Source organism: Halodesulfurarchaeum sp., assembly GCF_036626455.1.
Taxonomy (GTDB): domain Archaea; phylum Halobacteriota; class Halobacteria; order Halobacteriales; family Halobacteriaceae; genus Halodesulfurarchaeum.
Window position 1 is genome coordinate 1 of sequence record NZ_JAZKRK010000007.1, and the last position, 55376, is coordinate 55376.

General features: G+C 56.4%; 61 protein-coding genes, 1 tRNA gene and 1 other RNA gene (1 of these 63 running past the window's edge). 36 read left to right on the plus strand and 27 right to left on the minus strand.

The window, feature by feature from the left end; all coding sequences use genetic code 11:
- Positions 1–153 precede the first annotated feature (153 nt).
- Positions 154–228: transfer RNA gene (locus tag V5A26_RS03640), tRNA-Arg, on the minus strand.
- A 142-nt stretch (positions 229–370) separates the two neighbouring features.
- Between V5A26_RS03640 and V5A26_RS03645 the strand changes: the two genes are divergently transcribed.
- The gene (locus V5A26_RS03645) at positions 371–1210 is read left to right on the plus strand and encodes a geranylgeranylglycerol-phosphate geranylgeranyltransferase (RefSeq protein WP_332322009.1); all 840 of its coding nucleotides are present in this window, start codon (positions 371–373) and stop codon (positions 1208–1210) included.
- A 3-nt stretch (positions 1211–1213) separates the two neighbouring features.
- Here V5A26_RS03645 and V5A26_RS03650 read toward each other — a convergent pair whose 3' ends face one another.
- A complete protein-coding gene (locus tag V5A26_RS03650) occupies positions 1214–1492 on the minus strand; it encodes a DUF5798 family protein (RefSeq protein WP_332322008.1) in 279 nt (92 codons plus the stop codon).
- 91 nt (positions 1493–1583) lie between these two features.
- On the opposite strand from V5A26_RS03650, the gene ffs reads away from it, so the two are divergent.
- An RNA gene (ffs, locus tag V5A26_RS03655) (signal recognition particle sRNA) lies at positions 1584–1897 on the plus strand.
- A gap of 35 nt (positions 1898–1932) precedes the next feature.
- On the opposite strand, the gene V5A26_RS03660 is transcribed toward ffs, so the two are convergent.
- The 3 genes from V5A26_RS03660 to V5A26_RS03670 are packed head-to-tail and all read right to left on the minus strand — an operon-like array spanning position 1933 to position 3383.
- Positions 1933–2814, minus strand: coding sequence for a mechanosensitive ion channel family protein (locus V5A26_RS03660; RefSeq protein WP_332322007.1), 882 nt, complete (start codon positions 2812–2814; stop codon positions 1933–1935).
- Positions 2811–3056 carry a YhbY family RNA-binding protein gene (locus V5A26_RS03665; RefSeq protein WP_332322006.1) on the minus strand — a complete coding sequence of 82 codons (246 nt, stop codon included), beginning with the start codon at positions 3054–3056 and terminating at the stop codon, positions 2811–2813. Before V5A26_RS03665 ends, V5A26_RS03660 begins: the two co-directional genes overlap by 4 nt.
- Positions 3057–3083: 27 nt before the next feature.
- Complete coding sequence (locus V5A26_RS03670; protein WP_332322224.1) at positions 3084–3383, minus strand: ribonuclease P protein component 4; 300 nt, start codon at positions 3381–3383, stop codon at positions 3084–3086.
- Positions 3384–3506: 123 nt separating this feature from the next.
- Here V5A26_RS03670 and V5A26_RS03675 point away from each other — a divergent pair, with 123 nt between their 5' ends.
- The 3 genes from V5A26_RS03675 to V5A26_RS03685 all read left to right on the plus strand — a co-directional run bounded on the left by V5A26_RS03675 (position 3507) and on the right by V5A26_RS03685 (position 6281).
- A complete protein-coding gene (locus V5A26_RS03675) occupies positions 3507–4505 on the plus strand; it encodes a glycosyltransferase family 4 protein (protein WP_332320911.1) in 999 nt (332 codons plus the stop codon).
- A 36-nt stretch (positions 4506–4541) separates the two neighbouring features.
- Positions 4542–5648: a glycosyltransferase gene (locus V5A26_RS03680; protein ID WP_332320910.1), complete on the plus strand. Its 1107-nt coding sequence runs from the start codon at positions 4542–4544 to the stop codon at positions 5646–5648.
- Positions 5649–5714: 66 nt separating this feature from the next.
- Positions 5715–6281: a hypothetical protein gene (locus V5A26_RS03685; protein ID WP_332322225.1), complete on the plus strand. Its 567-nt coding sequence runs from the start codon at positions 5715–5717 to the stop codon at positions 6279–6281.
- Positions 6282–6289: 8 nt separating this feature from the next.
- Here the strand turns inward: V5A26_RS03685 and V5A26_RS03690 are convergent, their stop codons facing one another.
- The 5 genes from V5A26_RS03690 to V5A26_RS03710 all read right to left on the minus strand — a co-directional run bounded on the left by V5A26_RS03690 (position 6290) and on the right by V5A26_RS03710 (position 9346).
- Complete coding sequence (locus tag V5A26_RS03690) at positions 6290–6634, minus strand: hypothetical protein (RefSeq protein WP_332320908.1); 345 nt, start codon at positions 6632–6634, stop codon at positions 6290–6292.
- A 49-nt stretch (positions 6635–6683) separates the two neighbouring features.
- Positions 6684–7439: a DUF2797 domain-containing protein gene (locus V5A26_RS03695; protein WP_332320907.1), complete on the minus strand. Its 756-nt coding sequence runs from the start codon at positions 7437–7439 to the stop codon at positions 6684–6686.
- Between the two features lie 146 nt (positions 7440–7585).
- Entirely contained in the window at positions 7586–8731 is a 1146-nt protein-coding gene (locus V5A26_RS03700) for a pyridoxal phosphate-dependent aminotransferase (RefSeq protein WP_332320906.1), read from the minus strand.
- Complete coding sequence (ribH, locus tag V5A26_RS03705) at positions 8728–9129, minus strand: 6,7-dimethyl-8-ribityllumazine synthase (RefSeq protein ID WP_332320904.1); 402 nt, start codon at positions 9127–9129, stop codon at positions 8728–8730. The genes V5A26_RS03700 and ribH overlap by 4 nt, the downstream gene beginning before the upstream one ends.
- Before the next feature lie 64 nt (positions 9130–9193).
- Complete coding sequence (locus V5A26_RS03710) at positions 9194–9346, minus strand: DUF7557 family protein (RefSeq protein WP_332320903.1); 153 nt, start codon at positions 9344–9346, stop codon at positions 9194–9196.
- Between the two features lie 87 nt (positions 9347–9433).
- On the opposite strand from V5A26_RS03710, the gene V5A26_RS03715 reads away from it, so the two are divergent.
- The 3 genes from V5A26_RS03715 to purE are packed head-to-tail and all read left to right on the plus strand — an operon-like array spanning position 9434 to position 12916.
- Positions 9434–11089 carry a flippase activity-associated protein Agl23 gene (locus V5A26_RS03715; protein ID WP_332320902.1) on the plus strand — a complete coding sequence of 552 codons (1656 nt, stop codon included), beginning with the start codon at positions 9434–9436 and terminating at the stop codon, positions 11087–11089.
- Positions 11090–11146: 57 nt separating this feature from the next.
- Positions 11147–12301: a 5-(carboxyamino)imidazole ribonucleotide synthase gene (locus V5A26_RS03720; RefSeq protein WP_332320901.1), complete on the plus strand. Its 1155-nt coding sequence runs from the start codon at positions 11147–11149 to the stop codon at positions 12299–12301.
- Positions 12302–12304: 3 nt separating this feature from the next.
- Complete coding sequence (gene purE, locus V5A26_RS03725) at positions 12305–12916, plus strand: 5-(carboxyamino)imidazole ribonucleotide mutase (RefSeq protein WP_332320900.1); 612 nt, start codon at positions 12305–12307, stop codon at positions 12914–12916.
- A gap of 15 nt (positions 12917–12931) precedes the next feature.
- Here the strand turns inward: purE and V5A26_RS03730 are convergent, their stop codons facing one another.
- Positions 12932–14737, minus strand: coding sequence for a TIGR04190 family B12-binding domain/radical SAM domain protein (locus V5A26_RS03730; protein WP_332320899.1), 1806 nt, complete (start codon positions 14735–14737; stop codon positions 12932–12934).
- Between the two features lie 422 nt (positions 14738–15159).
- Between V5A26_RS03730 and V5A26_RS03735 the strand changes: the two genes are divergently transcribed.
- The 15 genes from V5A26_RS03735 to V5A26_RS03805 all read left to right on the plus strand — a co-directional run bounded on the left by V5A26_RS03735 (position 15160) and on the right by V5A26_RS03805 (position 30173).
- The gene (locus V5A26_RS03735; protein ID WP_332320898.1) at positions 15160–15567 is read left to right on the plus strand and encodes an NADH-quinone oxidoreductase subunit A; all 408 of its coding nucleotides are present in this window, start codon (positions 15160–15162) and stop codon (positions 15565–15567) included.
- On the plus strand, positions 15560–16267 hold the full coding sequence (locus tag V5A26_RS03740; protein WP_332320897.1) for an NADH-quinone oxidoreductase subunit B: 708 nt from the start codon (positions 15560–15562) through the stop codon (positions 16265–16267). The genes V5A26_RS03735 and V5A26_RS03740 overlap by 8 nt, the downstream gene beginning before the upstream one ends.
- Positions 16264–17940: an NADH-quinone oxidoreductase subunit D gene (locus V5A26_RS03745; protein ID WP_332320896.1), complete on the plus strand. Its 1677-nt coding sequence runs from the start codon at positions 16264–16266 to the stop codon at positions 17938–17940. Before V5A26_RS03740 ends, V5A26_RS03745 begins: the two co-directional genes overlap by 4 nt.
- Positions 17940–19004, plus strand: a complete 1065-nt coding sequence (locus V5A26_RS03750) for a complex I subunit 1/NuoH family protein (RefSeq protein ID WP_332320895.1) — start codon at positions 17940–17942, stop codon at positions 19002–19004. The genes V5A26_RS03745 and V5A26_RS03750 overlap by 1 nt, the downstream gene beginning before the upstream one ends.
- Positions 19001–19462 (plus strand): NuoI/complex I 23 kDa subunit family protein, encoded by a 462-nt coding sequence (locus V5A26_RS03755; protein ID WP_332320894.1) that lies wholly within the window; start codon positions 19001–19003, stop codon positions 19460–19462. Before V5A26_RS03750 ends, V5A26_RS03755 begins: the two co-directional genes overlap by 4 nt.
- Positions 19459–19713: an NADH-quinone oxidoreductase subunit J gene (locus V5A26_RS03760; RefSeq protein WP_332320893.1), complete on the plus strand. Its 255-nt coding sequence runs from the start codon at positions 19459–19461 to the stop codon at positions 19711–19713. The genes V5A26_RS03755 and V5A26_RS03760 overlap by 4 nt, the downstream gene beginning before the upstream one ends.
- A complete protein-coding gene (locus V5A26_RS03765) occupies positions 19710–20009 on the plus strand; it encodes a hypothetical protein (RefSeq protein WP_332320892.1) in 300 nt (99 codons plus the stop codon). Before V5A26_RS03760 ends, V5A26_RS03765 begins: the two co-directional genes overlap by 4 nt.
- Entirely contained in the window at positions 20009–20314 is a 306-nt protein-coding gene (gene nuoK, locus V5A26_RS03770; RefSeq protein ID WP_332320891.1) for an NADH-quinone oxidoreductase subunit NuoK, read from the plus strand. Before V5A26_RS03765 ends, nuoK begins: the two co-directional genes overlap by 1 nt.
- Position 20315: 1 nt before the next feature.
- The gene (nuoL, locus tag V5A26_RS03775) at positions 20316–22370 is read left to right on the plus strand and encodes an NADH-quinone oxidoreductase subunit L (protein ID WP_332320890.1); all 2055 of its coding nucleotides are present in this window, start codon (positions 20316–20318) and stop codon (positions 22368–22370) included.
- Complete coding sequence (locus V5A26_RS03780; RefSeq protein ID WP_332320888.1) at positions 22371–23894, plus strand: complex I subunit 4 family protein; 1524 nt, start codon at positions 22371–22373, stop codon at positions 23892–23894.
- Positions 23895–25397, plus strand: a complete 1503-nt coding sequence (locus V5A26_RS03785; RefSeq protein WP_332320887.1) for an NADH-quinone oxidoreductase subunit N — start codon at positions 23895–23897, stop codon at positions 25395–25397. It abuts the gene before it with no gap.
- A 44-nt stretch (positions 25398–25441) separates the two neighbouring features.
- Positions 25442–26857 (plus strand): DHH family phosphoesterase, encoded by a 1416-nt coding sequence (locus tag V5A26_RS03790; RefSeq protein WP_332320886.1) that lies wholly within the window; start codon positions 25442–25444, stop codon positions 26855–26857.
- Positions 26858–27035: 178 nt separating this feature from the next.
- On the plus strand, positions 27036–28193 hold the full coding sequence (locus V5A26_RS03795; RefSeq protein ID WP_332320885.1) for a pyridoxal phosphate-dependent aminotransferase: 1158 nt from the start codon (positions 27036–27038) through the stop codon (positions 28191–28193).
- A gap of 78 nt (positions 28194–28271) precedes the next feature.
- Entirely contained in the window at positions 28272–29270 is a 999-nt protein-coding gene (locus tag V5A26_RS03800; protein WP_332320884.1) for a 2-hydroxyacid dehydrogenase, read from the plus strand.
- A gap of 75 nt (positions 29271–29345) precedes the next feature.
- The gene (locus V5A26_RS03805) at positions 29346–30173 is read left to right on the plus strand and encodes a CBS pair associated ParBc domain-containing protein (protein ID WP_332320883.1); all 828 of its coding nucleotides are present in this window, start codon (positions 29346–29348) and stop codon (positions 30171–30173) included.
- Positions 30174–30191: 18 nt separating this feature from the next.
- Here V5A26_RS03805 and V5A26_RS03810 read toward each other — a convergent pair whose 3' ends face one another.
- Both V5A26_RS03810 and V5A26_RS03815 read right to left on the minus strand, forming a co-directional pair.
- Positions 30192–30581, minus strand: a complete 390-nt coding sequence (locus V5A26_RS03810) for a Zn-ribbon domain-containing OB-fold protein (protein WP_332320882.1) — start codon at positions 30579–30581, stop codon at positions 30192–30194.
- Complete coding sequence (locus V5A26_RS03815; protein WP_332320881.1) at positions 30578–31744, minus strand: thiolase domain-containing protein; 1167 nt, start codon at positions 31742–31744, stop codon at positions 30578–30580. The genes V5A26_RS03810 and V5A26_RS03815 overlap by 4 nt, the downstream gene beginning before the upstream one ends.
- A gap of 32 nt (positions 31745–31776) precedes the next feature.
- Here V5A26_RS03815 and V5A26_RS03820 point away from each other — a divergent pair, with 32 nt between their 5' ends.
- The 4 genes from V5A26_RS03820 to rbcL all read left to right on the plus strand — a co-directional run bounded on the left by V5A26_RS03820 (position 31777) and on the right by rbcL (position 35459).
- Complete coding sequence (locus V5A26_RS03820) at positions 31777–32445, plus strand: DUF7409 domain-containing protein (protein WP_332320880.1); 669 nt, start codon at positions 31777–31779, stop codon at positions 32443–32445.
- Positions 32446–32512: 67 nt separating this feature from the next.
- Positions 32513–33304 carry a class I fructose-bisphosphate aldolase gene (locus tag V5A26_RS03825; RefSeq protein WP_332320879.1) on the plus strand — a complete coding sequence of 264 codons (792 nt, stop codon included), beginning with the start codon at positions 32513–32515 and terminating at the stop codon, positions 33302–33304.
- A complete protein-coding gene (locus V5A26_RS03830; protein WP_332320878.1) occupies positions 33305–34153 on the plus strand; it encodes a class 1 fructose-bisphosphatase in 849 nt (282 codons plus the stop codon). It abuts the gene before it with no gap.
- Positions 34154–34211: 58 nt separating this feature from the next.
- The gene (gene rbcL / locus V5A26_RS03835) at positions 34212–35459 is read left to right on the plus strand and encodes a type III ribulose-bisphosphate carboxylase (protein ID WP_332320877.1); all 1248 of its coding nucleotides are present in this window, start codon (positions 34212–34214) and stop codon (positions 35457–35459) included.
- A 192-nt stretch (positions 35460–35651) separates the two neighbouring features.
- On the opposite strand, the gene V5A26_RS03840 is transcribed toward rbcL, so the two are convergent.
- The 3 genes from V5A26_RS03840 to V5A26_RS03850 form a co-directional block, all read right to left on the minus strand.
- Entirely contained in the window at positions 35652–35912 is a 261-nt protein-coding gene (locus V5A26_RS03840) for a helix-turn-helix transcriptional regulator (RefSeq protein ID WP_332320876.1), read from the minus strand.
- Positions 35913–36006: 94 nt separating this feature from the next.
- On the minus strand, positions 36007–36282 hold the full coding sequence (locus V5A26_RS03845) for a heavy-metal-associated domain-containing protein (RefSeq protein WP_332320875.1): 276 nt from the start codon (positions 36280–36282) through the stop codon (positions 36007–36009).
- Positions 36283–36335: 53 nt separating this feature from the next.
- Positions 36336–36926 (minus strand): winged helix-turn-helix transcriptional regulator, encoded by a 591-nt coding sequence (locus V5A26_RS03850; protein WP_332320874.1) that lies wholly within the window; start codon positions 36924–36926, stop codon positions 36336–36338.
- A gap of 90 nt (positions 36927–37016) precedes the next feature.
- On the opposite strand from V5A26_RS03850, the gene V5A26_RS03855 reads away from it, so the two are divergent.
- A complete protein-coding gene (locus V5A26_RS03855; RefSeq protein ID WP_332320873.1) occupies positions 37017–38654 on the plus strand; it encodes a potassium channel family protein in 1638 nt (545 codons plus the stop codon).
- 99 nt (positions 38655–38753) lie between these two features.
- A complete protein-coding gene (locus tag V5A26_RS03860; RefSeq protein WP_332320872.1) occupies positions 38754–39407 on the plus strand; it encodes an RAD55 family ATPase in 654 nt (217 codons plus the stop codon).
- On the opposite strand, the gene V5A26_RS03865 is transcribed toward V5A26_RS03860, so the two are convergent.
- The 5 genes from V5A26_RS03865 to V5A26_RS03885 are packed head-to-tail and all read right to left on the minus strand — an operon-like array spanning position 39394 to position 45112.
- On the minus strand, positions 39394–39807 hold the full coding sequence (locus V5A26_RS03865) for a GIY-YIG nuclease family protein (protein WP_332320871.1): 414 nt from the start codon (positions 39805–39807) through the stop codon (positions 39394–39396). The genes V5A26_RS03860 and V5A26_RS03865 overlap by 14 nt on opposite strands.
- A 45-nt stretch (positions 39808–39852) precedes the next feature.
- Positions 39853–40860, minus strand: coding sequence for an ABC transporter permease (locus V5A26_RS03870; protein WP_332320870.1), 1008 nt, complete (start codon positions 40858–40860; stop codon positions 39853–39855).
- 34 nt (positions 40861–40894) lie between these two features.
- Entirely contained in the window at positions 40895–42811 is a 1917-nt protein-coding gene (locus tag V5A26_RS03875) for a PrsW family intramembrane metalloprotease (protein ID WP_332320869.1), read from the minus strand.
- Positions 42808–43683, minus strand: a complete 876-nt coding sequence (locus V5A26_RS03880) for an ABC transporter ATP-binding protein (RefSeq protein WP_332320868.1) — start codon at positions 43681–43683, stop codon at positions 42808–42810. Before V5A26_RS03880 ends, V5A26_RS03875 begins: the two co-directional genes overlap by 4 nt.
- A 46-nt stretch (positions 43684–43729) precedes the next feature.
- On the minus strand, positions 43730–45112 hold the full coding sequence (locus V5A26_RS03885) for an NAD(P)/FAD-dependent oxidoreductase (protein ID WP_332320867.1): 1383 nt from the start codon (positions 45110–45112) through the stop codon (positions 43730–43732).
- Positions 45113–45200: 88 nt separating this feature from the next.
- On the opposite strand from V5A26_RS03885, the gene V5A26_RS03890 reads away from it, so the two are divergent.
- Together V5A26_RS03890 and V5A26_RS03895 are read left to right on the plus strand one after the other, a co-directional pair.
- Complete coding sequence (locus V5A26_RS03890; RefSeq protein ID WP_332320866.1) at positions 45201–46376, plus strand: mechanosensitive ion channel family protein; 1176 nt, start codon at positions 45201–45203, stop codon at positions 46374–46376.
- A gap of 154 nt (positions 46377–46530) precedes the next feature.
- Positions 46531–46728, plus strand: coding sequence for a hypothetical protein (locus V5A26_RS03895; protein ID WP_332320865.1), 198 nt, complete (start codon positions 46531–46533; stop codon positions 46726–46728).
- Between the two features lie 152 nt (positions 46729–46880).
- Here the strand turns inward: V5A26_RS03895 and V5A26_RS03900 are convergent, their stop codons facing one another.
- Together V5A26_RS03900 and V5A26_RS03905 are read right to left on the minus strand one after the other, a co-directional pair.
- Positions 46881–47681 carry a hypothetical protein gene (locus V5A26_RS03900; RefSeq protein WP_332322226.1) on the minus strand — a complete coding sequence of 267 codons (801 nt, stop codon included), beginning with the start codon at positions 47679–47681 and terminating at the stop codon, positions 46881–46883.
- 143 nt (positions 47682–47824) lie between these two features.
- On the minus strand, positions 47825–48907 hold the full coding sequence (locus V5A26_RS03905; RefSeq protein WP_332320863.1) for a DUF7343 domain-containing protein: 1083 nt from the start codon (positions 48905–48907) through the stop codon (positions 47825–47827).
- A 127-nt stretch (positions 48908–49034) separates the two neighbouring features.
- Here V5A26_RS03905 and mobB point away from each other — a divergent pair, with 127 nt between their 5' ends.
- The 3 genes from mobB to V5A26_RS03920 all read left to right on the plus strand — a co-directional run bounded on the left by mobB (position 49035) and on the right by V5A26_RS03920 (position 50429).
- Positions 49035–49505 carry a molybdopterin-guanine dinucleotide biosynthesis protein B gene (gene mobB, locus V5A26_RS03910; RefSeq protein WP_332320862.1) on the plus strand — a complete coding sequence of 157 codons (471 nt, stop codon included), beginning with the start codon at positions 49035–49037 and terminating at the stop codon, positions 49503–49505.
- Positions 49506–49677: 172 nt separating this feature from the next.
- Positions 49678–50070 carry a helix-turn-helix domain-containing protein gene (locus tag V5A26_RS03915; RefSeq protein WP_332320861.1) on the plus strand — a complete coding sequence of 131 codons (393 nt, stop codon included), beginning with the start codon at positions 49678–49680 and terminating at the stop codon, positions 50068–50070.
- 41 nt (positions 50071–50111) lie between these two features.
- A complete protein-coding gene (locus V5A26_RS03920) occupies positions 50112–50429 on the plus strand; it encodes a hypothetical protein (protein ID WP_332320860.1) in 318 nt (105 codons plus the stop codon).
- A gap of 8 nt (positions 50430–50437) precedes the next feature.
- Here the strand turns inward: V5A26_RS03920 and V5A26_RS03925 are convergent, their stop codons facing one another.
- Positions 50438–51103: a phosphoglycolate phosphatase gene (locus tag V5A26_RS03925; RefSeq protein WP_332320859.1), complete on the minus strand. Its 666-nt coding sequence runs from the start codon at positions 51101–51103 to the stop codon at positions 50438–50440.
- A 43-nt stretch (positions 51104–51146) separates the two neighbouring features.
- Positions 51147–52055 (minus strand): ketopantoate reductase family protein, encoded by a 909-nt coding sequence (locus V5A26_RS03930; protein WP_332320858.1) that lies wholly within the window; start codon positions 52053–52055, stop codon positions 51147–51149.
- A gap of 77 nt (positions 52056–52132) precedes the next feature.
- Here V5A26_RS03930 and V5A26_RS03935 point away from each other — a divergent pair, with 77 nt between their 5' ends.
- Positions 52133–53032, plus strand: a complete 900-nt coding sequence (locus tag V5A26_RS03935; RefSeq protein ID WP_332320857.1) for a DUF7261 family protein — start codon at positions 52133–52135, stop codon at positions 53030–53032.
- Positions 53033–53063: 31 nt separating this feature from the next.
- Here V5A26_RS03935 and rtcA read toward each other — a convergent pair whose 3' ends face one another.
- Positions 53064–54083, minus strand: a complete 1020-nt coding sequence (rtcA, locus tag V5A26_RS03940) for an RNA 3'-terminal phosphate cyclase (protein WP_332320856.1) — start codon at positions 54081–54083, stop codon at positions 53064–53066.
- Between the two features lie 103 nt (positions 54084–54186).
- Between rtcA and V5A26_RS03945 the strand changes: the two genes are divergently transcribed.
- Positions 54187–54741 (plus strand): DUF1684 domain-containing protein, encoded by a 555-nt coding sequence (locus V5A26_RS03945; RefSeq protein ID WP_332320855.1) that lies wholly within the window; start codon positions 54187–54189, stop codon positions 54739–54741.
- Between the two features lie 58 nt (positions 54742–54799).
- Here the strand turns inward: V5A26_RS03945 and V5A26_RS03950 are convergent, their stop codons facing one another.
- On the minus strand, positions 54800–55376 hold the 3' portion of the coding sequence (locus V5A26_RS03950; protein ID WP_332320854.1) for a transcription initiation factor IIB. 419 nt of this gene lie beyond the right edge of the window; only the last 577 of its 996 coding nucleotides appear in the window; the start codon falls outside the window, past its right edge — the gene reads right to left on this strand; it ends in the stop codon at positions 54800–54802.

Genomic DNA, 55376 nt, shown 5'->3' on the forward strand with positions numbered 1-55376 from the left:
TTATTATGCTCCCGCTGTCGTTCAAATGCAAGCGAATCGCATCATAACGGCGACCCACGTTCCGCAGCGTAATCAAATCAACATGGTCGAAGAGGGGTTCTTTTATAAGCGCCATACCGCTGTCTGCCAAATGTTGCCCATCACGCCGAAAAATGGGCGCTGCAGGATTTGAACCCGCGGCCCCTTGGTCCGAAGCCAAGTGCTCTGTCCAAGCTGAGCTAAGCGCCCGCATCGCAAGATATGCTCAGGGGCCTGTTAAACCTCCCGATGCATAGGAACCGAGTCGAACCGGCTCTCGAAATTGACCCCGATCACCTAATTCAACTATCGAGTCGTCCCACTTATACCGGCGGCGACGGTCTCCGCATCTATGGGTGGCGCTGTCCGTGGCTATCTCGAACTCCTTCGACCAGTAAATAGCGTCGCGGCGGCCCTTCTCACGCTTATCGGTGGGTTTATCGCAGCTGGGGTCACCGCAAATCAATGGCATCTCGGAGCGGCGGTCCTTTCAACGGTGTTCGCAACGGGGGCGGGGAATACGATCAATGACTACTTCGACCGGGATATCGACCGAATCAACGATCCCGAACGCCCGATTCCTCGGGGTGATGTCCATCCGAAAGGGGCACTCATCTGGAGTGCTGGATTATTCGCCGGCGCCATCGTGTTGGCAATCACGCTCCCACCGGTTGCAATACTCATTGCCATTCTCAATTTCATGGGGCTTGTCTCGTACACGATCCTATTTAAGGGACATCCAGGGGCTGGAAATGCATTAGTAGCCTATTTAGGAGGGAGCACGTTTCTCTTCGGCGCAGCTGCAGTCGGAGCGGTGTGGGACGGGGCTGTTCTCTTCGCGCTGGCAGCGCTTTCGACCTTTGCCCGAGAGGTGATCAAAGATATCGAAGACATCGCTGGTGACCGGTCTGAGGGGCTGACAACACTACCCATCGCATTTGGGTCTGGCCCCGCATTTGGAGTTGCGTCGGTCGCCCTCATTGGGGCCGTGGTGGCGAGCCCGATTCCCTACCTCACCGAATTGTTCGGTCTTCCATATCTCGCTGTGGTGGGTCCTGCCGATTTCCTCATGCTGGTGGCCCTTTTCAAAAGCCGCTCAGACCCAGGCACAGGTCACAAATGGCTCAAATACGGCATGTTTCTTGCAGCCGTCGCGTTCATCGTCGGACGACTCAGCATCGTTCTCACCTAACGGCTACTCTGGGTGGGTCAGGTCGTCTTTTCCGGATGTACCGTCTGTCTCATCGTCGGTTCCGAGTTCCTCAATATCGATGTCTTCAGCCACAGCAATTGCCTTAAGAAGTTCTTGCTGTGATTCCATTTCTGACTCGAGTTCCCCGACCCGTGAATTTGTTTCGTCAATCGTGTCCCGAATCTCGGTCAGATCAGATTTGAGATCGTTGATTTTGGCGTAAAGTTCGTCGGCGACGTCGACCACCTGCTGGAGTTTCTTTGCGGTGCTTCCGAATCCCATACCTGCATATGGGTAAGTGTCCTTTTGGCCGTTTCGGCATGCCCTGCTGGGAGTGACCCGAAAGGCCCTTAACGGCATATGGTGAATGAAAAACTGGACTAGGCCGGGCGGTTTGGCCCCGCCCTTCGCCCGCACCATGGTCATTAGTGGGGGCCGAACGCCGAGGGCGTCCGGACAGACCGGTTCGGACCCTGGAAGCCGACTGCGAAGCCTCGTCCTTCGGGGACACCGGTTCGTGGGCCACCCCTGCAGGGGGGTTGGTTCCACGATTCGTCGGCGGCACTCCGTCAGGCACGGAAGTGAGCATCGGACCGCCGAACGGGCGTCGCTCGAAGGGTCACGGGGTGGAGGAGGTAACCGGGACTATTCGGATCGGAACGCCGGGCCACCTGGGCCCGTCCACCATTCATTCCGATATTTCAAACCGGGAGCGGCAGTGCTCAGTTCTCGAGTGCTGGCTCGCCGACAGAAAGATCCCCATGAAGCATTCGCTGGGGGTACGGGATGTCGATACCGGCCGCTTCCAACGCTTCTTTGGTTTCCTGGACGAAATCGGATTTGATCCGGACGAAGTCCGCACGCGACGGGTTTTCAATCCAGATTCGGGCCTGTAAGCCCACGGATGAATCGTCCAAGCTCGTGACCCGCACAGAGGGGCCCGGTTCGTCCATGACCCCATCATGGGCCGTGGCTTTGTCAATGATAATGTCGGTAGCCTCTTCGATGTCGTCGTCGTATCCGATTCCGAAGACGAAGGTCCGGCGGAGCATGTCACCCTCGACTGGATTCTTGATGACACCATCCGTCAGGTTCGAATTCGGGACGGTCAACAATTCGTTGTCGAACGTTCGGACCCGGGTCACCCGGAGCGAGATGTCTTCGACGACACCTGATTGATCGTCCCATTCGATCCAGTCGCCAATGCGGAATGGTCCATCCGTGTAGATGAAGATTCCCGCGACGAAATTTTTGATGACGTCCTGGAGCGCAAATCCGATAGCCAGGGTTCCGGCGGCGGCAATCGTCGCCAAAGACTGGAGAAAGCTGGTAAACCCGGCCGCCCCGAATGCAGCGGCTATTGCGACGAACAGGATCACAGCAGCGGTCAGTTTCCGGATTGGTTGTTTTGCATGTTTGTCGAGTCCCCGCCGGCCCATCTCTCGGGTAAGTATCGGATTCAGGACCGCCTTGCCGCCATAATAAACGATCACGAAAACGACGAGGAAGGCAATCACCGAACCGAGAAATGCTGCAAATGGGATGCCAACGCTAGCCAACAAATCCCCAATCGGTCCGCCGGAGAGTTGTGCTGGCCCTATCATCGATAGTAGACCCCTGTATTACCACGGGTTTCGACAAGTTCCGCATCGACCATGTCTGCGAGGTCGGCTGCGAGTTCGGCCGTGTCGGTCCCGCCACGAGCCGACCGGAGGAATTTCACTTTGACCAATTCTCTGTTAGCTAATTGGTCGTCAAGTTCGTCACGAACCGATTCGATTCCGGCCTTGCCAACCCAGACGGTCACGTCGATCTTTTGGGCTTGGGCCCGGAGTTCATCGTTCATAGGAAGGTATAACAGGAGGTAGCCACGTCAAACTTTGCTCTCGGGCCGTTCAGGTTGATACGGGTATCGTGCATGGGCTCCACATGCACAGGTGACCACGACATGACCGGATTGGGTTCGTACCTGTGCGTTTCGGCCGGGAATGAGATAGCTGTCACACGACCCACAAGTGAAACGGTCAAAATGTGTGGGAATTTCGAGACGATTCCGTTCCGCGATTCGGTGGGCTAATCGCACGTAGCGTCGCGCTCGCTCCATTTGCCCGGCTTTGGCGGCCGCACGGGCCAAACCCGCCAGCCGTTCGATACGCTCTGCCGGGATGGTCATATACGGAACTTCGTCGGGTTCCTCAATAACGTGTCGGCTATGAGGTTGGCAGCGGCCGATGTGTGGTAGATATTTAATGGGGCCTCGCCTGGACAGGAGTATGCAGGGTCTCGATTAGGAGCGATGTATGTAAGCCATTACTTCGAATGGGAGTCCTATATTACGGGCGGCCACAAGCAATCGGTTTTGAACCAGCGGAAAATGCTCCAGCGGGCCGGTATCGAGTACACGACCGACCCCGACCTGGACGCCGATTTGCTCCATCTCAATAATATGGCCCCCCGATCGGTTTTCGCAGCCAAGCGAGCGCGCTCCGCTGGAACCCCAGTGGTCATCCATACCCACCAGACTGCCGAAGACTTCAAAGGAAGCTTTGCGTTCTCGGATCAGCTTGCCAAACCGCTCCGTCCCTATCTCGAATATGCGTACAAACTTGGTGATCACCTTATCTGCCCTTCGGAGTATAACGAACGGACAATAGCGGAGTATACGAAGACACCGACGACGGTGATCTCAAACGGCTACGATCCCGAGAAAATCGAGGGATACGAGACACTTCGAGATACCTACCTCGACCGATACGATCTCTCGCCTCCGGTCGTGTTCAACGTTGGGCACGTCATTCCGCGAAAGGGTCTGGAAACGTTCATCAAAACGGCTGCTGCACTCCCCGAACTGGACTTCGTCTGGTTCGGATTTTTGAATCCCACTGGCGGAACCCTCGATCGAGTGCTTCGCAGTCGCAAAACCCAACGGCTAGTGGAATCCGCACCCGAAAACGTCACCTTCACCGGGTATATCGAGGATATCCGTGGGGCCTACGCTGCGGGGGACATATTCTTCTTCCCCACCCACAACGAAAACGAGGGGATGGCGCTCCTCGAAGCCATGGCCGCTGGTGCCGCACCGGTGGTCCGAGATATTCCGACCTTTGAATGGCTCGATGACGGAACGGATTGTCTCAAGGCCGACACGGAGTTCGTTTCACCCATCGTGACGTTGGTGAACGACGAAGAGAGAGCACGGATCGCGACGAATGCGGAAGCTCACAGTGAAGAGTTCACACTGGATGCCGTCCAATCGGAGCTTGTCGAGTTGTACGAACACCTCGGCGACGAGTGAGCAGGCTCTTAATGACTGCTCTCTAATATCGGCACAATGCCTCCAGCGGTCGCCGCATTCACGGACACATACTTGCCGACCGTGAATGGAGTCACGTACACAATTTCGGCCTGGCGGGACCGCTATGCGGAGCGAGGTGGGCGAATGGATGTCGTGTATCCGAAGTCCGACTATGAGCCCGAAAACGGGGAACACCCCGTGAGGAGTTTACCCTTTCCCTTCTATGAAGGATACCGACTTGGCATTCCACGCATTCCTGACGCGGCTCAGGACGTTGACCTCGTCCACGCTCATTCTCCGTTTTCGGTTGGGTTTGCCGGGTACCGACTTGCCCGGGCTACGGACGTACCCTTTGTCGTTTCGTTTCACACGCCGACGGGAGAGTATGCCTCGTATATCGCGCCTGGGCCGCTTTCGGGCCCGGTCGCTGCCGTTAGCAAACGATACGAGCGATGGTTTCTCGAACGGGCGGATATGGTCCTCGCCCCGAGTGAACAAACTGCCAGGTCGCTCCGGGACCGATTACGGCAGGTGGTTCCGGTCACGGCTCTTTCGAACGGGGTCGACACGACCCGCTTTGCGCCCCGAGACAGCAGTTCGTTCGAACGGAAATACGACTTATTGACGGAGGAGCCGCTGATCGGGTATACGGGTCGTCATGGTCACGAGAAGAATCTCGAGTCAATTCTCGACGCTGCCGCCCAACTCGATGTCACAGTTGTTTTCGGAGGTGAAGGACCGGCGACGGATTCGCTTAAGTCCGTTGCTGAAACCCACGAAGTCGACGCCAGATTCCTGGGATTTCTCGATCGCGAGGAACTGCCAGCGTTTTACAACGCCCTCGACGTCTTTGCCTTCCCGAGTCCAGTCGAAACCCAGGGAATTGTCGCCCTCGAAGCGATCGGCAGTGGCACTCCTGTGGTGGGTGTCAATGCCGGAGCACTCGCTGAGACCATCGAACACGGTCGGACGGGGCTTCACTACGAGCAGGGCGACATCCTGGATTTCCGAGCAAAACTGGAGCAGGCGATCACTGATCAGAAATCCCTCTCCGACGGTTGTCTCGACGCGCGATCGGAAATCAGCCTTGAGGAGGCGATCGACGAACTTGAAACCACCTACGAGAGCCTTCTTGGGGAATGAAGACAATCCGGACGAAATAGTCCGGAGACAAAAGTTACCTCGTCCCCGGACGTACTGCATCGTAGAATGTTTGCAACGGACGATCTCTCGACTGAGTCAGTGTTGGAACGGGCCCACGAATACGCCAACGAGAGTGATATCGAGACCGTCGTGGTCGCATCTACTACAGGCGATACTGGAGCGAAGGCGGCCTCAGTCTTCGAAACGGCGGCCCAAGACCTGATTGTCGTCGGCCATTCGACAGGCTATCGCGAACCGAATGAGCAGGAATTCGAGGCCCAGTATCGCGAATCGATCGAAGCGGCCGGCGGTGAGGTATTCATCGGCCCGATGGTCTTCAGTAACGTCGGGAGCGCGATTCAAGAAAAGGACGGTTTCTCCAACCATGAACTCGTTGCTGACCTACTTCGACTGTTCGGTCAGGGGACGAAAGTTGCGCTCGAAATCGTGCTGATGGCCTGCGATGCAGGGCTTGCACCGGCCGAGGAACGAGTACTAGCAGTTGCGGGGACTGGTTCCGGAGCCGATACTGTCCTCACAGTTCTGTCGGCAAACAGCCGTGACCTGTTTGACGCGAGAATTCTGTCCGTGCTCGGAAAACCAACGGATCCGGAGAACCTCTTCTACTGGTGATCTACAGATTACTCGTCTTCGAGGGCGTCGGCGATTCGTTCAAGTTGGTCGGTCGCGGCTGAGACTTCGTCGCGCAGTGCTTCGAGTTCGCGGGCTACTCGAACGTTGTCACCGCCTTCGCTTGGTCCGCCCCCCATTCCGCCACCGCCACCCATCATGCCACCCATCATCTGAGCGAAGGGGTTTCCGCCTCCCATTCCGCCGCCACCGCCCCCACCCATCATTTCTTCCATCCGTTCGCGACGGTCTTCGCCTGACTCGCCTTCTTCGGCTCGCTCCTCTCGGATCTCTTCGACTCGGTCGCGGAACGATTGCTCCTCGTCACCTTTGTCACTGGGTTCTTCGTCTGCCATGTTCCCGAGTTCGACAGGCCGACTGAAAAACTATCCGCTCCCGAACCGTCTAGAATCCGCCCAGGCTGGTTTGACGTTCGGACTCCGATTCACCTTCGAGGATCTCGTATCCGACCAGTGACTGCAGGTCAATCGCGTAAGGTGTTTCCCCCTTTTCCAGAAGCAGCACTCGCCCTCGACTCCCGAGGACCGTCCCGCTTGCACTCGTCGTTTGGATCGGTTGCTGATCGAGGGAAAGCCCATACTCGAAGGCATAGGTCTCGATAACGTCATATGGGTCCAGTAGTGCCTCCCAGCGATCGGTGTCCAGAACGGAATCGAGGCCATCGATTTTCGTTTTGACGTCGACTCGATCCGGAATGTCATTCGCAATCTGGGCCTCGATTTGTCGGGCCGTTCGGCCGTTCTCGACGGTTCGAATGTGTGCGGCTAGTCGTGCCCCTTGCTCAGTGAGACGCGTTTCGAGTCGCCAGGACCGGGTAACTCCCACTTTGAACGTGGCCGGTTCGAAGGCGGCGAGGTAGATCGCATGTTCTTCGTAACAGGTTTCGAGTGGCATCGCACAGTCTCCTCGACATCTCGCACACGGCCACACTGACGAGTGGACATCACAATAGGGGGCTGTATCCCTATTACAAGAGTCGTGGCGCCCCTTTTCAACTGTCCCGGCACAGTGCCGACCGTCGATGCCGTATTCGAGCTCCGTTCCGGGATTCAATGACTGCATTTCGACGGCCCCGTTTCTGGCCACGAGGATGGTTGCTGGTTCGTCCGGTGATCCCGGTTCGTACCCCACTATCTGCACACAGTTTGTTCAACGGTGACGGGATAAATCGGTACTGTTTGACTTTCACCGGAGACAGCCGTATTTTGTGTCGGAGAGATACGATATTGGCAGCGATACATATAACCCAAATGGCGTATTCTCAAGCGGAAAACTTTTCGGAGTACTCAGTCCAAAAAGCCAGCGTCACCAAGCCGATTCACGGCGTCTCGAAGTCGCTCGCTGTCGGCTGCATAGGAGAGCCGAGCATAGCCCGGGGCCCCAAACGCGCTTCCAGGAACTGTCGCCACGTGGGCTTCTTCGAGCGCGTTCGTACACCACGTTTCGTCGTCTGCTGCGACTGGGAGCATCATGTAGAACGCCCCGTTCGGTGTTGGAATATCGATCCCGTGGGCCTCAAACCCGTCGAGCAACAGATCACGTCGTTCTTCGAAAGCCTCGACCATCCTCTGTGTGGGTGCTGTTGGCCCATCGAGGGCCGCGAGTCCGGCATGTTGGACGAACGTCGCAGCCGATGAGACCGAATGTGATTGGATTTTTCCAGCCTGTTCGATTAATCCGGTTGGCCCAGCAAAGTACCCGAGCCGCCACCCAGTCATGGCATTCGCTTTCGAAAACCCGTTTACCGTGACCGTCCGTTCCGCCATTCCAGGAAGTGAGCCGAGACTGATATGGTCCCCTGAATACCGAATATCCCGGTATATCTCATCCGAAATGACTGTGATGTCGTATTCGACGGCGAGGTCTCGAACCCCTTCGAGTGCCGCCTTCGAATAGACCGCTCCACTGGGGTTGTTTGGCGAGTTGACGATGAGGAGTTCAGTGTCTTTGGAAAGTGCTCCGCCAAGTTCATCGAGCACCGGTTCGAGTTGGAAATCGGTTTCACTCAGGTCGACGCGAGTAAGCTCCGCACCTGCGATTTTGGCCATGGCCGCATAGGAGACCCACGACGGGTCGAGAAGGACGACTTCGTCACCGTCTTCGACGACCGTGTGGACGACCTCAAAAAGCGCTTGTTTTGCCCCTGGGGTGACCATGACGTTCTCCGATTCGTATGCAAGGCCGTCGGTTTGTAGATCTTCGGCGATCGCAGCTCTGAGTGAGGGGATTCCTGTCGACGGTGCATAGCTCGTTTCACCTCGGGTAATTGCGTCTCGTCCAGCTTCTTTGATGTGGTCGGGGGTGTCGAAATCCGGTTCCCCGACAGAGAGGTCGACCACGTCGACCCCGTCAGCTTCCAAACGAGACGCCAATGAACTCACGGCCAGGGTAGCGCTGGGTTCGACTCGCGTCACGCGGTCTGTGTAATTCATAGCTCCTCTGTGAGTGCAATTGCACTTTGTAATGTTTCCGCTCCTTTATCCGTTCGCTCGTGAGCTTCCTCGGCGGTCATGCCGGGTCCGGTCACGCCAAACGCGACCGGTGTGTCCCGTTCGAGACTGACGTCAGTAAGGCCCTGTGCGCAAGCGTTTGCGATGACCTGATCGTGGTCCGTGTCCCCCGTAATAATCGTCCCCAACACGGCGACTGCATCGATTTCCGTTCGGCGGGCAAGACGGTCTGCGGCTAGCGGTGCGTCGTAGGCACCCGGGACATTGATCGTTTCACGGATCTCGACGCCAGCGTCGTCGGCGGTATCTCTCGCCGCTGATTCCATCTGTTCGGTAATATGTCGGTTGAATTCGGCGACGACCAGTCCAAGAACCACCATGGCCCACCGGTTGGTCGCCGCGCTCAAAACGGTACCGTTCCCTGGTCCGTACCCGCCGAATCCCTCATTCAGAGTACCCTTCCGCCATGAACGTCCCATCGGTCTCGTACATGGAGAGCAACTCCTCGATGAACTCTTCGACGGTTTCACCCTCCTCGAGATGACCGTTGAGCCGTTCATAGAGGTCGGAGTCGACCTCGATGGTGGTTCGCATCATATGCTAGTACATACCGAACCACTGTAGTTGCTTCGGCTATAAAGTGAGACCCATTCATTTTTTATTCGGCAAAGTGAAAGCCCGCTCATGGCTCCCCGCCGATTCTATCGCCGACACGTGCTCGTCGCACTTGTTGCGATCACGGTTTTCGCCCTTTTCCTTCGATATGTCTCTCTGGGTTGGCGGGTCTTTCATTGGGACGAGGCGAGAGTGGGTTACTGGACACTGCGATATCTCGAAACTGGCGTCTGGGAATATCGGGCGATCGTTCATGGACCGTTGCTCTTTCATGTCAACGAAATCCTCTTCGGGTTCGTTGGAAAGTCTGACACGATTGCGCGGGCAATAGTTGCGACGGTAGGGGGGCTGCTTCCGCTTTCAGCGTGGCTGTTCCGGTCGAAACTCCGTGACGTCGAGGTTCTCGTAGTTGGTCTGTTTCTGGCCCTGAATCCTGTAATGCTCTACTACTCGCGGTTCATGCGAAACGACGTGCTCGTCGCAGGATTTTCCCTCCTGGTTGTGGGATTTGCTGTTCGCTTGCTCGAAACCAAGCGGTATCGATATCTCTACGCGGGAGTTCTCGCTCTCGGGTTGGCCTTTGGAACGAAAGAAATTGCCCTTGTTTATCTGGGCATCTGGGGTGGAGCCCTTCTGTTACTCTTGGACCACCGGCTTTTCGTCGCGCGCGAACGGGGGTCATCTTGGTGGCAAACCGCACAGGCAGTTGGATTACGGATCTACCGCGCCCTCAAGAAACACCGCCGCGCACTCGGGTTCGGTGGGATCGAGTTTCTCGTCGTTATCGTGTTGCTTTATGCGCCCAGACCAGATCTGTATCAGGCATTTGATGATCCGACGAAGATCCCTGGGGTTCTCGAAGCTGCTACCATCTCAAGTGCGGAGAAACTCGTGGACCTCTGGATCCAGGGCGGACACGAACACAGTTATATTGCGTATCTGACCGACGCGCTCGAAACGACGGCTGCGGCCAGCCTTCTACTCGTCGGGTTTGCTTTGCTCGGATTTCTGTATGACCGATATACTGGCGAGGAGCCACGGGATCTGGTTTCCTTCAGCTTTTACTGGGGGGCGACAGTGTTCCTGCTGTATCCGGCAATCACCGACATTTCTGCGCCCTGGTCACTTGTTCATGCAATCGTCCCACTCACGATTCCGGCGGCTGTGGGATTACGAATCGTGCTGGAGCACGGATTTACGGCATGGGAGACCGAGGACCGTGTTGGAACTGCCATCACTGTACTCCTGCTGCTTGCGGTTGTGGGGCAAATGGGTTTTGTGGGGGCCCAAACTTCGTTCCTATCACCTCAATCCGGAGACAACTCCCTGGTGCAGTACGGCCAACCGGCAGGCCACCTTCAGGGGACAATTGCTGACATCGAAGCGCTCGCTCAGGACAACGGGGGCACAGATATCCTTTTCTACGGAGACCACTTTGCCGTCCCCGACGAGTCAGTCGCTGACCAATATCCAGCGAATTCGAATTGGCTTAACCGATTACCACTGGCCTGGTATTTCGAGCGCAGTGACGCGACCACTGATAGTGCCACGACCCCAGACGGAATTACCGATGAGCCACCGGTCGTGATATCTCGAGTCGAACACTACAGCGAACTGAACGCTCAGCTGGAGGGCTACGAAGCGCGGACCTATGAGATAACCTCGTCGGGAACTGAGACTATCGTTTTCCTCGATAAAACGGCGCTGAATAATACACAAACGTGATTATGTGGCCCCATCCTCGGTAACGTTTATTCATGTCCGTCGATAACCCTCGCTCAAATGTCGGTCACTCCCCCTGACGTTACCCTTGGAATCGTGGGCGGTGGGCAACTCGGACGGATGGTCGGCGAAGCCGCGAGTCCACTCGGTGTGGAAACAATCGTTCTCGATCCCACACCCGATTGTCCGGCGGCACCCCCAGCCGCGGATCAGATCGTTGCTGACTTCGACGATCAATCGGCTGTTCGATCCCTCGCCGAAAGGGTTGACATCCTCACTCTTGAAATCGAACTGGCGGATCCGGATGCGCTTACAGCTGTCGGGGAGGCCACTGGGACACCGATTCATCCAACACCGGACGACCTGCGGATGACACGAGACAAATTCAAAGAGAAACGAACACTTGACGCTGCCGGAATCCCGGTTCCACCGTACGAGGCCGTCGATTCTGCGGCCGACCTCCGCTCAGCCTTCGATAAACTTGGGTCCCCGCTCATGCTCAAAGCTCGAACTGGAGGCTATGACGGTCGTGGGAATGCAGTCGTGGAGAGCGTCTCGGCGGCGGAGGCGGCCTTTGGCTCACTTTCTGGGTTCCTCGCTGAGGAACTGGTCGATTTCGAGCGAGAATTGAGCGTTATTGGCGCGCAGGGAGCCCACGAACGACGAACCTATCCTGTCGGTGAAAACGTTCACGAGGAAGAAATCCTCCGGGAAACGTTGGTTCCGGCTCGGACCGCAGCGTCTCGCCGGGATCGAGCAGAGGGGGTCGCACAGGAGGTCCTCGAAGTGCTCGATGGTCGTGGTGTCTTCGGGGTCGAACTGTTCGAGACCGGATCCGGCGAGATCCTCGTGAATGAAATAGCCCCGCGACCGCACAACTCGGGCCATTACACGATCGAGGGCAGTGTCACCTCGCAGTTCGAACAACATGTCAGAGCCGTTCTCGGGCTCCCCCTGGGCTCGACCAGACTACGAGAACCAACTGCTATGGCTAACGTACTCGGGGACGGCACCCAGTCACGTTCAGTGGCACTTTCCGGGGTTGAATCGCTTCTTTCGATGGACGGTGTTAATTTCCATTGGTACGGTAAACGGGAGGTTCGACCGTTGCGGAAACTCGGCCATGTGACTGTTACGGGCCCCGATCTCAGTTCGAATCGAAAACTGGCAGTGAGAGCCAGGGAAACACTCAGGTTCGCGGGCGGGGATGACTGAGGTATGACGGATATCGCTGAACTCCGAGCACTATTCGAATCGGAAGCAACCCGGGATCGACCGGCAACGGACCAGCCCGATGTCGGGATCATCATGGGCAGTGACTCTGACCTCGATGTCATGGCTGGCGCTTCTGCGGCACTTGAGGATCTCGGATTCGAGGAAGTGACCGATTATGACGATCCACCAGCAGCCGAGTTTACTTACGAATCCTGGGTCGTGTCGGCCCACCGGACCCCTGATCTCATGTACGCCTACGGGGAGACGGCTCGTGAGCGAGGGTTGGATGTTATTTTGGCCGGCGCGGGGGGCAAATCCGCAGACTTACCGAACATGACGGCCTCAATTGCGTATCCAGTTCCGGTGATTGGGATTCCTGTTCAGGAGAAGTCGGTCGATTCGGTACTCGGAATGCCAACCGGAGCCCCAATTACGGCTGTCGATGCCGGGAAATCGTACAACGCGGCGCTTTCTGCGGCTCAAATACTTGCGCGGTCGGATAACACACTTCGGGACCGACTCGTCGAACTCCACGAAGAACAATCCGATGGCGTTGCTGATGTTTCACAGGCACTCCACGAGTCAGGCACACAACAATTTCGAGACGCTAATTGATCCAGGTGCAGACAGCTATTTCAGCGGTGACCGACCCGTGGTGTACCGCTGTTTGAGATCCTTGGCGAGAAGTTTTGCCCCGAGTCGTGCCAGGGCAATCCCGTTTCGGAATCCCTCGCTTGGCCACCAGAGTTCATCCGCGCCTGCGATGCTGTTTTCTCCGAAGTCCTCGAACTCACTGTACTCCTCGAAAAGGGATTCAAGTGCCGCATCCCGATGGTCATCCGGCGTGTTTTCATAGACCTCATCGACGCGGGAGACCAGTTCTTCGGACGTGTCGATCCGGTCGACCATCGTCTGGTAGGTCTCTTCTTCCAGGAGCCCATGTTCGTATTTCAACTTGCTCATGCCCCGGGCTGCTTCGTAGGTGGCGTCAGCGATGTCATCGCGACTGAGATGGTCGGTCTCGTAACTCAACATTCGCTTCCAGCTCGGTTCTAAGAGTAACTGGCGGTAGTCCTCGAGAGAATCGGCATGAACCGAAAATCCGTACTGCTCAGCGTTTTCGAAGGCAGGACTGCCCGGGTCGAGGAACGGAGCGTATGGCGCTACGAACGGAAGAATACGTTCGTCGTCAATGTCTTCGAGGAGGTGTTCGGCGTACTCCACACAGCCCACAGCATCCTCGTAGGTCTGCTCCGGGAGCCCGACCATGTAGAACAGATCGATGTTTTGACAGCCATTGTCGAGGGCTGCTTGCATCGTGTTCTCGATAGCTTCGTTCGAGACGGCGAATTTCCCCATCTCTTTTCGAACCTCCTCGACGTGGGACTCAGGACTCAATTCGAGGCTGTATTTCGGCACGGCCTCGTCGATCATCTGGAAGTAATCCTCGCTCGCGGGGCCGAACAGTTCGAAAATGAATTCGTTCGGTATAGACTCTTCGGCGAGGCGGTCGAAAAACTCGGTCGCGTAATCCCACCCACCCATTCGCAGATCGTGAACCACGAAAATGGGGCCCTCGGAAAAAGAGTGAATCGTTCGAATGTCCTCGATGAGTTTTTCCGGGGACCGAAAGGCAGGTCCGGTGCGGCCGTGGACGTCACCATAAGAATCGGCTCCGCCACAGAAGGAACACGCGTGCCGACAGCCTCTGGACGTGAGTAACATCGTGATCGGCTTGTCCAGCCAGCCACGGTGGGGTAGCACTTTTCGGATACTCCCGTATTTGAACACGGATTTGACTGCATAGGTATACGACGGGATCGAAGACTCGTCGAGAGCCTCCGGGAGATAGGTGAGCGGATTAACTACAGTTTCTCCGTCCGCTTGGTAGGTCAGATTCGGCACATCCGCGAGGTCTCCATTCCCTTCGATCGCATCGACGAGGTCTGCGACCGGCTTTTCGGTCGAATCGCCGCGGACGACGTAGTCGACTGACGGATACTCGATCAGGTCTTCGTGGAAGTACGTCGAACTCAGGCCGCCGAACATCACCGGCGCGTTGGGGTGATGTTTTTTGATTAGTCGGGCGATCTCGATCGCACCATGGGCGTGTGGCAACCAGTGAAGGTCCACCCCAAAGATCCGGGCCTCGGACTGGGCGATCTCCATCTCGGCGTCGAACTCCTGGTCCACGAGCATCTCGTGGGCGAGGTTGACGATTTGGGCGTTGTACCCGTTTCGTTCGAGCGTGTCGGCGATGCTCGTCAACCCGATCGGATACATCTCGAACACCGGCGACGACGGAATGACGTCACTGATCGGCCCGATGACTTCGGTTCGCTCACGGAAATCGTAAATACTGGGTGGATGGAAGAAGGTCACGTCCGGATCCGAACTAAAGAAATCCGCCACCCCGTCGAGACCGAGCGTCTTCATTCCCATACGACATCTATCGGCTCAAGTACAAAGGTTTTGGTGGTTTTTCTTACAAGCCGATTATGTGGTTTAATCGGTGAATACCGGTGATTATATTTATTTGAGGAGTGCTAACAAGTAGCGAGATACGCGAACCCCTCAGTTAATTCACCAATCGAATTCCGTGGCTGTACCGTGACAGGATATTGCTTTGGGGAATTCTTAGTGCATTGTGAAACATCTGTGGGACTGTTAGGTTCGGTTTTGCGGTTCCCATCTCGTGGTACTCTGGGTTTTAACTCTGTTACTAGTTCACAAGTTTGTGAATACTCATCACATGTTAATGACTGAAACACCTACAAATACGGGCTACACTGGACCTATCGCAAGAATCAATGTTTATGGTGGGGCGCATCTAACTCCCGAGTGTTACGAATCCACTTATGAACCCATGGATCGCTGTCGGCATGTTGGCCATTGTCGCGATTGTCATTATCGTGGCAATGATGGGCACATCGCGGCTGTTACGCCCCAGCGTGCCGGAACAAAGCAAACGGACGACCTACGAAAGTGGGGAGGTACCGACCGGCAACACACATGTACGGTTCAATATCCAGTACTACATGGTCGCGCTGTTGTTCCTCGTGTTCGACATCGAGACCGTGTTGATATTCCCGTGGACGTCGATTTATCGGGATATCGTTGGCACGGAAGGCCTGGTCTGGGCGCTCGGTCCGATGGTGCTGTTCATCGGCATTCTGATCGTGGCACTGGCCTGGGCCTGGCGCAACGGCGCGCTCGGCTGGGTGCGGAACCCGAAATACGAACGGAGAATGTCTAGATATGAGTAGCGACCAGCCACGAGACGATATTGTCGAGCCCAATTCCCCATCAACCGACACCCGGGACACCCGGATCGGAGAAGGGGTAGACGACCGGTTCAATTCCAAACTTCGCGAGGCGCTCGGTTCGACGCCGTTTATTCTGACGAAGCTGGATAAGTTTATGAATTGGGCCCGGGGCTCCTCGATGTTCATGCTGCAGTTTGGGATCGCCTGTTGCAGCATCGAAATGATGCACAGTTACTCGGTGAAACACGACCTCGACCGGTTCCATTCCGGGGTCCCCCGAGCCTCACCGCGACAGGCAGACGTGATGATTGTTCCAGGAACGATCGTCTCGAAGTTCGCGCCCCGAATGAAGCGAGTGTACGACCAGATGCCCGAACCGAAGTTCGTGGTGAATTTGGGCAACTGTTCAGCCTCAGGAGGCCCCTTCCAGGAAGGGTACAATGTCGTGAAGGGTGCCGAGGAGGTCATTCCAGTGGACATTCACATTCCCGGCTGCCCGCCGCGACCGGAGGCACTGGTCTATGGCATCGTGAAACTCCAGGAACGGATCGCGAACGGTGAGTCATCGCCGGTCACGGTGAAGCCTTACGAACTCGAGAAGTTCGGGGATCTCGAACGCGACGAGGTTGTCGATTCGCTTGCGGAGGATATCGACGAAGAGACACTTGTTATGCGGTACAATTGGGCTGATTCACCATGAGCATGCAGGACGAACCTGACGTTGAAGAGACGGAACCGGGAGCAGTGGATTACGACGCCCTCGAAGACCTGCTTGGAGACGCCGTCGTCGATCGAGAAACACATCTCAACGCCGAGGCTTTCGTCGTCCGTGGCGATGCTGTCACGGACGCGTTATCGACGCTGAAGGACCAGGGGTTCGATCATATGGCGAGTCTTACCGGGCAGGATTACGATGACCGGTATGAATCCATCTATCATCTCCGGAAGTACGATGATGCCCAATCCGAAGTGAGCGTCATCGTTCCGACACCGAGGGACGACCCGAGTCATGAGAGCGCGACGCCGGTCTACTCGACGGCAAATTGGCACGAACGCGAAGCGTACGACCTTGTCGGAATCAACTACGAGGGACACCCTGACTTGCGGCGGATTCTCCTTCCGCAGAGTTGGACGGGCCACCCCTTGAGCAAGGACTACGACCAGGACAAACCACAGATCGTCACACTCGAAAAACACAAGAATCCGATCGAGGAGGATATGGAGGTCGAAGCAACAGGCGACGACCTCGATACGATGTTTCTCAACATCGGGCCCCACCACCCGGCGACCCACGGGGTGCTCCACCTGAAGACGGTCCTCGACGGTGAGCAGGTCGCCGACGTGGATCCGGATATCGGCTACTTACACCGGTGTCAGGAGCAGATGTGTGAGAAGAGTACGTATCGCCATCAGATCATGCCCTATCCGGACCGGTGGGACTACACCCCGGCCGGAATTCTCAACGAATGGGCATACGCACGGGCGGCCGAGGACCTTGCAGATATCGAGGTGCCGGAATACGCGCAAGTAATCCGGACGATGTCCGCGGAACTGACCCGCATTTCGGCCCACTTGCTTGCGGTGGCAACCTTTGGGCTCGATATCGTGGGTGACTTCGCTGCGGTGTTCATGTACGCGATGCGTGATCGCGACATTGTCATGGACATCCTCGAGGACCTGACAGGCCAGCGGATGATGTATAACTACCTCCGCCTGGGCGGGGTCGTGTGGGACCTCCCTGAACCACGCGAGGAGTTCTTCGAAAAGGTTCGCCAGTTCCTCGACGCCGTTCCGGAGAAGACCGATGAGTATCACAACGTTCTCACACAGAACGAACTCTTCCAGATGCGGACTGTTGACACGGGCTACTACGCTCATGAAGTGGCCAAGGATTACGGTGCCACCGGTCCGATTGCCCGTGCCTCGGGCATTGATTATGACCTTCGGCGGGACGACCCGTACGGGTATTACGACGAACTCGACTGGGACGTTGTAACTCGCGAGGGCGGGGATAATTACGCTCGACTGATGGTCCGGATGCGAGAAGTAGAGGAGTCGGCCAAAATCATCGAGCAATGTATCGACATCCTCGAGGACTGGCCCGAGGACGAGCGGGATCTCCAGGCAAATGTGCCTCGCAGTCTCAAGCCCGATGCCGGACAAGAGATCTACCGAGCGGTCGAGGGTGCGAAAGGCGAACTCGGTATTTACATGCGCTCCGACGGGACGGACGAACCCGCCCGATTCAAGATCCGGGGGCCGAGTTTCGTTAACCTCTCGGGCCTCCACGAAATGTCCGAGGGTGAGCTGATTTCCGACCTCGTCGCGACGATCGGCAGCCTCGATATCGTGCTGGCGGAGGTGGACCGATAATGGCCTCCTCGGCACCGCTCGTTGACCATATTTCGGGACTCTTGAACCTTGAGGGGCTTCTCGGCGAGGTCATTGCTGGCCTCTTGGGTTCGGTACTCGTTGCGGTGATTGTGCTGCTATTCGCTGCGCTCGCCGGGCCGTACATGAAACGGAAGTTGACAGCGGCGTTCACCGACCGGATTTCTGTAGACAGGGTTGGTCCCTATGGGATTCTGACGATCGCCGTCGACGCTATCCGGCTGTTGACGAAGGAACTGATCGTTCCCGAGAACGCCGATCGACCGGCGTGGGACCTCGGTCCGATGCTGGTCGTCATCTCGGCGACGATGGGATTTGCGGTCATTCCCTTTGGGAGCGGGATCCACCTTGCTGACCCGCAAGTCGGATTTGTATATCTTTTCGCCGTTTCATCGATCGCATCACTTGGGATCGTTTCTGGCGCGTACGCATCAAATAACAAGTACTCGATGCTCGGCGGGTTGCGGGGCGTTTCACAGAACATCGCGTACGAAATCCCACTCGTACTGACTGGGGCCTCTGTTGTGCTGTTTGCCGGGTCGCTTCGGATCTCAGACATCGTCGCTGCCCAATCGGCAGAACTCTTCTCCATCGGTGCGATTACGGTGCCAGCGTGGTTCGGATTTGTGAACCCGTTCGCGTTCGCGCTGTTCATGGTCGCGAACCTGGCCGAAATCGGACGGAATCCCTTCGATCTTCCAGAAGCACCGAATGATCTCGTCGCTGGCTATCAGACCGAGTACTCATCGGTGTATTTCGTCCTGTTCTATCTCGGCGAATTTCTCCACATTTTCCTGGGTGCAGGGATTATCACGACCCTGTTCCTCGGCGGTCCGACCGCACCCATCACTGCGCTCAACTTCATCCCCGGAATCGTGTGGTTCATCGCGAAAGTCTGGGGTGTGTTCTTCTTTACGCAGTGGGCCCGCTCCGCGGTCCCACGGGTTCGGCCCGACCAGCTGCTTGATATCGGCTGGAAGGGAATGCTCGGGCTCGCCTTCGTGAACCTGTTGCTGACGGCCGTGATCATCGGGGTGATCGTATGATAGGCGTACTCAAATCGCTCGCGACGACGATGAAACATGCACTCGGCGGCGAGACGTTCACCGTCGAGTATCCCGACCAGGCTCCCGAGGTCAGTCCCCGGTTCCGGGGCGTCCACAAATGGAGCCAGGAACGGTGTATCTGGTGTCGCCAATGTGAAAGTGTCTGTCCAAACGATACGATTCAGATCGTGATGGACGAGGACCGCAACGGTGAACAGTACAACCTCCACGTCGGCCAGTGTATTTACTGTCGGCTCTGTGAGGAGGTCTGTCCGACCGAAGCAATCCTGCTCACGGAGAACTTCGAGTTCACAGGTGACACCAAACACGATCTGGCGTTCAACAAAGAACAGCTGAAAAACGTCCCGTGGTACAAAGACATGGACCCAATCCAGGCCCGGGAATCCGACCGTGAAGCGTGGGTTGGTGAAGGCGACGGCGAGGTGGATTACCAATGATCGAGTCGCTTACCTTCGCGCTGTTCGCAGTTGTGACTATTGCGAGCAGTCTGGGCGTGGTCCTTGTCGAGGATGTGTGGCACTCAGCATTGTTCCTGGGCGCGGCACTCCTGAGCGTCGCCGTTCACTTCCTCCTGCTCAAGGCCGCCTTCCTTGCAGCCGTGCAGATACTCGTCTATGTCGGTGGCGTCTTGATTCTCATCGCCTTCGCGGTGATGCTGACACGCGATCCAGGAGGTGTTGGTGAATGACGACGAAACCGGAACTCTCGAAAAACATCGACGTGCTGCCCGGGCTCGCAGCATTAGCGTTGTTTGCCGCAATGGCGGTGGCGATACTCTCGGCGAATTTCGGCCCGATACAGGGGTTTGAAGCCGGTGCAGCAATCACGCGAAGTATTGGCTACGCCCTGTTCAATCTCGAACGGGCGGCGCCAGTCGTTACCAGTGAGGGGTTCCTGATGCCGTTCTTGGCAGTCGCCTTTGTTCTGGATGCGGCACTCGGAGCAGCCGTGATGCTTGCCCGCCGGGAAGGAGGTGAGGAATAATGGTCGTCGAAACACAGTATTACGTCCTACTCTCGGCTGCGATGTTTAGCATCGGTGTGTTCGGGCTTTTGACTCGCCGGAACGCGCTACGATTCCTCATGTCCGTCGAGTTGATGCTCAACGCGGCCAACATCAATCTAGTCGCGTTTTCAGCGCAGTGGGGGAACATGACCGGCCAAACGTTCAGCTTGTTCGTCCTCGCCCTTGCGGCCGCGGAGGTGGCCGTCGGAATCGGGATCATCCTGGTCCTGTTCCGGAACTTCAGGGACGTGGACGTAACCGAACCCGCAACGATGAGGTGGTAAGATGGTAGGTGCATTTGACTTCGCCGCGGCGATTCCGATGCTTCCGTTTGCCTCCTTCGTGGTCGCGATACTCGCTGGGTATTTCACTCCGCGATTACTGCCGAAAGGTGGCGCGGTCCCGGGGATCATAGCAACGGGCGGATCGCTGCTCTTGTCCGGGTGGCTTATGGTCACCGTCAGTGGTACAGAGCACTATTACAACCAAGAGATATACACGTGGACGACTGGCTTAGCGGGAGAGACGTTCGACCTATCCTTTGGACTCCTGCTCGATCCGCTCTCCTCGTACATGCTGGTGATAGTCGCGCTCATCAGCTTCCTTGTGCACGTGTTCAGTCTCGGATACATGAACGACGAGGGCGAGACGGGCTTGCCACGGTACTACGCCGGGTTGGGGCTGTTCAGTTTCTCGATGCTCGCCTTCGTGATGGCCTCGAACATTCTGATGGCCTTCATGTTCTTCGAGCTGGTCGGCCTGTGTTCCTGGCTTCTTATCGGTTTCTGGTTCCGCGAGCCGGGCCCGCCGAGCGCGGCCAAAAAGGCGTTCCTGGTCACCCGTTTCGGGGATTACTTCTTCCTCATCGGTGTGGTGGCCATTTTCGCGACGTTCGGGACTGGGCTGTTTGCACCGCGAGGCGATGAATTAGGCTTCCCGCAACTCACCGCTGAGGCGCTGAGTGGGGAGATGGCACCGGTCGTTGCGGACTTCCTTGGGACGATTGGACTCGAACCCCAGACGTGGTTCGCTCTTATCGGCCTGCTGGTACTGGGTGGCGTGATCGGGAAGTCCGCTCAATTCCCGCTTCACACCTGGCTGCCTGACGCGATGGAAGGTCCGACTCCGGTTTCGGCCCTGATCCACGCGGCGACGATGGTCGCAGCCGGTGTCTATCTGGTCATGCGGATGTACGGCTTCTACGCACAGCTCCCACAGATACTCGCACTTATCGCATTGGTCGGTGGCTTTACGGCGCTGATGGCAGCGACAATGGCGATGGTCAAACGGGAGATCAAGCAGGTACTCGCGTACTCTACTATCTCCCAGTACGGATACATGATGCTCGCTTTGGGGGCCGGTGGCTACGTTGCAGCGACCTTCCACCTGATGACTCACGCTATCTTCAAGGCGCTCCTGTTCCTCGGGGCCGGCGCGGTCATCATTGCGATGCATCACAATGAGAACATGTGGGACATGGGTGGTCTGAAAGATAAGATGCCCGTGACCTACTGGACGTTCCTCTCAGGCTCGCTCGCATTGGCTGGCATCTTCCCGTTCGCCGGCTTCTGGTCGAAGGACGAGGTGCTTTACGAGGCGCTGATTCACGGGCTAAACGACCCGATACTCCTCCTCGCGTACGCGATGGGGCTCATCGCGGTCGTGTTTACGGGCTTCTACACCTTCCGGATGGTTATCCTGACCTTCCACGGTGAGGCCCGGACGGAAACGGCCGAAGATCCAGGGAGTGTTCGATGGAACGTCAAGTTCCCGCTCGTGGTGCTCGGAACGCTGGCCGCAACGGTCGGCGTCGTCAACATGGCTCCAGTCAAGGAGTTGACTGGCTGGGACATCACGTATCTCCACCACTGGTTCGAATCCGGGATTCAGACGGTGACACTCGGCGAATACCATCACCTGCTCGAATCCGCAGCCGGCTATCATGCCGCAGATTTGGCACCGTTCCTGCCAGCAGCTCTGTCGTTAGGGCTGGCTCTTACTGGTGCCGGACTGGCCTGGATCCTTTACAGGGGTCCGGATCCGACTGCCCACACGGATAAGCTGGGTTCGATCAAGACCCTGCTTTACAACAACTACTACCAGGACGAATACCAGGTCTGGCTCGCAGAAGGTGTGACGATGCCACTCGCTCAGGTCGCCGACAAGTTCGACCAGGGTATCATCGACGGTGTGGTCAACACCATTTCGAGCCTGGCTCTGTTCAGCGGCTCACGTATCAGGCGGCTTCAGACCGGTCGGGTGACGAACTACGCGGCCATGCTCACGCTCGGCCTCGTGGTCATCGTTCTGGTCGTTGCCCTCATCGGGGGGTGGTTCTAAATGATGATCGAAGCACTGCTCGTCGTGACGGTGGCAAGCGCCGTTGCGGTCATGTTCGCAGACGAAGAGATCGCCGGGCGGCTCGCGTTCTGGCTGAGTCTGTTGCCCCTCGCTGGAGCACTCCTCATGTTCTTGGGCTTTGACGGGTCCGGGAACGCGCTTCTCGGTGGCGATATCGCGTATCAAACCCAAGCAGACTGGATCAGTCTTGGCGACCTTTCGGTCGGATATCACGTCGGTGTCGACGGAATCGGGCTCTCGCTCGTGGTTCTGACCACGGTGTTGATGAGCCTCGCTATTCTGTCAGCCTGGACACCGATCGACGAGCGTCAATCCCAGTTCTACGGGTTGATGCTGTTCATGGAAGCCAGCCTGATTGGGGTCTTTACCGCACTTGACTTCCTCGCATGGTTCGTCGCCTGGGAGTTCGTGCTCGTCCCGATGTACTTCCTGATCGCCATCTGGGGCGGTCCACGTCGGAAGTACGCCGCAATCAAGTTCTTCGTGTATACCAACGTGGCGAGCCTGGTGATGTTCATCGGGTTCATTGCGCTGGTGTTTGGCCTCCCGGTCAACTCGCTTGACCTACCGACGATTACCCAATCGCTCCACGCGGGCGAACTTGGGTCCCTAGCGGGTATACAGCCAGGGACGCTGAAAGCAGTCGCCTTCATCGCGATGTTCGCCGGATTTGCGGTAAAGGTGCCGATGGTTCCGTTCCATACGTGGCTCCCGGACGCCCACGTTGAGGCGCCAACCCCGGTGTCGGTGATCCTAGCCGGGGTGCTCTTGAAAATGGGGACCTACGCGATGCTCAGGTTCAACTTCACGATGCTCTCGGACCAGGCGATCGAGTTTGCGATTCCGATCGCTCTCTTCGCTGTTATCAGTGTGATCTATGGGGCGATGTTGGCGCTGGCCCAACAAGACCTCAAACGGATTGTTGCGTACTCCTCCATTTCTTCGATGGGCTACGTGCTCATCGGGCTGGTCGCGTACAACCTCTACGGGCTCGGCGGTGCGACCTTCCAGATGGTCGCCCATGGGCTCATCTCGGGGCTGATGTTCATGTCAGTCGGTGTTATCTACAACGTCGCCCACACGCGCATGGTGGGTGACCTGTCCGGGATCGCCGACCGGATGCCGTTGACTGCGACGGTCTTCACCGCGGCGGCCTTCGGATACATGGGCCTGCCGCTGATGGCCGGCTTCGCCGGGGAGCTGTACATTTTCCTCGGCGGCATGCAGTCGACGGTGCTCCCGTATGCACAGGTGTTCACCGCGGTCGCGATGTTCGGTATTGTAATCGTCGCTGGTTACCTTCTGCTGGCGATGCAGCGGGTCCTCTTCGGGCCGTTCGAAGCGGACACGGACCACGAGATCGTCCCGGCAGCGGTCACTGATCGGGTTTCGATCATGGTGCTCCTGCTGATCGTCATCCTGCTTGGGATGGCTCCGGACCTGATCTACGGGATCATCCAGGATGCTGTGCAGCCGATCCTTTCAATCGGAGGTGGACTGTAAATGGTCGAACTTCCCTATCTCACGCCGCAGTACCTGTTCGCGATCACGGCCATGGCGCTGCTGATCGCTGATACGATGTTCCCGCGGTCGAAACGCCCGGACCTCCTGGCTGGCATCGCTGGCCTGGGATCGGCCCTGGTCGCACTCACGAGCGCTTGGTTCATAGCTGCCGGAACAGGGGCCCAGGCGACAATGCCTGAACTGTTCGACGGCATGCTCGTCGTCGACGGGATGAGCCTGTTCTTCACGTTCATCTTCGGCAGCGTGGCAACCCTCGTGGTGTTTGCGAGCTACGACTATCTACGTGGGTCTGAAGCCATTGCGGAGTACTACTCCCTGATCGCCCTTGCGGCACTGGGGATGAGTCTCATGGCTGCGGCGAACAACCTCGCTGCGGTCTTTGTCAGTCTCGAACTGGCCTCGCTGCCCTCCTATGGGCTCGTGGCCTACCTCAAGCAAAACGAGGGTAGTGTGGAGGCTGGGCTCAAGTACTTCCTCATCGGGGCGCTGTCCTCAGCGGTAATGGTCTACGGGATCAGTCTGGTGTACGGTGCGACTGGAACCCTGCACCTGAGCGGAATCGCCCAAGCGCTCCAGGGTGGTCTGGCAGGCCTTGATAGCGTGCTCGGACTCGGGCTGGTCATGCTGATCGGTGGCTTCCTGTTCAAGACCGCAAGTGTGCCGTTCCACTTCTGGGCCCCGGAGGCCTACGAAGGGGCGCCGGCACCGATCTCGGCGTTCATCTCGTCAGCATCGAAGGCAGCCGGTTTTGCCGTCGCCTTCCGCGTTCTTGTACAGGGCTTCCCACTCGATCTGGTTGCTGGGACTGTCCCATGGGGCTGGGTCTTCGTCGTGATCGCGATCGTGACGATGACTGTCGGGAACTTCGCCGCGGCGACCCAAGAAAACGTCAAGCGGATGCTCGCGTATTCATCGATCGGGCACGCGGGCTATGTGCTTATGGGACTGGCTGCGTTGGCCGGGCCAGGTGATGTCGGCACTCAGGCACTCGTGCTCGGTGCCGCGATGATGCACCTGCTTGTCTACGGGTTCATGAATACCGGAGCGTTTCTCTTCGTCTCGCTGGCCGAGAAGTGGAACATCGGTCGAACCTTCGAGGACTACAACGGACTCGCGAGACAGGCCCCCTACGTCAGCGTTGCAATGACGGTGTTCATGTTTAGCCTGGCCGGGCTCCCGGTCGGCGGTGGCTTCCTCTCAAAGTACGTCCTCTTCGCGGGGACGGTGCAGGCTGGCTTCTGGTGGCTGGCCGCGATCGCCGCGATCAACAGCGCATTGTCGCTGTATTACTACAGTCGGGTCGTGAAATCCCTCTGGATCGAAGACCCGTCCGATTCGCGTGACCTCGGACCGAAGCCGACGGGCATGTACGTGGCCGTGATCGGTGCAGCCGCAGTCACTGTCGCGTTGCTCTTTGCCTTCGATCCGGTGGCAGAAAGTGCGATCTCCGCCGCGTCGCTCCTGCTCGAAGGCGGCGTCTAACGAGAGAAAAGTTCTTTACCAGTTGCCGACGGAACTACGTTCGTATGGTCGACCGGCTGGTCCTTGGGTGTGGGGATCTCTGTCTGTCGCTTTCGAGTACAATTCGGGACTGGGAAGGTGAACTCCTCGTTTTGGATCCTGACGAACACCGAGTCGAACATCTTCGAGACTTATCAGTGAGTGCGGAGACGGGTGATGTCACCAAAACCGAAGCCATTCGGGCAGCGTCGATCGAACCTGACGTTATTATTGTCCTGATGGATGATCGTGAACGAGCGACTGAGGTGGCGTATGCGGCACGAGACGTGTATCCGGAGGCATATGTGCTTTCCCTGCCGGGTGTGACAGGGACGTCCAGCCAGGTGCCTGCAGCCGTCGATTCAGTTCTTTCCCCCGGGAGTATGGTGCTAGATGCGATTGACGATAATTATGGCGGAGTTCTCCACGAGCAGCTCGCTGGTCTCAGGACAACGTTACAGGGGATGAGTGGGACACTTGTTATATGCACACACGACAATCCTGACCCGGACGCACTTGGAGCGGCGCTGGCACTACGGGCGATTGCCGAGCGCTTCGAGGTTTCGGCCGAAATATGCTATTTTGGCGATATTTCCCACCAGGAGAATCGCGCATTCGTCAATCTACTCGACGTGTCACTGAGACAATTGGAGCGGCCCGCCGACATCGGTGGCGACCACTTGGCCCTTGTCGACCACTCGAGGCCCGGTGTGAACGATCAACTGCCTCAGGGAATGCCGATCGACATCGTGATCGACCACCATCCTGCAGAGGAGTTACCTGACGCCGATTTCATGGACGTTCGCTCCTCAGTGGGCGCCACCAGTACGCTGCTCATCGATTATCTGGAGGGGTATGATATCGACATTGGCACAGATGTCGCCACTGGGTTGCTGTACGGGATTCGGGTCGACACCCGTAATTTCGGACGGGAAACCACGGGCGCGGATTTCGAGGCGGCTGCCACCCTTTTGCCCCACGCCGACCTTGATGCCCTCGAACGGATCGAAAGCCCGTCAATGAGTCCATATACGCTGGAAACGATCGGTCGAGCAATCCAGAACCGTCGGGTGGAAGGGACAATATTAACGAGTTGTGTCGGATCGATCCAGAGTCGGGATTCACTCGCACAAGCGGCTGATCGACTTTTGGAACTCGAAGCCATCGACATGACGGTAGTGTATGGGTACACTGACGAGACGATTTATCTCTCGGGTCGCGCCAAGGCCGGCAGACTTGATTTGGGATTCGTGTTTCGCCGGGCCTTCGATGACATTGGGAGTGCCGGCGGGCACGAATCGATGGCTGGTGCACAACTCCCACTTGGGATTTTCGAGGCCGTCGAGACCGAAACTGAAGAGAACGGATTGCGGTCGATGGTCGCCGGACAGATCGAAAACCGGATCGACGACGCGCTGGATACACGCCGCCGGGAGCGCTGACGCAAAGATTGCCTCAAACGGCGTCTTGAGCCCGGAGGCTCAAACGAAACCTATTTTTGACGGTATCGAGATTACTCTTTCACACTATGCCAATCCGTACTGGACCCAGGCCCGAGATCCGTTTCACTTCTGTCCCGACTCAAGACTGCCCAAGCGGGCACTATCGAGGTGAGCGGTGATGGAGTTTGCAGAGCGCGTCCAGGCCGTCGAGCCGGCCGCACCGTTCGTTATCTCGAACTTGGTGACAGAAGTCGAAGCCGAGGGTGAAGACATCGTGGACCTGAGTGTCGGCCAACCCGATGTTGATACCCCACAGAACATCATCGACGCGACAAAGGACGCCCTGGATGCCGGTCATACGACCTATACCCCATCGAATGGCATCATGGAACTCCGCGAATCGATCGCCGGCTATCTACAGGATCGCTTCGACCTGGAGTACAGTTCGGAGAACATCATCGCCACACCGGGAGGCAAACACGCGCTGTACGAAACCATCCAAGCGATCGTCGATCCGGGAGACGAGGTCATCGTCATTGATCCGGTTTGGTCGTCGTACGAACCGATGGTGCAACTGGCTGGCGGCGAAGCCATCCACGTCGATACCGCGCCCTATGACTTTGCACTCGAACCGGCACTGGATGACCTCGAGGCCGCCGTCAGCGACGATACGGCCCTGGTCATGCTAAACTCCCCGAGCAATCCCAGCGGCATGGTTTTTTCCGAAGCCGCATTCGGGGGGCTTCGTGATATAGCGGTCGAGTACGACTTGCCTGTGCTTTCCGACGAGATATATGCAGAACTCATGTACGAGGACAACGAACAACGGAGCCTGGCAACGTTCGATGGTATGATGGAGCGGACCATCACAATCAACGGAGTATCCAAGACCTTCTCCATGACGGGCTATCGGCTTGGCTTCATGGCTGCGCCGACTGACCACACGACTCAGGCCGGCAAGGTCCACTCCCATTCGGTGTCCTGTGCCTCGAACTTCGTCCAGCGGGCCGGAATCGAGGCGCTCGAAAACACCGATGTCGACGCGCTGACCGACGATATGATGGAGACATTCGAGGCCCGGCGTGACCTGTTTGTCGAACTGCTCGAAGAGCGGGGTATCGACGTTCCCGTTCCTGAGGGGGCCTTTTATGTAATGTTCCCCATCGAATCAGACGACGATATGCAGTATTGCAAAGACGCAGTCCGCGAGGCTGGCGTCGGTCTCGTTCCGGGCCAGGCCTTTGGGACGCCGGGTTATGTGCGAGCCTCACTCGTCGAAACCGAGGACCGCATCCGGGAAGGGATCAAACGGCTGGAGGACGCAGGCTTTCTCTGAGTTAGCGACACGCCCCTGACGTTCGCAAAATTTCGGCAGACCCCGACCTTCAAACACGACCGACAAACACAGTTACCCATGGCAACACAACCGACCGTCTACGTCACACGACGCATCCCGGATGCCGGGATCGATCGACTCGAAGAAAAGTACAACGTGCACGTCTGGGAGGAAAAGACCCCGCCGTCGAAAGACCATATCATCGAGACGCTTGCGGATATCGAGGCTGAGGGACTGCTCTGTCTCCTCTCGGATGAGATTGATGGCGAAGTCATGGACGCGTCACCGAATCTCAAAGTCATCTCGACGTTCTCAGTCGGCTACGACCACATCGACATGGATGACGCCGCAGACCGGGACCTTCCGGTCGGTCACACCCCAGGTGTGCTCTCCGAAACGACCGCCGACTTCGCCTGGTCGCTTTTGATGACGACGGCGCGCCGAACTGTCGAGGGCCAAGACTACGTGCTTGATGGAAAGTGGGAGACTTGGGGCCCGAAACTGCTTACGGGCCCGGATGTCCACCATGCAACCCTGGGTGTCATCGGGTTGGGTAATATTGGAACTGAGGTCGCCCGTCGCGCTGGCGGTTTCGATATGGACGTGCTGTACTCAGATGTCGAGCCCAATGAGGCGTCTGAGTCGGAACTCGCGGATGTCGGTGTTGACGCGGAATACGTGGATCAGGACGAATTGCTTGCCGAGAGTGACTTCATCTCGCTGCATGTCCCTCTCCTCGATGCGACCCATCACCTTATTGGTGAATCAGAGTTCCAGCAAATGAAGGAGGAGGCGATCCTAATCAACACGAGTCGAGGTCCTGTTATCGATCCCGAGGCGATGGACACGGCTCTCGAAAACGACTGGATCACCCGGGTTGGACTCGACGTGACCGAACCCGAACCCCTCCCGGCCGATCACGAACTCACCCGTCATATTCCGGAGCAACTCGTCGTGACGCCACACATTGCAAGCGCGAGCATCCAGACCCGGAACAAGATGGCACGGATGGCTGCGGACAACCTCAGTGCTGGCCTCGAGGGCGAACCGCTTCCGAATTCCGCCCGGAAGGACTGAAAAGAGGGAAGGGGAGCGGGCCCGAACCAGCGTATATGGCTCGGCGAACTGACAGACTTCTAGTTGGAGGGACAGATGGACTCGCCCTTTGAGACCGATCTGTCGAATGGCACCCACAGGCCCACGGTCGAGGAGTACATGACCCGAGACGTCGCGACCGTGTCGGCGGATGAAACTGTCGAGTCCGTCTCCCGACGCATTATCGAGAGCGACGATTACAACGGTTTCCCGGTGACAGACGGCCGGTACGTGGAAGGGTTTGTCACGGCGAGAGACCTGCTGCTGGAAGATCCCGGGATACCGCTTTTCAAAGTGATGAGTGAGGAACTCATCGTCGCTCATCCGGAGATGAAAGTCACGGACGCTGCACGGGTCATCCTCCGGTCGGGCATCCAGAAACTCCCGGTCGTGGATGACGCCGGCAACTTGGTCGGCATTATCTCGAATTCCGACGTGATTCGGAGCCAGATCGAGCGCGCGACCCCGGAGAAAGTCGGGAAACTCAAGCGGACCCTCGAAACGATTCACGATATCGAGGCCAACGAAGAGCGACGGACGATTTCCCTCGCTGAACTAACCCCGACACAGGGCACCGTCTATGCGGACGAACTCGAAGGGCGCGAGTACGAACTCGAACGAGGGTTGGCCGAACCCCTGGTTGTTATCGACAACGGTGGGGATATTCTGCTTGCAGATGGCCACCATCGGGTCATGGCGGCCAAGCGGTCCGGGATCAGTGAAATGGACGCGTATGTAATTGTCCTCCCGAGCCGGATCGACCTCGGAATGGCCAGAACGGCACGAAAGGAAGGGTTGGAGGACCTCTCGGATGTGGATATTGTTGATTATGCTCGTCATCCGTTGGTAGAAGTGACCGAACGATTCACCGACGATACTGCCTGATTTTGGAGCGGCGATGGCCTACGAGACGTCGAAAACGAGGACCCGGTCCTCGTCAGTTTCCGTGCGGTCAATATCCATGGTCACTTCGAGACCGTTTTCAACGGCTTGTGGTTCCATACCCCTGACCTGGCCTGTAACGGAGACCGGTCCGAAGTCGACGATTGCGGTCGCGTACGGTGTGTCTTCTTGGAACCGAGGAGTCGGAACGTGGACGACGTTATGCGCCTGGATCGTACCGAATTCCGGGAGTTCAGTCTCGGACAGTTCACTATCGCCACAATCTGGGCAGACATGACGGGGCGGGAGTGATCCGTGACCGTTCGAACATTCGAGATAGTACGGTGTTTCGTCCTCGACAGCATCGAGGAAATCGGCGTAGCCCGCGTCACGGGCAGGTTCGTCGCTCATTCGACCACCTCCAGAATATGGACGGCTGTACTGGCGACCGTCCCGCCGGCGTTGTGGGTCACTCCGACGGTGGCATTCGGAACTGCCGCTGCGTTGTGATGGGTCCCCTCGAGCAGTTTTGCCATTTCCACCACCTGGCTGGCACCGGTCGCGCCGACGGGATGGCCTTTCGCTTTCAAACCACCGGACAGATTGACCGGGAGATCCCCATCTGCGGTCGTGTCTCCTCGCCGGGCGGCGCCGATTCCCTCACCTCGCTCGAAGAACCCGAGCGCCTCGATCGCGAGTGCTTCCGCGACGGTGAAACAGTCATGCACTTCGGCAAGATCTACGTCATCCGCGTCGATCCCAGCGTCTGCGTAGGCCTCGTCGCCAGCGTCTTCGGCCGCGGGAGTTCGCGCGAGGTAGTCCCGATCCTGAAGGGCCAAGCGATCGCTTCCTTGGCCGGTTCCCGTGATCGCCACTTCGGCATCGAGATCGTTCGCTTCGGCGTACTCCTCGCTCACGAGGATCATGGCCGCCGCCCCGTCGGTGATAGGACAGGCGTCGTAGAGATGGATTGGTTCCGCAACTGGCGGCGCGTCCATTGCCTTCTCTACGCTGATTTCTGCCTGGAACTGGGCGTACTCGTTTTCGAGCGCGTTCTCGTGATTCTTGACCGCAACGTGGGCCAGATCTTCGCGGGAACCACCATACTCGTCAAAGTACGCGTCTTCCATGAGCGCGTATGCGCCCGGGAAGGTCATTCCCGCTCGAACCTCATAGAGGTCGTCAGCGGCAATAGCCAAGGCGTCCGTGGCGTCTGCCGTGGCCAGATTGTTCATTCGTTCGGCTCCGCCCACCAGGACGACGTCGGCTTCGCCTGAGCGGACGTTCATGACGGCTTGCCTGACAGCGACCCCGCTCGACGCACAGGCACTTTCGTATCTCGTGGCCGGTGCGTCGATACCGAGGGCTTCAGCGGCGATCGGACCCATATGGCCCTGATGCTCGCCAAGTTCTCCCATGAAGTTTCCAAAGAACACCGACTCGATTTCGGTGCGGTCGATACCGGCGTCCTCGATGGCCGCCTCGCCAGCCTCGCCGAACATGGCGCGACTGGTCTGTTCCGGATGTACGCCGAAGTGTGTGAGTCCGCCCCCAGCAACTCGTACCCGCGTCATGAGTACCTGATATTGGCCGAGCGCCGATAAAAATGATGTGCATCGACCTGGTATCGGGAAAACACTCAAGCCGGTTCCGAGCGTTTCCACCAGACGGTGTCTCTGTGGCCGAAGAATTGACCGATATCAAGTTCGTCGGGCCCGCAACTGAACCTGTTTTGGAGGGGGCTGGGGTTGAGCCCGTGGACATTCGCGAGCGACGAGTATCTCACGCCAAACTCGTCGATGCAGGCGTTAATCCTGGAGTCGCCGCAAAGATCCGCCGCGAGCATTCGTTGTCGTGGTCGCTAAAAGGAGGCGAAGATTTTGATCGCCGGGCCGAGCAAGTTCGGGGCCTTCAGGATGGAGAACGGGAATGGGTGGCTGCGAGCGGGGGCGACTGGGAGGACCCTGGTTCGACGGCTCCGGAAGAAAATGAAAGTGGGGACGCAGATACAGAGTGGACGCGCCGACCATGGCCGAACCAACCGGACGAGACCTCCGAGTTTGATGCGGAAGCGGAGTGGCGGGACCGGAGTATTCCAACCCCTGTTTCTGCGATCGAGGCCCTTGACCGGGAACAGCGCGCGACGCTGGCGGAGGCAGGGATCACCTCCGTTCGTCGATTGGCAACGTGCAACCCGGTCGAAGTCGCGGCGTCCCTCGACATCGAGGAGTCACAAGTTCGAGAATGGCGGGCGGTCGCTCGCGAATTGTCGTGATCTCACCGGGAATCGCATCTCGACTGTTCAGTTAGACTATTATACGACGCTCCCGGACCATTATTTGATGCGATCACTCGAGTCCTCGCCGATTGCGAAGGACGGCAAACTGCTGGTCCTCGCGTACGATCACGGGTTGGAACACGGACCGACCGATTTCGACCCGGTTCCGGAGACGATGGATCCGGAGTCAGTTTTCGAATTGGCGACCCACGACGCGGTCACCGGCTTCGCGGTCCAAAAAGGCGTTGCTGAGGCGTACTACCCATCCTACGACGATAGCGTAAACCTCGTGGCGAAACTCAATGGCACGTCGAACCTTTGGATGGGCGAGTATGACAGCGCTGTCAACTGGTCCGTCGAGTACGCCCAAGAATTGGGCGCCGACGCCATCGGATTTACCCTCTATGGCGGATCCAATCACGAAGTCGAAATGGCCGAAGAGTTCGCCGCGGCCCAAGAAGCCGCTCGGGACCGAGATATCCCGGTCATCATGTGGTCTTACCCTCGAGGCCAGGGCGTAAAAAACGACTCTAAGGACGAAGTCATTGCGTATGCTGCCAGACAAGCCCTCGAACTTGGGGCTGACGTGGCAAAGGTGAAATATCCTGGAAGTGAGACTGCAATGGAGTGGGTCGTCGATTCGGCAGGGCCAGTTGAAGTCATCATGAGCGGTGGGTCTAAAACCTCGGACCGTGCCTTCCTCGAATCCGTGCAGACAGTCCTCGACGCTGGCGGGTCCGGGCTGGCAGTCGGACGAAACGTGTGGCAACGCGAAAACCCCGAAGCAATGCTCGATGCACTTCAGGCACTGATTTTCGAAGAAAAGAGCGTCGATGCGGCCCTCGATCGGATGTAAATGTCAGGACCAAATCCGATCGAGGCGGTTTTCGAGACGCTTGCAGCTACCGCACCGGAGATTCGGGCCGGGCTCCCAGGTCGAAGAACGGCTCTGGACCAAGAAAACGTGACCGGCGATCAGCAACTGGCGGCGGACGTATGGGCTGATGAACTACTGGCTGAACGTCTTGGCACAATCGACGGAATCGGGGAATACGCGAGTGAGGAACGGCAGTCTGTCGAGGACGTTGGCAACGGCTATGCAATCGCTATCGACCCATTGGATGGATCGTCAAACCTCAAATCGAACAATCCGATGGGCACAGTCGTTGGGATTTACGACGGTTCATTCCCGACGACAGGACAGGATCTCGTCGCGGCAGGATTTGTCTTGTATGGCCCGATCACGACGATGGTCGTTGCCCGCGAGGGGATACCCGAGGGGTACGTCGTTGCAAACGGGGATCGGCAGTCGACTGGGCCCGTCAAACTTCCGACTGAGCCGACCGTGTACGGCTTCGGGGGAAGAGAACCGAACTGGAATCATTCGTTTGCCGAGTACGTCGAGGGTGTCCGATCCGAACTCAAACTCCGATATGGCGGCGCGATGATCGCCGACGTCAGCCAGGTGCTCTCGTATGGTGGTATTTTCGGCTATCCGGGCCTCCGAAACCGGCCTGAGGGCAAACTTCGGCTTCTCTTCGAGGCGGCTCCGATCGCGTATATTGTCGAACACGCGGGTGGGGCGTCGACGGACGGTTCCCAATCGTTGCTCGAAGTTCCGGCTGAAGCGATTCATCAGCGTACGCCGACATTCGTCGGAAACGAGTCGTACATCTCCCGTCTCGAAGCGGCCGTCGATTGGTAGGCGTAAACCCGTACCGTCACCGAACTTTGATGGTCCGTCCCGTTGAAGAGGAAGGGACATGACCGGTATTTCGTATTCGGACTTCGTCGACACCGAGTACCAGCCTGCGGACTCGGAGCTCGTTTGTGAGTTCGCGATTCAACCTGCTGAGGGGCTCTCGATGGACGATGCGGCCGGGCGGGTGGCGTCCGAAAGTTCAAACGGAACCTGGGCCAAACTCGAAGTCGGTGACGGATTCACGGATGTGAGCGCAACGGCGTTTGACATCGGAGATGGCCAAATAACGGTTGCTTATTCCGTTGAACTCTTTGAATTGGGCAACATGCCCCAGGTTCTCTCGTGTATTGCTGGCAATATCATGGGGATGAAAGCCGTCGAGTCGATTCGACTACAGGATTGTGACTGGCCCGCGGAATTAACCCAATCCTTCCCGGGCCCACAGTTCGGATCGGCTGTCAAGTCGACGTTTCTTAACGCCGCGGATCGCCCGGCACTTGCTACCGTTCCGAAACCGAAAGTCGGCCTCTCAAGCGAGCGACACGCCCAAATCGGCTATGAGGCATGGACTGGCGGCGTGGACCTGTTGAAGGACGACGAAAACCTCAGCAATCAGCCCTTCAACTCCTTTGCAGAGCGGGTCAGACGGAGTTTCGAATTGGCGGCCAAAGCCGAAGCCGAAACTGGCGACCCGAAAGATTACCTCGTCAACATTACGGCGGACGTGGAGACGATGAAGGACCGAGCTGACCTTGTCGCCGAGCATGGCGGTAATTTCGTCATGGTCGACGTGATTACAGTCGGTTGGGGCGCGGTCCAATCGATCCGTAAGTACGCGGGCGAACTCGGTCTCGCGATCCATGCCCATCGGGCCATGCACGCCGCCTTCGACCGGATGAGTCATCACGGCGTTTCGATGCGGGTCCTCGCACAGATTGCCCGGCTGACGGGCGTCGATCATATCCACACGGGGACGGCGAACCTCGGCAAACTCGAAAACGAAGACACGGCGGGCATCAACGATTGGCTTCAAAGTGACTTACACGGCCTCTCAGACGTGCTCCCAGTGGCGTCTGGTGGTCTTCATCCTGGCACCGTCGAACCGCTCCTCGACGCGCTTGGCACCAATTTGATTGTCCAGGCAGGGGGAGGTATCCACGGCCATCCGGATGGCACCCACGAGGGTGCGAAAGCGCTTCGACAGGCTGTCGACGCCTATGATGCTGGAATACCCGTTACCGAGGCAGCAACCGATCACCCAGCGTTGCAGACGGCCCTCGACGAGTGGGGAAGCCAAACACCGATTTAGGTCTTTGGTCAGGCCAGCAGTAAGCTCAAATCCAGGGGATGAGATAGTCTTCCGAGTCTGTTATGAGCATTGCATGGTCAGTCTCGTTTGTAAATCAATTTCGAGGAGATTGCGGACAGGTTAGTCTGGTTCTAACTTAAAACCACAAACGATTGTGTAGTTGCGGTCGTCGGTCACGCCTCGGCCGGGACCTTAGACTTCTGCTTCAGCCGCGCCGTCGGCGGCCGGAGTCGCAAGCGTGTAGAGATTCTGGCGGGCGTCCGGGATGTAGATGTTTTTCTCGACTATCGTTCGATCTTGGAGGCGATCGAGGGCATCCCGCACCGTTCGTTGTGAGAGTCGGGATTTACCGACGATTTGTTTCTGCGTCAGGCCACCGTTGTATTCGAGGACTTTCAAAACGAGTTTTGCACTCGGAGGCAGGTCTTCGACCTGAGTTTCAGCTACCACCATGGTAGTTATACCAAAGTACGGAGGGGCTTTATATTTATTGGTGAAATTGTTACCAGTCACTATTGGAATCAAACACGTTCGGAAACCGCCTCGATTACTCTTCAGATTCGCTCGTTTCTGCCGCTTTGGCCTCTTCCTCGGAAGTCTCGTCCGTCTCGGATTCTGTCTTTGGCTGGAGGTCGGCCGAATAGCCGGCATAATCCACGGCGTCCAGGAGGTCCTCAACGTCTGTGTCCCCTTCGACGTATACGGTACCGGCCTCTTGGTCTGCGCTCGCGGATTCGACGCCAGTGACTTCTTCGAGAGCGTTTTCGACGATGTCCTCACAACCGTCACAGCTCATGTCCTCGACCCGGAGTGTAGTGGGCATGAGATGGGGTTGGAGACGGGGGATTTAGGGCGTTTCGGGTTGGCCTCGCTATGTCACTTCGCGTTTTTCCGCAATTCCTCGTACCGATCCACGTATCGAGATTCACACGAGGGACAACAGAACTGTTTGACGTCCCCATCAACTCGGGTGGTCACACCTTCGCTGGTAACCGTATTGCCACACTCATCACAGACCATGGCGAAATCAGTGGCCCCCACCGTGGGGGACCAATGACTTTCACTCAACAACGATACGTCGACATCACGGATCCCATCTGTGACCAGGATTCGGTCGAGCCAGGTCCCGATATCACTCGGGGCGTTGGCGTGGAAGATGACGTCGTCGTCAACAGTAACGTACAGGTGTTCGATAGCGTCAAGTTCACTGACAGCATTTTTGACGACCTGGACTGCATCCGGGGCAACAGTCAAGCGAACAAGAATGGACGTCCCTTCCCGCAATTGTTGGCGATCGATATCTACGGTAAATTGGCGAATAACGCCTTGTTCACGAAGCCGTGACACGCGGTCGGAGACAGCTGGCGCCGAGAGGTCCACTGCGTCGGCTATTTCGCGATAGGGCCGCCTGGAATCAGAAACGAGGAGGCGGAGAATTTCTAGATCCGTTTCATCAAGTGGGTGCATACCGGTTCATCGGGCTGATACCTCATACGTTTTTGTGAGCGTGCGGTTCGGACCGATTGTTTAAGGAGGATCACCCAGGATGAGTACGGTATGGAGCGGACACGCCGGCACGGAATCTACTATCTTGGGGCAATGGTCATTCTTTTGCTCCTCTATACGATACTTTACCAGTTCGGGATGACGACATTCGAAGGTGTTGAACGGGGTTTTTTCGAATCCCTCCAAATCGTCATCGAAAGTGTGACGACGACCGGATACGGAGAAGACGCCCAACGTTGGTCGACGATACCGCTGGTGCTTTTGATGATTACCATGCAGTTAACTGGCGTCTTTTTTCTCTTTCTTACGCTGCCGCTGTTTCTGGTTCCGTGGATCGAGAACCGACTGGAAGAAACGCTTCCGCGGTCCTATTCGGGATCTGAGCACGTTATCATCTGTGGGCAAAACGGAATCGGACCTGAACTCATCGAGGAACTCGAATCGAGGGGGGTCGATTACGTTGTTCTTCATACGGACCCTGATGTGGTTGGATCACTCCTGGACTCGGGGTATTCGGCGGTCCATGGTGATCCAGAAACGACTGCTGCGCTCGAACAGGTTTCACTCGAGGATGCCAGAGCCGTCATTTTGGACAGTGAGGACGAACGGAATGCAAACATCGCGCTTTCGATTCGCCAACGCTCGGATTCAGTTCCAATTGTCGCGTTCGTCGAAGATTCGTCGGTGCGGCCCTACCTGGAACTGGCTGGAGTTGACACCCCCTTAAACCCGAGGGAGTTGCTGGGTGAAGGACTCGCAAAAGAGGTCTCTCGGGTTATCACGACCCAATTAGGGAGCACAATCGATATCTCGGTAGATTTCGAAGTGATCGAACTCCCAGTGCATTCGGAAAGTGATATCGAGGGCCATCGATTGGAAACCGCCCAGCTGCGGGAACGTGCAGGAGTGACGGTCCTCGGTGCCTGGACTGATGGGGAGTTTCTGCCCAATCCGAACCCATCGATGATACTCGATCGGCAGACCGTTTTACTGGTTGCAGGGAGCAGATCACAATTGCGGTCGGCGATGGAGTTGACTATCCCAGGGGGTCGACCCGCCCATCAACAAACAGTAATGGCAGGCTACGGGGACACCGGGAAAGCGGTCTGTGACGCCCTCGAATCCTCTTTCATATCCTGTCAAGTAATTGATTGTAAAGACCTTGATCGCGCTGATGTCGTCGGTGATGCAAAAAATGCCGGCATACTGCGTGAGGCTGGGATCGAATCCGCTGGAGCGTTAATCATCACTGTTGGCGATGATACTGAGGCGATTTTCATCACCCTCGTGGCTCGGAAACTCAACCCGGACATCGAAATCGTCGTCAGAGCCAACGATTCCGAAAACCGGTCGAAGTTTTTCGCAGCCGGAGCCGATTACGTCCTCCCGCTCGCCGAGGTCTCTGCACGGATGATCGCCGCGACGATTCTCGGCGAAGACGTCATTACGTATGAAACACAGATCGATATCGTGAAACTCCAGGCCCCACGATTCGAAGGGCAAACTATTGTTGAGGCCGCTATTCGGGAACAGACAGGTTGTACGGTGATTGCCGTGGAACGGGACGACCAGACCATCACCGACCTCGGCCCTGACTTTAAACTCATCCCGGAAGACACGCTTGTTGTTGCCGGGACAGACGAGGATTTGCTTACGCTTCAAGAAGTTGCCGGAACCTTGGGTGAGTGAAAGCTGATCGCCCGATAGTTTCCATGTATACTTATGTTCCCCGCATCAACAATTGCATATAGCCCGCAGTCTGACTGAGTCTGCGCGGGAACTACATATATGAGCTATGAACTCGGCGACGCTGTTCCGGACCCGCTCGTCGATACTATCGACTCGGGGACCAACATGCTGGTCAGTGGTCCGGCCATGTCCGGGAAGCGCCAGCTGATGCTCGAAATACTGAGCCATGGAGCCTCACAGGGCGAGGGATCAGTCATTGTGACGGCAAACGATGGCGGATCGAAGGTTTATGATCAATATCAAACGTTGGGAGGCGAGAGGGACCCGTATTTACGAATCGTCGATAGTGTTGGATCCAATGGGGGGACCGACCTCGGCGACGTCATCCGAACCTGCGGATCACCCGGTGATCTGACTGGGATGGGAATCGAGTTTTCCCAACTGTCAAAGGAAACTGCATCGAAAGGTATCGACAACGTTCGGGTGGGTTTTGACTCCCTCTCGCCAGTGCTGATGTATGTCGACCTGGAGCGACTCTTCCGATTCTTACACGTGTTCACCAGACAGATCCAGACGAAAAACTGGATCGGCCTGTTCGCGATCGACCCGGATTCACACGAAGCCCAAGTAATGAATACGCTCAATCAATTGTTCGACGGGATCTTGCAAATTAGAGTTCCTGACGAAGGCGGTCGTGAGATACGAACCCGCGGCTTCGGTCAGTCACCGTCCGAGTGGGTCAGTCTCGACTAAAACCGTTGTAGATGGCTTCGAGTTCGTTCACGAGTCTGTCTCGCGTGGAACTGTATGAGAGGTGGCTCTCACACGCACAATCCGACGCACCGATCCCCTCAATCGCAGTTCCAGGGAGGGTCTCGGCATAATCACATTCTCTTGCAACCGCTGCAGACCAGACCCCGACCCAGGTGGTTTCTGCAGCCCCGAGTAGGTAATCAATGTGCCACTGCCGGGTCATATTCGTGCCATCACACACCTTCCGATGGCGATCGACCCGTGAGAGACCGCCTGGGCCCAATGCACTTCCAGTATAGGCGTAATAGCCAGCATCGAGGCGTCGCGTTCCGGCCGCTCCAAACGTGATGGAAGTGGTCGTTTCGAGTTCGAGCAGGAGTGTATATGTTCCCTGGTCCATGTGTCTCAGTTGGGGGTAGTACCGGTTCGCTTCAAATTCACGAATTCAATCACCGAGAGTGTGCCGGCTGAGGCTGTTGCGAACCACCCAGTACCCTACACTGCTACTGAGTACAAGGGTTCCAAGAATGGCGTAACTAGTCGCTGTCGGACTTCCGATTGCCAGTTTTGCGACCAGATTAGGCGGGTTTTCGGGCAACAGTAGTGAGGCGCCGAAAACGACCAAGGCCAGAAGGGAGTACAACAATTGGGCCTCCCGACGGACACCGACCCAGATGGCGAGTGCGGCCCCGATCACAACAAGGACGCCAGTCATTGCGGTGGCGAGTACGAGTATTTCGATCGGTCGGGCAATAGTCGTCCCATTAAGCTCCAGGAACAAGAGCCATAGTCCGGCCTGTGCCGGTGCGATACCGATCATCGTCAGTGCTTTCCCGTCGATGATTTGCGGAACCGAAAGTGGCGCCACTCGAAGCAACCCAAAAGTCCCCCGTTCGAACTCTTCGGCGAGGGAATCAGCAGCTATCGAACCGCTGATGAACGCCGGTAAAAAGACCAGCACCGGCACAAGGATGGTGTAGGTGAACCCGTAGTACGGGTTCGAATCGCTTCGGTCGGGCACCGAAAGTGGTGCTCGAGTTAACCGATTAGTTCTGTCGAGTCGCAGTTCCGTTTCCAGGTCTGTCAGCGCAGCTTTGACCTGCGTGACGATAAGGGTCGTTCTGAAGTCCCCATCTGGAGCGATCGCATCAATGTGTATCCGTCCGTCGCTGCCTGGTTCTGCATGCAACACTGCATCGATTTCTCGATCCTCGAAGGCACTCATGGCCGCAGTTTCTGACTGAAAAACAGTCGCCTCTCGTGACTCGCCCAAATCCATGATCCGTTCAAGTTCGTCGCTTGCAGCGCCACTCACCCCCATTTGAACTGTGTATGCCCCTGTTGTCGATCCCGGATCAGTAAGAGAAACGAGTCCAACGACGAGAAATGACGAGAAAGCGGCGATGATCAACTGGATGACCAGAGCTAAAATGATGGTTTTTTCGGACCGCAAAGACCCAAATTCTCGAATTGCGAGATGCAGACGGTTATCCAAGGCTACTCACCACCACAACGTTGTACGCAAGATGGATCCCTGATGCGACGAGAAGCCCGAGAAGGTACCACCGTCGCGATCGCCGAGCCCCGAGTGCCGAAATAACGGCCGTTACTGTATGCAAGACGAGCGGCGCAAAAAGCAACAATGCTGGTGTCAACCCTACCAATTCGGGGGCAAAAGCCGCTTGACCTAGGTCCAGATTTGGGAGGCCGACTAGTTGGGTAATCGCGAGGAGTTTTTCTGCCAAGAAAAATCCGAGACCTGAGATCGCACCGATACTGACTGCACTACGGAGTCCCGGATCAAACCGTCCTCGTTCGAAGCCAGCAAACACGTGAATACTCTTTGCCACCTCCTCGATTATTGCAATAACTCCAAGAAGTAACGGAATGGAAAGGGCCACTGGAAGCAGATACAACGTCGCGACTGCTAACAGTTCGGCCACGAGTACGAACGGAATGAAGAGCCCTGTCCACAGTCCGACCCGCCACAGCGAATGAAGCGGGGCTGCAAGTGCATCCAATGCCTTCTGTGGTAACGGCCGCTGGGTGAACAAGTCCTCCTCCCGGTACATGCCAGTCCCGAGCATGAATAGAACCGCTGCAGAAAACGTGGCTGGGATTGTTGCGAAGAAGAACGTTTGCCAGGCAACAGGGGTCCCCTGGAGTTCGTTGACGACGATTGTCAGCGGTGAAATAGCCGCTATCGGGTGGACTTCGGCAAACACCGCGGGGAGAAAGGCGTACCCTGTGAGAACGACACTGATCGTTACTGTGGCAAAAGTTAATTCTTTGAACGACCGAGAGAGCAAGCCGGCGAGAAACGTCGCAGCGATAAACAGGGCAGCGAGGGGTGCAATCGCCACGACAGAACGAATTCCCCCACCAAGGAGCGCTGCGATTATTGCCGTAATTGAAAGTGATCCGAGAAAGTACGGGAGCGCTTTTCCGACCACGATATCACCGCGAGTCGCCGGCGAAACGAGCAGGGGTTCACCCCGTCGGTTGATCCGCTCTGCGATGACACTACTTCCGTAAGCCTGGATGACGAAGTTGAAGGGAAGCAAGAAAACAAAGGCCAGGAGCAATGATTCCAGTGGGAAAGGTGGAGATATTGAAGTCGGGGTTCCAGCTTGTTCTGTTCCGAGAAATCCGTCTAACGGACTACTCGAAATCACATCATCCTCGACACGTTCGTCTTCGACTGGCTCCCCAGGGCCGTTATCTTCATTTGGGGCCGCGTCGCTGACAACAGTGGTTTGAGCAGGCGAGTCCGGTTCGTCCGTGCCAGACTGACCACCATCATCGCCTCCTGAATCAGGAGTCTCATCCAACGGCGTTCGATCAGGTGCACCCGTGCTTTCTGCTATTGTAGATGTGGACGCTATCCCAGAACCCCCCGCAGATCCATTCGGGGAGTCGGCGTTGGTTTCAGTTCCCTCGGTGGGGTCTTCGATTTGTAATGCAGACTGTTGGACATAGCTGACCGTAACGGTGACCGGAAAGGCCGCGGTCCGGTCCCTCTCTTGGGCCATGAGATAGGTATTGTACGAAACGACGGCTTCTCGAAACACGCCTGCCGCGGCTTTACTCTTCTTTGTGTCTTTGGCGACGACGTTTGGGCCGGCTATGACGATATCAAGGCCATCATTCAGAGAAGCACTTGCGGGGTCGATCGCTTGCAGTTCCGGTTCAGACAGGACGACATCGTGATAGGAACTCGATTCGCTCACCCCGACACGATACAGGTCCGCTCCAGGTGCTGGACTACTCACGAGTAGCGCGGGTCCCAAGGCTCCAAGAAGGACCAGAACTACGAGAATTGCAATCCCCGTTCGTCGATCGAGGTTCCCAAGACTTGTCGTGGTTTCCCAGATAGCGATACGAAGCGTTCGATCGGCTCTCATCGAATGGCTGACCCACCAGTCACGTCGAGGAAGACGTCTTCGAGGGAGGATTCCTGTGTTCGTATGTCGACGACGTTCCCTCCAGCGTTCTGTGACATTTCCCGTATTGATTCGACATCGTCCATGGAGCTAACAGTAGAAACGTACTGAGACCCGGTTTGAGTCGCTCCCTCGACTGGGACGTCGGTAAATACACGGTATTCGACGTCACCATACGTCCCTCGTATTTCTTTGACTGTGCCGATAGCACGGATTTGGCCCTCGTTCATGATGCCGACCCGATCACAAACACGTTCGACGTGATAGAGGTCGTGAGCGCTGAAAATGATCGTCTTGTCTTGATCGGCAAGTTCCCTGGTGAACTCGACGACGGTGTTTGTCGTCAGTGGATCGAGACCACTTGCCGGTTCGTCGTAGATGAGCACTGCCGGGTCGTTCACCAGTGAGCGGGCAATAGCCACCTTTCTCTTCATTCCCTTCGAAAAATCACCGACGACACGATCCCTGGCATCGAGTTCGAGGCGGTCGAGTGCCTCGGTGATCCTCGATTTAGCCACGTCTTTTGGCACATCGTAGAGCGAGGCAAAAAATTCGAGATATCCTTGGGGAGTCATGTCATCGTAGAGCGGGGACTCTTCGGGAAGAAATCCAAGCTGCTTTCGCATTTTCGGATCGTCGGGATGACGGCCGTCAATATCGATCGTCCCGGCGGTGGGCTCCACGAGGCCCGCGAGCATTTTTAACGTCGAGGTTTTCCCGGCTCCATTTGGACCGACGAGACCGAATATGTCGCCTGATTCCACATGGAAATCGATGTCCCGAACGGCTTCGACGTCGGCGTAGTGTTTGGAGAGCCCCTCGACGTCGATCATGTGCGTTGATTGCCGGGGCCGGTTATGAGGCTTTGGCTCTCGGGAACTACCGGAACGAGTCGTACATCGAGGACTCCAACTGGACGTAGCGATCTGACCTGAACTGATATTTCTTGAATCGATACCCAAGGTAAAGCTTGAGTGCCGGAACGCCTGCTGAGAGAGCGGAGCCGATGTTTGGAACCGCACCCGCCTGTGTTCGGAGCATTGAGTTTCCGATCGAAAAGACCCGATCCCAATCAGCTGGGCCATAGCCCCGAACCATTTCCCCAAGCGTGACGTTTCGGCGAACTTCCGTCCCGATTGCATCCTTCCACGCGCGGTTGTACGTATCGAGTTTACCAGTTGCAGCAAGTGACCCAGCGAGTTTTCCGGTTCGAAGCGCAACGTGATCGCCACCTTCGTGAAATGCCGATGTCGCGCCCATTGCTCCGCCAACCACCGCGATATCCCGATCGGTTGGTGACTCGACAGGCCTGGTCGAGGAAATCGGATACGTTTCGGTTCCGGAGTCTTTCCCGTAATTATCAAGTCGGGGAACATCGGTTTCGACGTCGTATTCGTCTCCAAAACGTCGATCCAGGAAGCGGTTGAGGAACTCACTGGCCGAGGGCATTGACTTGTCATCCGGCTCGATCAACTCGTAGGAGTACGGCTTATCGACATCCGAAAGTGAGAGTCCAATCGGCATCGTCAGGCCAACACGAGCGACTCCATCACTATTTGGGAAAATCCAGGGGTACGCTGTGTGTCCCGGGATCCAGCCCCACCAGAACTTGATCCGGTCCTCCTTGAACTCAGATTCGGGGATTTGGCGATACTCTTGGTATGCGATGTGATTTGCATCGGGCGGAGCGAGAAACTCCGAAGCCGACAAATCGGTCGGCAGTAACTCATCGAGAACTGGAATCGTCACTCTGCGTTGGGGACCATCGGCAAGAATCAACGACTCCGAATGCAGAACAGAGCCATCCGACAACGAGAGGTCGTGTGTGTCACTGGCGGTTTCCTTTGGGGCCACTGACCGAACACCAGTACCTACGCGGTAGGTTGCGCCAGCGGATTCGGCTCGGCTCCGCTGCCAATCGTCGAATTTTCGCCGATCGAAGGTGAAGCCGAAGTTCGGATAGGACGAATCAAGTCCCGTATCGGTGAGTGTGACCGATTCGGATGGGCCGATGAATTCCGCGCCAGTGAGTTGTTGATGAATTATTTCATCCGGCCAATCGGCTGGATCTTCGTCGGCAATCCCCTTCCAAAAATCCAGGAACCCGGCTGCATCAGTCGAATCGGGTCCCAGCGTGTCTCGGTCGGCTCTTGGAACTCCTTTCTCGATGAGAATTGTCTCAGCGCCACCTTCTGCTGCGGTCCTGGCAGCGGCCGTACCGGCGGGTCCACCGCCGACGATAGCAACTTCGACCTTCTCCATATGTGATGAAACGGGAGCGGAAGTAAGAATCTTCGTACAACAGTCCGTCCCCAGCACCACTAAGTGCTCCCATCACGAAATCCGAATAATGGCGCTGGGTTTAGATCCTGAATGGATCGAGATATTTTACGGTGGGGGATCGGTCGAAACCAAACTGGGACTGACGATCGGGGTAATTCTCCTCGGAATATTATTCATCAGTAGTGTGGTTCCTCGCCTGGTTCGGGCAGGGTTGTGGGCGTTTCAGAAGGTCCTGGGTTGGTTTGGACTGGAATCGGCCTACGAAATGGTATCTCCTGCCGGTCACCGGCTAGGCATCGGTTTTGCTCTCATTCGAATCCTCCAACTGCTGGTCATTGGGGGTGCGAGCATCTTGGTGATAGGGATCTGGGGGGAAATCGGATTGTTGTTCACGCTACTTGGTGAGGTTAGCATCCCAGTCTCCATTCTCGGGAAAGCCTTGATCACACTCTTCTTGTTGGTCGGGGCCTATTCCGGGATGGAACTGCTTCATCGCTGGGTGGGTGAACTGACGAATCGGTCGGACCGTATTTCCCAACATCAAGAGGAGATCTGGGTCCGGGTGCTCCAAATCATATTCCTGACTGCGGCCATCATCGTTTTACTGGCGCTATGGGGAATCGATCTCGGTGGCCTTCTTGTGGGGGCCGGATTTTTGGGGATCGTCGCTGGTTTGGCGGCCCAACAAACCCTGGGGTCGCTTATCGCAGGATTTGTTTTGATGCTCTCTCGCCCGTTTGAGATCGGTGACTGGGTCGAAATAGGCGACAACGAGGGGATTGTTACAGAGATAACTATCGTAAACACTCGGTTGGAAAATTACGACGGGGAACTGATCGCATTGCCGAACGATCTCGTGGGGAACTCGAAGATTGTCAATCGGACGAAGAAAGGTCGATTACGGCTTCGGGTCGAAGTTGGTATCGACTATGACGCCGATCCCGAACACGCAAGCGAGGTTGCTTCTGCGGCCTTGCAGGAGGTAGATCGTGTACTGACTGTTCCCCGGCCACGAGTTGTAACCAGCCGATTCGGGGATTCAGCGATCGTCCTCGAACTTCGCTTTTGGATGGACAAACCAAGTGCCAGACGGCGGGCGTTGGCGATTAGTGAAGCAATAAAGACCGTCTCCAAGGCGTTCCAGGAGGAAGGAATCAAGATCCCGTTCCCTCAGCATGAACTGTCAAGTCGGGCCGAAACCGGTGGCTTCCAAGTGGTTGACGAGAGTACAAAGGACGATTGACAACCTCCCCGCTCTGAAGGGGCATGACGAGACGCAAAGCGTCTCGTTGCACCCGAAAACGCTTCGCGTTTTGAGGATGAGGGTTCCCAAGCGTTGGAATAATACGCTTTCTTCGGGGCCAAAATGCTATACGAATTGGGCTGGAACCTGAACTATGGATCTTGGCCGACTCTTATACGTTTTTGCTCGGGTGTACGTCTGGGCACTTCTCGCGGTGGGTCTCGTTACGGTGTTCGCTCTTCTATTGCCCGTTAAAACGATCGACGCGACGCAGGCTGGTGTCATGTTTGCTGTTGGTGGATTCGGTGGGCTCGTCAGTGTTATCGCGGTCATGATATACTTGTACGACTGATTTCTGTCGGAAAAAGTAAATCCCGGAGTTCGGATAAATCACTAACGACTCTTTTCGGTGGTGGACTGCCCGTTTCCGTTCTCTAACTTCCACCGTTTTTGTGAGGCCCGTTATTAGTATCTATGGAACTTCGCTACTCTGAACTGCCCTTCTCACTTGCTGACCTTCCCGTTGCTTTTGTTGGTGTTGGTCTGGTTATTGCTGGGTCTTTCGCCGCGGTCTGATTGTAGTCCCCTTGTCGTGTTATTCGGTGCTCCCATTTGGGTGCCATTTGGTGGTCCCATCCTCGTGTTGTTAGGTGGGCCAAACGTGGTATTACCTGGCTCCCCTGGCGTTACATTCGTTGGTGGACCCATTGATGGGCCAGCATGGGTCGGTGGGCCGCGTCTGACGCCCGGATGGCCTGCGCTTGGACCGGCAATCGACCTGGCTATCCTAGCCATCTCGGGTCCAGTGGCATTTCCGGCAGCCATTCGTAGTTCTGCCAGGCGGGTCATGTTGACACCGTGTGCAGCTCTAACGGTAGCTGGGAGTCGTTGGCCCTCGACACTTGTCTGATTGATCCGACGTTCGAGAGCGTTGATGTGAGCTGTGAGTGTCGTCGATCGGGCCTGGTACGTTCCATTGCTGACCGTTCCGTTCTGGTAGGCTTCCTCGAGTGTTGCCGACTCGTTTTCGAGTTCATGTAATCGGGCTTCTAGATGGTCCGTCTGGTTTTCAATCAGCCGGGCTTTCGAACCGTTTGAAACAGCGGCCGCAACGGATAACCCGAATGCGCGCTCGGAGACCGCTCCTCTAAGTTCAGCTTGCTGGGCGCCAATGATACCGGAGAGGCGAGCACCTGGGCCGATAGTTTCGTTTGCAGGCTCAGTTTCGTTAGCTGTAATGTTGTTTTCCTGGAACTGGAAATCCTGGTCGATCACGTCGGCTGCTGGTTGGGCAGATGTTGCCATTGCAGCGGTTGAGCCGACCAGTATACCCAGAAGTAACAATAGGGATGTCAACAGCAATGTCCGTTTCATCAATCGCTGGTAGGAGGTGGGGATAAATATACCCGGACAGTCCTGAACCTGATTTTGACCGAATTAAGCCCGATTTACTCGGTTTGCCCGTCTGAATCCGGAATTTTGACGACGTTTTCCCGACCGATCCGGAACTTCTCGATCCGGTCGTCTTCGCTCATTTCTGAGAGAACCTGACTCGCTTTCGCCTCGGTCCATTCCAGTGCGTCAATTATCTCTTGTTGTTTGGCCCGGCCACCCACTGAATCGAGGTACTGTTCGACCCGCTCCTCGTTGCTCAAGAGTTCGGGTGGTGGAGACGGCTCCGCCGTCGTTCCTGTTCCTGATTCAGCACTCTCGCCCCCGCCAGTGGCTCCACTTTCGGCGATTGATCCCCCACTCGTTCGCCAAAACCACCCGCCTCCAAGAAGGAACAGGACGCCGATACCGACGATTAGCAAAAGCCACGGAACCCCTCCCTCATCGGCTGGTGGTTCTGTGGTTGTTGCTGTCGGTGTTTCTGTAGTGGGCTCGTCCGTGGCAGTTGTGAGTGTTACTGATGGTTCGTTTTGGAGGAATTCAAGTGGGCCGACCCAGCTTACTGACGTATTCGTGGATTCAGTCGGGGCGGGTTCGACAGTGCCGAGTTCGTAGTCCGAATCCCATTGAATTTGTAACTCAGTTTCCGCATCGAGGAAGAGCCCCTCGAGTGCATCTCCAATATAGATTTTCTCATCCGAGACTGCAGCAAATCCGGACCATGATGCCGAATACGTCACGAGTCCGTATTGCCTGTCGATACCTGCAGTTGTGTTCGTCGATACGGCAAAGTCACCGATAGCCATCGAACGTCCCGTGGCGGATTCTGCGGCCTCCACTGTGGCATTCATCCGATCAGAAAAGCGCCCGAGGTAGACTGATGTGTTTTCCTGGATATCCGTCGCTAAGCCTTCGAATGCTTCGGTCTCGTTTTGGTCTGTCAGTCGGATCGCATATCGAATTTGAAATTCGGCCGTGCCGGTTTCGGATACATTTGTAGTGATGGTAACGAGATCTGCCTCGAGGTCTCCGACCTGCTGTGAATCTGCGCCGAACGACCCACTTGCTGATGCAGGGGTCATCACTCCAGCCACCAGGATGGCGGCGAATACGATGGTCAGGACCGTCGTATACTTCATACGTGAGCAGAGACCTCCATAGTTGAATTGTTTCCGCTCCAGGTGGCATAATTATATTGGCTAGGTCTTCTGGTTAGTGTGGCTGCATGCCGGATGAGGTAAGTGCCTCGGGCCTGGAGCATTGGCCATGAAAGTGGTCGCTGTTGCCGGCCATCGTGACACTGGAAAGACATCGCTGCTTGAGGCGATTCTGCAGGCAATTCCCGACCCCAAGGGTGTGGCAACAATCAAGTCGATCCATCACGATGTGAAGTTTGATCGGGAAGATACCGATACATTTCGGCATCGGGAGGCGGGGGCCGATACAGTAGTTGGAATAACCCCCTCAATGACCGCCGAAATTCGCACAGAAGGAAAGGAAGATGGAGTAACAGTGAGTGACCGACTGGCTGAACTCCACTCAAAGGATTTTGATTGGACGTTGGTAGAGGGGTTCAAACGGGAACCAATCCCCACGATCCTTGTTGGGGACATTGAGGAGAGCGCAGTGGAAGGACGAGTACTATTTCGAGTCGCGGACGGAACGGCAGTCAACGGTTCAACGGTTTTCGAGCGGTTGGGGACCGTTCCAGATTGGACCCCTGATCCGACACCCTGAGAACCAGTTTTTCCGTGCGCGCCCTTGTGAATACATTACAAAGACCACCTGACCGTCACAACAGAATCGTGGCGGAAAAGAGTCCCTACGGCCGGATTTTTGGGCAGTTCCGAACTTCAGAGGGCGACACGACAAAACGCTTTTGTTGAGGTGGTCCAAATCTACATTATCAATGTCAGAATCGATGAGCGAGTATCTCTCTCAGGACATGCAATGTGAGGGCCTTCTGGAATGCATGCATGGCCTGAAGGAACTCGACAAGGAGGTATTTATGGTCTTAACGAGTTCGGAGGACCCAATGACCGTTGATGAAATTGCGGACGCGGTCGACAGGGAACGGTCAACCGCGTATCGATCGGTCCAACGGCTGCTGCAGTCCGGTTTCATACAGAAAGAACAGGTGAATTACGAACAGGGGGGCTATTACCACGTTTATCGACCGACTGACCCCGACCGAATCGCCGACGACATGCAGCGACTCCTTAACGACTGGTACGCGAAGATGGGACAACTAATTACCGAGTTCCGCAACCAGTACGAGGAAACGATGGCGAAGGAAACGTAACTCCCGCATTCTTTTGTAACCCGGAACCGGAATAATTTATTATGGCAGCGCCGCCGCCACAAGACGATCAGGAAACGTCGGCGATCACATTTGGCATCGCGGCCATGGACGAGCATCTCGAAACTGCGGATTTGGACTTTCCCGCCTCAAACCAAGAAATCCTTGGAGCGATGGGGAATCGTAACGTCCCATACGACCCAAAAGGAAATACAATAACTCTTGAAACGGCACTCGAAACCACCGGTCAGCGGAAATTTGGCTCACGACGAGAATTGTTGAATACGCTCCACCCTGTCTTCGAGGCCAAACGGAAGGAGAGTGGATTCGGTAGCTGGCTCAAAACGATCTTTCCATTCTAAGTAATGGACTACAAGACTGTATTTAAGCCCTCGAGAAATCCATCTGCATAGTTGCCACTGGTTACGATATCAGCGGCCGCTTTTGCATCATCTGTCGCATTGGCCACCGCAATCGCGGTCCCAGCGACCTCGAAAAGGGCCACATCGTTGGGTGAGTCACCGATCGCAAGTGTATGCTTCTGATCGATGTCGAGGTGGGCAGCGAGTGACTCGAAAGCCGCTCCTTTACTTACATCGGGAGATTTGACGTGGTAGGCGTATTCGGAATCGACAACTTCGAGGCCGTTCTCCGCAGCGATCTCGGCGAGGGGCTCGAGGGGTTGATCGCGGTGGACGACAACCTCCGTTTCGCGCCATCGATTGGCGAGATCGGGGTCACCGAACCCGGTTTCATGACCGGCGTGTTCGTATTGGTCAACGACGCGGTCAGCGGCCGCACGGTCACCGTGGACCTGAATCGTGTCTTCTGTAACCGCCACGCCACCGTTTTCCGCAATGACGAGTGGATCAACGCCAGAAAATTGTGCCAATGCGACGGGATAGGGGAGTGCCTTTCCGGTCGCAATCACTACTGGGGCTGGCCACGATCCAAGTGCGTCGATGATTCGTGGATCGATTGACCGATCAGGTCTGCTCAGGGTTCCGTCGATATCGACGGCGAGTGGTGTGGCCATGGAGTCCTTACATCCGCGATCCATTTGACGGGTTCGCTCCGTCCTAGCGATTGCGACTCTCGCTTGCAAGGTGAATTGCGGCGGTAATCGTTCGATTCACGGGGACTGGAATATCATGGGTTACCCCACGTTCAACCAGTGCGCCGTTCAGCGCATCGATTTCTGTTTGGCCTCCTGCTTCGAGATCTCGAAGCATAGACGAACGATTGTCGGCAGTTGCCCCAACAACGGTGATAGCGCGTTCGACTGCGTTTTCGATTGGATAGCCTTCGGCCTCGGCCACGAGTTTTGCTTCTGCAATACTGGATCTGAGGAGTTGGTGGCCTGGCCCCGTCTGCAAGGCTCCGTTTGGGACAGTTCCAAGCGCGGTTATCGGATTGATAGCAGCATTGATGAGAACTTTCTCCCAGATGGCGTGACGAATCTCAGTTTCGACCGTGGTCTGAAACCCTGCCGTCTCGAGCGCTGATTTGATCTGGTCGAGAAACTCGGTGTTTGGCCCCCAAGGCTTCCCGATATGGGTTCGGCCCAGGTTTCCGATACGAACGCACCCGGGTTCTGGAACGAAGGCACCCATTGTCGTCGTTCCACCAATCACTTGGTCGGGGCCAACGTTCTCACGGATTTGTTCGATATTCCCCAACCCGTTTTGCACCGTGAGAATGGGTGTGTCACCGAGATATGGTTTGATATCCCCTAGTGCGGCTTCCGTGTCGTAACTTTTCACTGCGAGGATGACCAGATCTACATCCGAGACAGCCTGATAATCGGTCGTTACGGATACTGCTCGCTCGCTGCTCGATTCTCCGGGCTCCACTACTGTCATTGGATTCTCCGACACAGTTTGGAGATGCCGTGTATGGTGACCGATCAGTGTGATGGATTCGGATCGAGATAGCCGGGCCCCAAGAGCGGAGCCGATTGCACCGGCACCGAGGACCGCAATATGCATACAGTAGTTTACTCTTGCCGTCCTCAAAATCATGCCGGGCGGGGAAGCTTTTTCGTCCCGAAACCTAACTAGGTCCCATGGGTCGATCTCGGGGTCAGATAATCCTGGTGGCAGCGTTCGCACTGGCACTGATTTTCGTTTCGCTGGCCCTGATTCTAAACACAGCCATTTTTACGGAAAACCTCGCGACACGGGAGACGGCTGATGGCCATGACGCACTTGACCTCCAACAAGCAGTCGCTGAAACGGGAGACGTACTTCTCCGAAAAACGAATCGGGGTGGGGGGACGAAAACCGAACTCACCGAGACCTATCGAGACCGGATCGAGAATTACAGCGATATAGAAAACGTCCATGCCGTGGCAAGAGGCTCGATTCGGGATATCTTCGTTCGTCAAACCCATAATGGAACGTACATAAATCAATCGAACAACGGCACGTTAGAAGATGACGATGGGAACAGTACGTGGCAAGTGACTGCTGACACGACTGACGTCCGTGCGATGACTTTCAATATGAGTGCCGCTGAGTCAGGGACACCGTTCGAACTTAATGCCACGAACGGGTCGAGTACATGGACTCTTTCGGTCAATGAATCCAGTGATACATTCTTTGTTACTTTGAATGACTTTTCGGGCAATTCGGTGGAGGAAAATTTCACGGAAGATACCCTCGAAATCCAACCAACTAATGGATCGATTGACGGAGAGCGCTGGCCGGAATTGCAGTTTCAGGACGCCTTCGAGGGCCCCTTTGAGATGTGGATTTCAAACGGGTCAAATGCCAGTGGAACCTATCAAATGACCGTTGACACCCCAGAAGACGATATTGATAATGATGGCTATGATCAATCAAATGACCCACACAAAACCGATGCAATCTACAATGCCACCCTCGGACTCGAACTCTTTCGGGAAGACCTGGAATATCGAGCAAATGTGACTATCGAACCGGAGGGACCGGACCCACGTCAGTAATCCGGTTGTTCGGACCGGTACCAGGTGGGCATTAGGTCCGTCTCGCACTGGAAAGTCGAACTCGATCTGGTTCGTATGTAACCTCGACTGAATAGTCAAATTCGTTCAGCAATGACAGACACGATTCGATATGCTCTGTCATTCGCGGACTCGTTACTTCCCCACCCTGAAGTGCCAGGAATGGTAGTAGCTGGTCGGCGAGATGTGACTCGATTGCGGCGGGACTCGATTGGAACGCCAGGAACGAATCTGCGGCCGACTCACCAACCTCCTCTGCCGGCCATCCTGGTTCTCCAAGGGCGGAAAACCCGGCTCTGGAATGCTCGAATTTGGCGACGAGGAGAATAGTGGTTCCAGTCGACCGTGTTTTGACCACTGAGGTTTCTTCGCTAATCGGAACGTCCACAGTTTTTTCCAGTGTTTTTGTTACACCGTCGACTTGCCGAGTAGCAACGTCTGCATCGGCTAAATCAGCAGAGGCAACCGAGTAGATCTCGATGTCTTCGAGAGCCCCCCGTTCTGCACAATTAATCGGCCCGATTTCGGATGGCTTGATCGTGAGTGTTGCTGATCCACCGCCAGTTGGGAAGAAGCCTCGCTCAACAGATTCGAGTGTTACCGCGAGTCCGAACTGACGGAGAACGGGAAGTTTCACGTGCCGAAGGTAATCAATCGGTGGCGACCATTTGACGTCAGTCCCGCCAGTCACCTGCACCGAGATCGTTTCTGTCGTTCGAATCGCCAACGGAAGTACCGCATCGAAGAGCAGGGAGATGCTTCCCGCGGTCTTCATATCGATAGCCAGGTTTCCACCCAACTCCTCGCCGGGTTCGAACGTTACTGTCTCCGACCCGACTGATACACCATCTGACTCTGCATTTGAGAGTGCTGCAACAGACTCGACGGCTCCAACATGCTGGGCACGCAACCCTGGGGTGTCTCTCTCACCTCGTACGTTCTGTATCTTGATTGGGCTGTCTTCGAGAGCAGCCAACGCCACTCCGAGACGAAGCACTTGGCCACCACCAGTTGCTCCGTCGATCTGTTTCATACGAAATCGTTGCTCCCAAATGGGTTTAAATTTCGGACTGATATGGCGTTGAACGGGGCGCTTCCAACCCAAATCGTTACCCGGTGCAAGGCGAAGAGTCGGTATGAACCCTGACGAACCTGAGGAATGGAAGGCAGAGATCCAAAGTCATCGGGAACAAAAGATCGAAACGTTCCAATCCCAGACCGATTCGCCTTTGAGCGAGTCAGCTCGAAACTCCTTTTCCGAGATCGATTTCTTTCCAATTGACGCGTCGTTTCGACTAGGGGGGCGACTTGAACTGTTCGCTGAGCCAACGAACGCAACATTAGAAGCAACACAGGGGCCACCGATATCATTCGAACAGGTCGGCCAAGTCGGCGTCGAACTTGCCGGTGAGCTTTCAGTCCTCTCTGTCTACCGGGCCCCTGGAGTGGACGCCCTTTTGCTGCCGTTTCGGGACCCGACTAACGGCTCCTCGACATGGGCACACGGCCGGTATTTGAATATCCCTGCACCCGACCCGAAAGCGACAGATAAGTCAACACCAGTCGACACGGTTGTCGATTTCAATGTGGGTTACCATCCGCTCTGTGTCTACGACGATACGGTGCGGAGTGCCAAAGCGCCGACTGACAACGAGTTTGATGTTCCTATTCAAGCCGGAGAACGGCTATAGGCTGAAGGAAGACTCATTCACGCAGAAGTAGGAGCAAGACTTCAGTCCGATGGCCGATTTAGGCGGGGACGTCCGCAGCTTCGAGCAGTTCCTGGTAGCGGTTTCGGATCGTTACCTCAGAGACGTTCGTGACGTCACTCACTTCGCTCTGGGTGACTCGTCGGTTTGTGAGTAGCGAGGCCGCATAGATCGCCGCTGCGGCCAAGCCAACGGGACTTTTCCCGCTGGTGACGCCTTTCTCTTGGGCCGTCGAGAGCAACTGCCGGGCCCGTCGCTCGACTTCCTCAGCGAGATCAAGTTCCGAAGCGAACCGGGGCACGTAACTCGCCGGATCAGCCGGCTGAACTTCGAGGCTTAACTCTCGGACGATGTAGCGATAAGTTCGCTTGAACTCCATCTCGTCGATCCGGCTTACGTTTGCCATTTCGTCGAGACTCCGAGGCGTCGTCATCTGCCGGGCTGCTGCATACAATGCCGCCGTTGCGACACCTTCAATCGAGCGACCCGGAAGGAGATCCTCCTCGAGAGCCCGTCGGTAGATGACGGAGGACGTTTCCCGGACTTCCTGTGGGAGCCCAAGCGCCGAACTCATTCGTTCGATTTCGCCGAGGGCCTGTTTGAGGTTCCGCTCTTTG

Coding starts and splice junctions, on each gene's coding strand:
- V5A26_RS03925 (WP_332320859.1), bottom strand. CDS start 51,103: ATGGCCACACCACTCGCCGTCGATATCGACGGAACCCTGAGCAGACCT.
- V5A26_RS03810 (WP_332320882.1), bottom strand. CDS start 30,581: ATGAGCGACGAACCTGCCCGTGACGCGGGCTACGCCGATTTCCTCGAT.
- V5A26_RS03720 (WP_332320901.1), top strand. CDS start 11,147: ATGTCGGTCACTCCCCCTGACGTTACCCTTGGAATCGTGGGCGGTGGG.
- nuoK (WP_332320891.1), top strand. CDS start 20,009: ATGGTCGTCGAAACACAGTATTACGTCCTACTCTCGGCTGCGATGTTT.
- V5A26_RS03920 (WP_332320860.1), top strand. CDS start 50,112: ATGGCAGCGCCGCCGCCACAAGACGATCAGGAAACGTCGGCGATCACA.
- nuoL (WP_332320890.1), top strand. CDS start 20,316: ATGGTAGGTGCATTTGACTTCGCCGCGGCGATTCCGATGCTTCCGTTT.
- V5A26_RS03855 (WP_332320873.1), top strand. CDS start 37,017: ATGGAGCGGACACGCCGGCACGGAATCTACTATCTTGGGGCAATGGTC.
- V5A26_RS03865 (WP_332320871.1), bottom strand. CDS start 39,807: ATGGACCAGGGAACATATACACTCCTGCTCGAACTCGAAACGACCACT.
- V5A26_RS03930 (WP_332320858.1), bottom strand. CDS start 52,055: ATGCATATTGCGGTCCTCGGTGCCGGTGCAATCGGCTCCGCTCTTGGG.
- V5A26_RS03850 (WP_332320874.1), bottom strand. CDS start 36,926: ATGCACCCACTTGATGAAACGGATCTAGAAATTCTCCGCCTCCTCGTT.
- V5A26_RS03900 (WP_332322226.1), bottom strand. CDS start 47,681: ATGGCAACATCTGCCCAACCAGCAGCCGACGTGATCGACCAGGATTTC.
- mobB (WP_332320862.1), top strand. CDS start 49,035: ATGAAAGTGGTCGCTGTTGCCGGCCATCGTGACACTGGAAAGACATCG.
- V5A26_RS03915 (WP_332320861.1), top strand. CDS start 49,678: ATGTCAGAATCGATGAGCGAGTATCTCTCTCAGGACATGCAATGTGAG.
- V5A26_RS03670 (WP_332322224.1), bottom strand. CDS start 3,383: ATGACCATCCCGGCAGAGCGTATCGAACGGCTGGCGGGTTTGGCCCGT.
- V5A26_RS03830 (WP_332320878.1), top strand. CDS start 33,305: ATGTCAGGACCAAATCCGATCGAGGCGGTTTTCGAGACGCTTGCAGCT.
- V5A26_RS03840 (WP_332320876.1), bottom strand. CDS start 35,912: ATGGTGGTAGCTGAAACTCAGGTCGAAGACCTGCCTCCGAGTGCAAAA.
- V5A26_RS03730 (WP_332320899.1), bottom strand. CDS start 14,737: ATGAAGACGCTCGGTCTCGACGGGGTGGCGGATTTCTTTAGTTCGGAT.
- V5A26_RS03755 (WP_332320894.1), top strand. CDS start 19,001: ATGATAGGCGTACTCAAATCGCTCGCGACGACGATGAAACATGCACTC.
- V5A26_RS03815 (WP_332320881.1), bottom strand. CDS start 31,744: ATGACGCGGGTACGAGTTGCTGGGGGCGGACTCACACACTTCGGCGTA.
- V5A26_RS03650 (WP_332322008.1), bottom strand. CDS start 1,492: ATGGGATTCGGAAGCACCGCAAAGAAACTCCAGCAGGTGGTCGACGTC.
- V5A26_RS03735 (WP_332320898.1), top strand. CDS start 15,160: ATGAACCCATGGATCGCTGTCGGCATGTTGGCCATTGTCGCGATTGTC.
- V5A26_RS03820 (WP_332320880.1), top strand. CDS start 31,777: ATGATGTGCATCGACCTGGTATCGGGAAAACACTCAAGCCGGTTCCGA.
- V5A26_RS03685 (WP_332322225.1), top strand. CDS start 5,715: ATGTTTGCAACGGACGATCTCTCGACTGAGTCAGTGTTGGAACGGGCC.
- V5A26_RS03690 (WP_332320908.1), bottom strand. CDS start 6,634: ATGGCAGACGAAGAACCCAGTGACAAAGGTGACGAGGAGCAATCGTTC.
- V5A26_RS03800 (WP_332320884.1), top strand. CDS start 28,272: ATGGCAACACAACCGACCGTCTACGTCACACGACGCATCCCGGATGCC.
- V5A26_RS03895 (WP_332320865.1), top strand. CDS start 46,531: ATGGATCTTGGCCGACTCTTATACGTTTTTGCTCGGGTGTACGTCTGG.
- V5A26_RS03905 (WP_332320863.1), bottom strand. CDS start 48,907: ATGAAGTATACGACGGTCCTGACCATCGTATTCGCCGCCATCCTGGTG.
- V5A26_RS03885 (WP_332320867.1), bottom strand. CDS start 45,112: ATGGAGAAGGTCGAAGTTGCTATCGTCGGCGGTGGACCCGCCGGTACG.
- rbcL (WP_332320877.1), top strand. CDS start 34,212: ATGACCGGTATTTCGTATTCGGACTTCGTCGACACCGAGTACCAGCCT.
- V5A26_RS03785 (WP_332320887.1), top strand. CDS start 23,895: ATGGTCGAACTTCCCTATCTCACGCCGCAGTACCTGTTCGCGATCACG.
- V5A26_RS03935 (WP_332320857.1), top strand. CDS start 52,133: ATGGGTCGATCTCGGGGTCAGATAATCCTGGTGGCAGCGTTCGCACTG.
- V5A26_RS03710 (WP_332320903.1), bottom strand. CDS start 9,346: ATGATGCGAACCACCATCGAGGTCGACTCCGACCTCTATGAACGGCTC.
- V5A26_RS03745 (WP_332320896.1), top strand. CDS start 16,264: ATGAGCATGCAGGACGAACCTGACGTTGAAGAGACGGAACCGGGAGCA.
- V5A26_RS03700 (WP_332320906.1), bottom strand. CDS start 8,731: ATGAATTACACAGACCGCGTGACGCGAGTCGAACCCAGCGCTACCCTG.
- V5A26_RS03665 (WP_332322006.1), bottom strand. CDS start 3,056: ATGAACGATGAACTCCGGGCCCAAGCCCAAAAGATCGACGTGACCGTC.
- V5A26_RS03860 (WP_332320872.1), top strand. CDS start 38,754: ATGAGCTATGAACTCGGCGACGCTGTTCCGGACCCGCTCGTCGATACT.
- purE (WP_332320900.1), top strand. CDS start 12,305: ATGACGGATATCGCTGAACTCCGAGCACTATTCGAATCGGAAGCAACC.
- V5A26_RS03845 (WP_332320875.1), bottom strand. CDS start 36,282: ATGCCCACTACACTCCGGGTCGAGGACATGAGCTGTGACGGTTGTGAG.
- V5A26_RS03675 (WP_332320911.1), top strand. CDS start 3,507: ATGTATGTAAGCCATTACTTCGAATGGGAGTCCTATATTACGGGCGGC.
- V5A26_RS03645 (WP_332322009.1), top strand. CDS start 371: ATGGGTGGCGCTGTCCGTGGCTATCTCGAACTCCTTCGACCAGTAAAT.
- V5A26_RS03760 (WP_332320893.1), top strand. CDS start 19,459: ATGATCGAGTCGCTTACCTTCGCGCTGTTCGCAGTTGTGACTATTGCG.
- V5A26_RS03875 (WP_332320869.1), bottom strand. CDS start 42,811: ATGAGAGCCGATCGAACGCTTCGTATCGCTATCTGGGAAACCACGACA.
- V5A26_RS03790 (WP_332320886.1), top strand. CDS start 25,442: ATGGTCGACCGGCTGGTCCTTGGGTGTGGGGATCTCTGTCTGTCGCTT.
- V5A26_RS03660 (WP_332322007.1), bottom strand. CDS start 2,814: ATGATAGGGCCAGCACAACTCTCCGGCGGACCGATTGGGGATTTGTTG.
- V5A26_RS03680 (WP_332320910.1), top strand. CDS start 4,542: ATGCCTCCAGCGGTCGCCGCATTCACGGACACATACTTGCCGACCGTG.
- V5A26_RS03825 (WP_332320879.1), top strand. CDS start 32,513: ATGCGATCACTCGAGTCCTCGCCGATTGCGAAGGACGGCAAACTGCTG.
- rtcA (WP_332320856.1), bottom strand. CDS start 54,083: ATGAAACAGATCGACGGAGCAACTGGTGGTGGCCAAGTGCTTCGTCTC.
- V5A26_RS03805 (WP_332320883.1), top strand. CDS start 29,346: ATGGACTCGCCCTTTGAGACCGATCTGTCGAATGGCACCCACAGGCCC.
- V5A26_RS03740 (WP_332320897.1), top strand. CDS start 15,560: ATGAGTAGCGACCAGCCACGAGACGATATTGTCGAGCCCAATTCCCCA.
- V5A26_RS03795 (WP_332320885.1), top strand. CDS start 27,036: ATGGAGTTTGCAGAGCGCGTCCAGGCCGTCGAGCCGGCCGCACCGTTC.
- V5A26_RS03880 (WP_332320868.1), bottom strand. CDS start 43,683: ATGATCGACGTCGAGGGGCTCTCCAAACACTACGCCGACGTCGAAGCC.
- V5A26_RS03750 (WP_332320895.1), top strand. CDS start 17,940: ATGGCCTCCTCGGCACCGCTCGTTGACCATATTTCGGGACTCTTGAAC.
- ribH (WP_332320904.1), bottom strand. CDS start 9,129: ATGGTGGTTCTTGGACTGGTCGTCGCCGAATTCAACCGACATATTACC.
- V5A26_RS03890 (WP_332320866.1), top strand. CDS start 45,201: ATGGCGCTGGGTTTAGATCCTGAATGGATCGAGATATTTTACGGTGGG.
- V5A26_RS03715 (WP_332320902.1), top strand. CDS start 9,434: ATGGCTCCCCGCCGATTCTATCGCCGACACGTGCTCGTCGCACTTGTT.
- V5A26_RS03945 (WP_332320855.1), top strand. CDS start 54,187: ATGAACCCTGACGAACCTGAGGAATGGAAGGCAGAGATCCAAAGTCAT.
- V5A26_RS03780 (WP_332320888.1), top strand. CDS start 22,371: ATGATGATCGAAGCACTGCTCGTCGTGACGGTGGCAAGCGCCGTTGCG.
- V5A26_RS03765 (WP_332320892.1), top strand. CDS start 19,710: ATGACGACGAAACCGGAACTCTCGAAAAACATCGACGTGCTGCCCGGG.